Here is a 56,568-nt window from a genome sequence, read left to right as displayed (position 1 = left end):
AGGTGCCGGTACGTTCCGAAGTGGCGATGACCGGCGAGATAACGCTGCGTGGCCGTGTGCTGCCGATCGGCGGTCTCAAGGAAAAGCTGTTGGCGGCGCATCGCGGCGGTATCACCACGGTGATCATCCCGGAAGACAACAAGAAGGATCTTGCGGATATCCCGGCCAATATCACCGGTTCGCTGGATATCCATCCGGTGCGCTGGATCGATGAGGTCCTGGATATCGCACTTGAGCGCCCCCTGCAGCCCCTGCAGGTCAAGGAGGAGGCGACGAAGGCTGTCGAGGCACCGATTGAGGAAGAGTCGCCAGAGACGGCAGTGCGTCCTCACTGATGCCATTTTGAGTTGTAGAAAAAAAGAAGGTGGCATGCCTTAGGCATGCCACTTTTTTGTGTGGTGGATGTCTGTCTTGGTACATCGCGTAACGTTTCATAACATGTAATGCAAGTGCTTCCGCGTAAGCTTCAAAAAGCCTGAAAGCCTTGGTATTGCTTGTATTGCGGACCCCATAGGGCACTGGTATAAAGGGCGGCACCGCAATCCTCGCGCGACGTTGGAAGCGCAGCGATGCGGGGTCGCGGGACGGCGCCAATCGGTAGCCAACCATCTAAGTCGGCGTTGTCTCGTCCCAGACTGACCACGCGGGCCGCATAATCGTTTAAGGGAGTGACTCAATGAATAAAACCGATCTGATCAATGCCATTGCCGAGAAGGCCGAACTCACCAAGGCTGACGCCGGTCGTGCTCTCGAGGCTTTCTTCGAGACCGTGCAGAAGGCGCTGAAGAAGGGTGACGATGTGTCGGTGGTCGGCTTTGGCACCTTCACTGTGCGCAAGCGCGCTGCCCGCACCGGTCGCAATCCGCGCACCAACGAGACGATCAAGATCAAGGCTTCGAAGGTTCCGGCCTTCAAGGCTGGCAAGACTCTGAAGGATGCCCTAAACTAAGCGGCTCTTCGCTTGGTTTTGGGTGCTTAGCTCAGCGGTAGAGCGTCGCCCTTACAAGGCGAGGGTCGTAGGTTCGATCCCTACAGCACCCACCAAAAACTGCGGAGCGGTAGTTCAGTCGGTTAGAATGCTGGCCTGTCACGCCGGAGGTCGCGGGTTCGAGTCCCGTCCGCTCCGCCACAGTTCGCAAGGGCGCCCCTGTGGCGCCCTTGTCTTTTTATGGACCGCGCAATCGCGCTTCGATCAACCCTTGTTGGGAAGATTCCCATGTTGCAGGCACTACGTACCAAGCTTCACGGATGGCCGTCGATTGTCATTCTGGGCATCTGCGTCTTCGCTATCTCGTTCTTCGGCATCGAGTCGTACTTCATGTCGCAGACCGAAACCTTTGTGGCGAAGGTCGGCAAGCATGAAATCACCCAGCAAGAATTCCAGAACCGCCTGAACCTGCTGCGCCAGCAGGCTAGTGCACAGCAGGGCGATCATTTCGACGCCAGCGTGTTCGAGAAGCCCGAGACCAAGCAGCGGGTGCTGGATGCGATGATCGATCAGCAACTGCTCACGCAGGCGGCCACCGATCTGGGCATGCGTGTTTCCGATCAGGCGCTGCGCGACACCATCGCTGGCATTCCTGGCGTGCAGGTCAATGGCAAGTTCGATCCGGCGATGTATCGCGCGTGGCTGGCCGGTCAGGGCAAGACATCGACGCAGTTCGAAAGCGAAGTGCGCAATGAGCTGAGCATCACCCAGATCCCAGGTGCGATCGGCGCGAACACGATCGTCACCGACGCCGAACTGGATCGCTACCTGAACTTGAGCATGCAGCGCCGTGACCTGCGCTACTTCAGCGTGCCGCGTCCCGCATTGACCGACAGCAATGTCGACGATGCGCAGATCGATGCCTATTACAAAGCGCATCAAGCCGACTTCATGGATCCCGAGCAGGTCTCGGTGAAATATATCGAAGTGAGTGGCAGCGATCTCAAGCTGGACGCACAGCCGAGCGATGCGGACCTCAAGAAGCGCTACGAGGATGAGAAGCAGCGCTTTGTGCAGCCGGAGCAGCGCCTAGTCTCACACATTCTGATCAACGTGCCTAAGAACGCGACGCCGGAGCAGCAAAAGGCTGCGCTGGCCAAGGCCGAACAGGTGGCCTCCGAAGCGAAGCCGGACAACTTCGCCAAGCTGGCCGAGCAGTCTTCGGACGACCTTGGCTCCAAGCGCAGCGGCGGTGATCTGGGTTGGCTGGAGAAGGGTGTGGCCAACGCGGCGTTCGACGATGCCTTGTTCGCGCTGCAGAAGGGGCAGGTATCCAAGCCGGTGTTGTCGGACGAGGGTTATCACGTGCTGTGGTTGCGCGACGTCCGTAGCGGCCAGGCCAAGCCGTTTGAGGAAGTGCGCGACCAGTTGGCAAAAGAAGCGATGACTGGCGAGCGAGATCGCAAGTTCAACGAGCTTGCCGGCAAGCTGACGGACAACGCCTATCAGAACCCGTCGTCGCTCGAGCCCGCCGCGCAGGCGCTGGGCTTGCCGATCAAGACCACGGAATTGTTTTCGCGCCAAGGTGGCAGCGGTATCGCAAGCAATCCCAAGCTGGTGCAGTCTGCGTTCGCGGACGATGTATTGGCGCAGGGTAACAACTCGGGCCTGATCGAACTGGGTCCCGACCACTCCGTCGTGATCCATGTCGACAAGCACGTGTCCGCTGCCGCGAAACCGCTGGCTAATGTGCGCGACGCCGTGCGCCAGAAGGTTCTCGACGAGCGCGTTGCTGCGGCGGCCAAGGCCAAGTCGGATGCGCTGCTGGCCCGCCTGCAGAAGGGTGAGGACATGACGGCAGTGGCGGCATCGGTGGGCGCCGCAGTGAAGAGCGCCAATGAAATCACGCGCGGTCAGAGCGATATTGCCCCCGCATTGATCAGCGAAGCGTTCACCTTGCCGCACCCGGCGGCGGGTAAACCGCAGTTCGCCAGCGTGTCGGAGCAGGATGGCTCCTACGCGTTGCTCGCAGTAGATAAGGTGCAGGACGCGGACCTAGCCAAGGTGCCGGCCGAGTTGCGCACTGGGTTGCGACAGCAGATGGTGCAGGCTTATGGCGGTTCGGCGACGCAGGAGTTCATCGACGCGCTGAAGGCGAAGACCGAGATCAAGATCGCGAAGGACCGCATGTAAGCTGTCTTTGCGATGGTTCGAATAAGGGGCGGCCTCATGGGCCGCCCTTTTTGTTTCATTGAATGCAGACGCTCAAATACCCGTCATGCCCAGGATGTTGTAGCCAGCATCCACATAAGTGATCTCGCCGGTGATGCCTGATGCCAGGTCCGAACACAAAAAGGCACCGACATTGCCAACTTCATCGATAGTGACGCTGCGGCGCAATGGCGCATGCTCGTCAACGTGATCGAGCATCTTGCGGAAGTTGGAGATGCCCGCGGCAGCCAGTGTCTTGATCGGTCCGGCCGAGATGGCGTTGACGCGAGTGCCCTCCGGTCCCAGGTTGACGGCCAGATAGCGCACATTGGCTTCCAGGCTGGCCTTGGCCAGGCCCATCACGTTGTAATTCGACAGTACGCGCTCCGCGCCCAGATAGGTCAGCGTCAGAATGGCGCCGCCACGTCCAGCCATCAGTGGTCTGGCTGCTTTGGCGAGGGCGGCCAGGCTGTAGCTGGAAATATCGTGGGCGATGCCGAAGTTCTCGCGTGTGAGGTTGTCCAGAAACTCCCCTTGCAACGCCTCGCGCGGCGCGAAACCAACTGAATGCACCAGGATGTCGAAGCCATCCCAGTGGCTGCCCAGCTCCCGGAACAGGCTGTCGATCTGGGCATCTTCCGCAACGTCGCAAGGCAGCACGATGTTGGAGCCGAAAGCGTTCGCGGCTTCGTCGACACGATCTTTCAGGCGGTCGTTCTGGTAGGTAAAAGCAAGTTGCGCACCTTCGCGATGCATGGCGTTCGCGATGCCCCAGGCGATCGAGCGCTGGCTGGCGATGCCCACGATCAAGGCGCGTTTGCCGTGCAGGAATCCCATGCGTCCTCCAGGGTGGCGCCGCAACGGTGCGCTGCGACGCGAGTCTAGCAGGCGTGATGCCTGTGCCGCCGGACGCCGCTCAACCGGGTGCACTGACCTTCAAGACCTGGCCCAGGCGCAGTTTCACTCCCTGCAGATGGTTCCAGCGCTTGAGCTGATCAATATTGAGCGAATAACGCCGCGCGATGATCCACAAGGTATCGCCTGACTTGACGGTATGTGTCTTGGCACCGGACGCCAGTGCCGGATCATCGGTCATGGCCGAGGGACCATCGCCGCTTTGGGCCAGCAGAGGCAGTTGCGGCTTGTTCGTGTCGGCTGAGGCGACGGTGTCGCCATCACCGACTTGTAGCGCATTGCGGAATTGCTCGGCGTGGCTGCGCGGCATCAGCAAGTAAGACGCGGCGCGCTTGTCGATATAGCCATTGCGGAAGCCTGCGTTCAGATCCTTCAATTCATCCACCGACATGCCCGCGTGATCGGCGGCTTGCGCGATCGGCATCGACTTATCGATATCCACGGACACCAGCCGCTGCTCGGCCGGCAGCAGCGGCAGGTTAACCTTGAAGCGACCGGGCTCGCGCACGACGCAGGAGATCGCCAACAGTTTGGTGAGATGCTCGCGGGTGATGCGCTTGACCGGCATGCGCGGAATCACCGGCTCAGCCGCTGGCATGCCGTGCTGATCGATGAGTTTGCGAACAGCGAATTCGCCTGCGTTGAATGCGTAGTCCGCCATACGCCAGTCGCCGAGATCATCGTGATAGCGGCGCAGCAAGGCCATAATCGCATCGGTGGCGGCGGGAACGTCGAGGCGCCCGTCGTAGTTCTTGTCCACGCGCATGCCGAGCGCGTTGGCCGTGACCGGCATGATCTGCCACATGCCGGCGGGATTACCCTTGCTGCCCGGCACTGGGCGGTAATGACTCTCTACCCAGGGCAGAAGAGCGAACTCCCCAGCCACGCCATGCCTTGCCGCGATCTGTTGCACATAGATCAGACGCGGCATGACTTCGCGCATCTCTGCTTCGAAACGCTGCGGGCTCTGCGTATATCGGCGAGCCCAATCCAGGATGGCGGGATCGGCGTCGCAATCGGCCATGGCGAAACTGCCGCGCAGTTGCTCCCAGACGTTGGAGCTCTCCTGCGGTGTCGCCGCAGTGCCAACGGTGCGCGTCACGTCGCGGACAGCGGGTGCTGCCGGTGGCGTGATATTGCCGACCGGGTTGCGCGTCGTAACCGGAGGTGTAGTGGCGCATGCCGCAAGCAGCATGGAAAGCGCGACGGGCAGCGGGCGAAGGAGGGAGCGTTTCATCCGCGGAATACATCCTTGGCAGCACGTAGGGCCGCAAATCGCGCTACGCGCCCGGCTTCAGCGCCGTGATGGCGGCACCAGGCCCCGACTTCATCGCTATCGACACGCAGGAAGGGATTCGTAGCCAGTTCGGTTTCCAGTGTCACCGGAAGGCTGGGCTGCTGACGATCGCGCAATGCCTGCACCTGCTCCACGCGTTTGGCGAGCGCTGGATTGTGTGGCTCGACGGTCAGCGCGAAGCGACCGTTGGCTGCGGTGTATTCATGTGCGCAGCAGACCTTGGTTTCGCCTGGCAGTGCGGCGAGTTTGTCCAGCGAAGTCAGCATTTGCTCCGGTGTGCCCTCGAACAGACGGCCGCAGCCCATGCTGAAAAGCGTGTCACCGCACAGCAGCAAGCCTTCACCGGCATAGGCGATATGGGTGCGTGTGTGTCCCGGAATCTCGATCACCCGGAAATGCGCGCGCGGTGCATCGATTTCGACTTCATCGCCATCCTGCACGCGTTGTGTGACCTCGCCGATACGTTCATCGTGCGGCGCATAGACCGGCACGGGATAGCGTGCGAGCAATGCACCTACGCCACCAATATGGTCGTTGTGGTGATGGGTCAGGAGAATCGCCCGCAGTTGCAGCTGGCGTTCCTGCAGCGCGGTTTCCACCGGCGCGGCCTCGCCCGGATCGACTACGATCGCGTTACCCGCGTCGTCGTAGAGCATCCAGACGTAGTTGTCGGCAAGCGCCGATAACGGTACGACGTGCAAGGGGCACTCCTCTGCGGATTCGTATCGACTGACGCAGGCATCCGGCTTGCGCGAAGCGACCGAATATAAAGCGGGGCGGGCGGCGACTCGTTAGCGAGGCGTTAACAGTCGGGATCCCCATTCAGTCTTGTGGCCCAGTTCGGTCTGGGAGTGAGAGCCACGACCCAGTGGCAGCTATTACACTCTCGGCTTGACCGTGGGCCGTTGACGCATGCCGCAGCGCGACAAAGACATTTACGCCAGTGCGCCGCTTCGCCATCTCCTGGCCGAAGAGGCGGCGGCGCTATTGCCCGACCTGCAGCGCTGCGCCGGTACGCACGCGCTGTTGATCTCTGCGTTGTCGCATGACCGGCCGCCCATCTTGCCGTTGCTGGGCAACTGGGTGCGCTTGCGGCTGGTAGGCCACCGCTTTCACGGCGATGCCCGTGCTTGCGCAGATGAGGCGCTGCCGTTTATCGATGATGCGTTCGGACTGGTTTTATTGCGTCACGCCGTGGAGGTTGCACCCGCACCACAAGAGCTGCTGCAAGAGGCTTGTCGCGTACTTGCACCCGGTGGCGTATTGGTTCTCACCGGTCTGCATCCTTGGAGCGGCTGGCTGCCCTGGCTTTATTGGCAGGGGCGGGATGGCGTCATGCCGGCTTTGAAGTCGCCATTGACGCTCGAACGCTGGGTTCGTGCGGGTGAACTGGATGTGGAGCGGATGCAGCGCGTCGGTCATGTGTGGCCGCATAGCGGAACGGACGCGCGTGGTGTCCATGCTTTCGGCGGAGGCTATGTGCTGATTGCGCGCAAGCGTCGACGCGCGGTGACGCCCACTCGCCTGAAACCCAAGCTGGTATCAGCAACGGTGAATGTAAATCTGGCGCCCGGTGCGAGGCGAAGTGCCTCGTCCTGATGTCCTGACTATTTAGAAAATCTGCAGGTAACGATGACTGAAGTGGAAGCTTTTACCGATGGCGCATGCCTCGGCAATCCGGGGCCGGGCGGCTGGGCCGCACTGCTGCGCGCCAAGGGCACGGAACGCATACTGGCAGGCGGCGAACCCGATACCACCAATAATCGAATGGAGTTGATGGCCGCCATCGCCGCGCTCGAGGCGCTGACGCGCCCATGCAAGGTCACTCTGACCACCGATTCCAAATACGTGATGCAGGGTATCGAGCAGTGGGTGCCCAAGTGGCGCGCCAACGGCTGGAAAACCGCGGACAAGAAGCCGGTGAAGAACCAGGATCTGTGGGAACGCCTGTCCGATGCCACCGCCAAGCATCAGCTGCGTTGGCAATGGGTGCGCGGCCATAATGGTCATGCCGAGAACGAGCGTGTCGACGAAGCGGCGCGCGAACAGGCCGAGCAGTACAGGAGCAAGTGATGAGGCAGATTGTCCTCGATACCGAAACCACCGGCCTGGAAGTGCGCCAGGGACATCGTCTGATCGAAATCGCTTGCGTCGAGATGATCGAGCGCAGGCCGACTGGCAAGCATTATCAGACCTACCTCAACCCGGATCGCCTGATCGATGAGGGAGCCAAGCAAGTCACCGGCATCGAGGACGAGTTCCTGCTCGACAAGCCTCGTTTTGCCGATGTGGTCGACGAATTCCTTGCCTTTATCGACGGTGCCGAGCTGATCATCCACAACGCGACATTCGACGTGGGCTTCCTCGACGCCGAGCTGGCACGGGCAGGTGAACACTATGGTCGTATCGCCGATCGTTGCCCTGTGCTCGATACCCTGGTGATGGCGCGAGAGCGCTACCCCGGCCAGCGCAACAGCCTGGATGCGCTATGCAAACGTCTGGGCGTGGACAACTCCGCGCGCGACCTGCACGGCGGCCTGATCGACGCCCAGCTCCTGGCGGAAGTCTATCTGGCCATGACTTCGGGCCAGGTGGTACTGGACCTGGGTTTTGAAAGCGCGCCGGAGCAGGGCGTCGTCAAGGTGGTGATGCCGATCACGCTGGATCGCCGTCCGCGTGTCTTGCATGCCGACGCAGAAGAAGCCGCGGCGCACGAGCGCCGGCTGGATGCATTGGACAAAAGCGCTGGTGGCAGCAGCGTGTGGCGCAAGGAAGAAACCACGGTGCATTAAGCACCATGGGCTCGCGTCAATTAGCGCGAGCCAGGATCACCGTGATGTTGTCGCTGCCACCCGCGTCGAGCGCGGCGAGCAGCAAATGATCTACACACTCCTGGGCAGCCAGATCGCGGCGTTCCACGATGCGGGCGATGCCGGCATCGCTCACTTCCTCGGTCAGTCCATCGCTACACAGCAAAAAGCACATGCCCGGCTCCAGGGTGCCGCGTGCCATGCCGATGTGCAGTTGATCCACGGCGGTGATTCCCAGCGCCTGGGTAATCACATTGCGTTGCGGATGGCGGGCCGCCTGTGCCGGATCCAGCGTGCCAGCTGCCACCAGCTCCTGTACCAGCGAGTGATCGTGGCTGATCTGGCGTAATCCGTTCTGCCATAGATAGATACGGCTATCACCGACCCATGCGACTTCGTAGCTGTTCGCGTCCAGTCGAAGGGCGGCGATGGTCGTTCCCATGGGCAAGGCGTCCGGTGACCCTTTGGCCTGGGCCATCAGCCGTTCGTCCGCACCGCGCACCGCTTCCACCAGGCTGTGCCCGCGCGTCACCAGATCCGCTACTGCGTCGCGGACCAGGGCCGAAGCCACCTCGCCATGCTGATGCCCGCCCATGCCGTCGGCGACCAGGAACAGTCCCAGTCCCGCGTCGGCGTAATAGGTGTCTTCATTGCGCGTACGGCGCAGGCCGACGTGGGTACCGTGTCCGAATTCGATCATGGGCTGCCGGGAGAAACGTGTGCGCGCAGCATGCCCCATGTCCAGGGAGTTGTCACGACGAACCGTCGCGCGTATGATTGCCGGCTCGCGCGGACCACCGTGTGACCCTTTGGAGAGGTGGCAGAGTGGTCGAATGTACCTGACTCGAAATCAGGCGTACGTGTAAGCGTACCGTGGGTTCGAATCCCACCCTCTCCGCCAGATACGCAAAACGCCCCCCAGTGGGGCGTTTTGCGTATCTGGCGGAGAGGGTGGGGACGAAGCCACTGGGGTTCGACAAATTCGCCGGGAGCGAATTTGGACAGCCGAAGGCTGTCCCCGTAGCGCTTTAGCGCGGAGGGGTGAGGCCCATGGACGGGCCGAACAATCCCACCCTTCACGCAACACGGTCCTCTAATGAGGGTGCAGGGCTTTTACTCCAACTGCACCCCAAACCGCCCAGCCCTGGGCAAGTAGTGATCCCCCGGATCCAGCGACACCGCTACCCGTGTTGCCCGCCCAGTGATTTCACCTCGCGGAAAGAACCCGAAGTAACGCGAATCCGCACTATTGTCCCGATTGTCACCCAGCAGCAAATACTTGCCCGCCGGCACCGTAACCGGCCCAAAGTCGTGTGAGCCATCAGGGGGCAGTGCCGACATGCGGATCAGATGACGTACCCCGTCATAGCTCTCAACCGCATAACTGGCTGACTCGACCGCATCATCACGAATGCCGTTGACCATGGCTGCGGAGTAGCGGGCCGCCTGACCATTCACATAGAGCCGATTGCCGCGTAGTGCCACGAGATCGCCAGGTACGCCAATCACCCGTTTGACCAGCTTTTCGCCGGCGGCCTTCGAATCCAGCACCACAATATCGCCGCGTTTCGGGTCGGCCAGATGCATCAGCGAGAGATGCGTCAGTGGGACGCGCACGTCATAAGCGGCCTTATCCACAACGATTCGATCGCCGATACGAATGGTCGGTTGCATGGAGCCGGTCGGAACGACGTTCCAGTCGGCCACCGCGCTGCGGAAAACCAGCATGCAAAACATGAAGGCGATAAAGCCTTTATTTCGAGCCAGAAACCTTGCTATCGATCGCATAACCCCTCCATGACGTCGTCGGTCTATATGGACCGCGGTGCGACAACCGAGTTTCAGGCGCACTCATTACTGACCGTACGCCTTGGGCTGATCCAGAGCGACGAATGCTTGTCCGATACGGGCGGTCAGTCTTGCCGGCCGTGATCTAGCGAGTTCAATAACCCGCTTCCACCGGACACAAAAAAAGGGCGGTGTTTCCACCGCCCTTGGATATTGCTCACTGCGAAGTACTTAGCCCGCTTTCTTCTTGGCCAGTCGCAGCCATGTGTCGACCACGGTATCCGGGTTCAGTGATACCGACTCGATACCCTGTTCCATCAGCCACTCGGCCAGGTCGGGGTGATCCGACGGACCCTGGCCGCAGATGCCAACGTACTTGCCTTTCTCGCGGGCGGTCTGGATGGCCATGGCCAGCAGCTTCTTCACCGCGGGATCGCGCTCGTCGAACAGATTGGCGACGATGCTCGAGTCGCGATCCAGGCCGAGGGTGAGCTGGGTAAGGTCGTTGGAGCCGATGGAGAAGCCATCGAAGATTTCCAGGAACTCAGCGGCGAGCAGGGCATTGGAAGGGACCTCGCACATCATGATGACCTTGAGGTCGTGCTCACCCTGCTTGAGGCCGTTCTTGCCCAACACTTCGATGACCTTGCGGCCTTCGCCCAGGGTGCGCACAAATGGGATCATGACCCACACGTTGTCCAGGCCCATCACTTCGCGCACGCGCTTGACCGCACGGCACTCAAGCGCGAAGGCTTCAGCGAAGCCGGCATCGACATAGCGACTGGCACCGCGGTAGCCGATCATCGGGTTCTCTTCGTGCGGCTCATAGCGCGCGCCGCCGAGCAGGTTGGCGTATTCGTTCGACTTGAAGTCAGACAGGCGCACGATCACCGGCTTGGGGAACACGGAGGCGGCGATGGTGGCGATGCCTTCCGCGAGACGGTCTACGTAGAAGCTCACCGGGTCGGCATAGCCGGCGATGCGCTCGTCGATCTTGGCCTTGGTGGCGGCGTCCTGTTTGCTGTATTCGAGCAGGGCCTTGGGATGCACGCCGATATGGCTGGCGATGATCATCTCCAGGCGGGCGAGGCCGATACCTGCATTCGGCAGCATGCCGAAGTCGAAGGCACGCTCCGGGTTGGCCACGTTCATCATGATCTTCAGTGGCGCCTCGGGCATGTCGCCCAGATCGGCGGTGACACGCTCGAACTTCAGCACGCCCTGATAGATGGTGCCGGTGTCGCCTTCGGCGCAGGACACGGTGACGTCGGTGCCGTCAGGAATTTTGTCCAGCGCATTGCCGGTGCCGACGACGGCCGGCACGCCCAGTTCGCGGGCGATGATCGCAGCGTGGCAAGTGCGACCGCCACGATTGGTGACGATGGCCGAAGCGCGCTTCATCACTGGTTCCCAGTCGGGGTCGGTCATGTCGGCGATCAGCACGTCGCCGGGCTGCACTTTGTTCATGTCGGCCAGCGAGCGGATCACGCGGGCCTTGCCGGCGCCGATCTTCTGGCCAATGGCACGGCCCTCGGCCAGCACCGGGCCCTTTTCATTGAGATGGAAACGCTCGAGCTGCGTGGCGTGCGCGCGCGACTTCACCGTCTCGGGGCGGGCCTGCACGATGTAGAGCTTGCCGGTGTTGCCGTCCTTCGCCCACTCGATGTCCATCGGGCGGCCGTAATGCTGCTCGATGATCAGCGCCTGACGGGACAGTTCTTCCACATCAGCATCGTTGATGCAGAAGCGGTTACGCAGTTCGGCCGGCGTGTCCTCGGTCTTTACGCGTTCGCCAGGGGCATTGGAATAGACCATGCGCAGCTGCTTGGCGCCGAGATTGCGGCGAAGCACCGCCGGCTTGCCCTGCTTGAGCGTGGGCTTGAACACGTAGAACTCATCGGGATTCACCGCGCCCTGCACGACCATCTCACCCAGGCCGTAGGAGCCGGTGACGAAGACCACATCGCGGAAGCCCGACTCGGTGTCCAGCGTGAACAGCACGCCGGAAGCGCCCACGTCCGAACGCACCATCAACTGCACGCCAGCGGAGAGGAACACGTCCTCGTGCTTGAAGCCTTGATGCACGCGATAGGCAATGGCGCGGTCGTTGTACAGCGAGGCGAAGACTTCCTTCACCTTGTGCAGCACGTCCTCGATGCCGACGACGTTGAGGAAGGTTTCCTGCTGGCCGGCGAAAGAGGCGTCTGGCAGGTCTTCGGCCGTGGCGGAAGAGCGCACAGCGACGGCGATGTTCTCGGCGCCGGCGTCCTTGCACAGTTTGGCGTAGGCATCGCGGATGGCCTTGTCCAGCTCCGACGGCAGCGGGGTCTCGGTGACCCACTCACGGATCTCCTTGCCGGCCGTGGTGAGGGCGTCCACATCGTCCACATCGAGATCGGCCAAGCGCGCCTGGATGCGCTTGGCCACACCGCTCTTGTCCAGGTACTGCTGGAAGGCGTCGGCGGTCGTGGCGAAGCCGCCGGGCACGGAAACCCCGAGCTTGGCCAGGTTGCCGATCATCTCGCCGAGCGACGCATTCTTGCCGCCGACCTTGCCCAGGTCGGTCATGCGCAGCGAGTCGAGCCAAAGCACCAGATCGTTCAAAGGAGTCTCCTCAAGAGCTCTACAGGGTGATGCGGGGGTGGAGCCGATCTGCAAAAAGCCGGCTACAAAGAACTGGTATTGTCCGATGCCGATGGTGCGCGGCACAAGAAGACCATTGGCAGCCAATCGCGCGCCAATTGCCTACCAGTCAGGCCCGGGTCAAGCAAAGACAGGTCCTGGTGCATGCGCTAAGGTGGCGCTTGGGACTCTTCAGGGCATCTGGAACAGGTATGCGGCGAACCGTTTTTTACATCTCCGACTCCACTGGTATTACCGCGGAGACGATCGGCAACAGCATCCTGGCCCAGTTTGAGGGCGTGCAATTCGAGAAGCATCGCTTGCCCTTTATTGATGACGCCCACAAGGCGGAGGCGGCGGCGCTGCGTATCAAGACCCGTTATGCGCAGAGTGGCGAGCGGCCGATCGTGGTCAACACCATGGCCTCGCGGGATCTTTGTGAGATCGTGGCCGCCAGCGGTGCACTGATGCTGGATGTGTTCGCGCCGTTTATCGGTCCGCTGGAGGATGAGCTCGGCGCGAAGCGCTCCGGAGCGGTGAATCGCTCGCATGGCCTGGTCGATTTCGATAAGTATGAGGCGCGCATCAATGCGACCAACTACGCGTTGTCACATGACGACGGTATCGATGTGGATTACGCGCAGGCAGACCTAATTCTGGTGGGGGTGTCGCGTTCCGGCAAAACGCCCACCTGTCTGTATATGGCCTTGCATTACGGCGTCAGCGCCGCCAATTACCCGCTGACCGACGACGACCTCGACAAACTGGAACTGCCGGTACGTTTACGCCCCTACCGGGACCGCCTGTTTGGCCTCACTATCGATCCCCAGCGCCTGGCGCAGATCCGTGAACAACGGCGTGCCGGCAGCCGTTACGCTACGTTGAAGCAATGCCGTTGGGAGCTGGAGCAGGCCGATAAGCTGATGCGCCGTGAGGGCATTCCCAGCCTCAACACCACGCATGTGTCGATCGAGGAAATCGCCAGCAAGATCTTCGACCGCTTTGGTATCGAGCGGACCATGTTCTGAATCAGAGGAGTTCCCGCCACCCATGAGTGCTGTGCTGGACAGTCGCAATGCCTTGCTGCCGGGACGCTTCGGGTTCCTGATGGGTTTGTATGCGGAGAACTACCACCGGCTGGTGCGGCTGTTCGCACCGCAGCAGCTGGCGCCCGGGTTCTATGTGTCCAGCGTGGATGACGGGCTGGATGTGCGGCTGCAGGTGCAGGAGCGCCATCCTTATACGCTCGAGCTGGAGCTGACCTACGACTTCGTGGACGCTCACACGGGACAGCCTTCGCCGTCGGCGCAGTTGCGGATGTATACCGACGCTCATGTGGCGGAGGCCTTGCATTGCCATCCGGGGCGGCATTTATGGCAGGTGCTTGGGCCGTTCCCGCCAGCTCATACAGTGCTTCAGCATCGCTTGCGCATGAACGGATTCCTGTCGCGCTGGCTGGAGTATCTGGCGGAGCAGGGCCATTCCATGGGTACGCTCGAGCCGGCATCGCAGCATGCGCGGGAGTCGCTGCCGCCAGGGCATCCGCTGTAGGGGCCGGCATACGGTGCTGCGGTGCAGCTGGGCTGAGGCCGGATGACGGGCAACAAAAAACCCGCGCTAGGCGGGCTTTCCGTATAAGTGGCGGAGCGGACGGGACTCGAACCCGCGACCTCCGGCGTGACAGGCCAGCATTCTAACCGACTGAACTACCGCTCCGCATTTTGAACAACGGGTACTACAAGAGGCCCTTCAGTCCATCTCAACATCCGTTCGCATCGTCTCCGATGTATCCGGGTTAAGATGGCGTCCCCACGGGGATTCGAACCCCGGTCGCCACCGTGAAAGGGTGATGTCCTAGGCCTCTAGACGATGGGGACGTGATGTAAAACCTTGGTGGAGCCAGGCGGGATCGAACCGCCGACCTCCTGCATGCCATGCAGGCGCTCTCCCAGCTGAGCTATGGCCCCACTGCTGTGGAGCCCGAAAGAATAAATACGGTTCGACTTTTCGTCAAGTATTCGCGAAGAAAATTTTTCAAAAATGTTGCTTCCGCGCGAGGGTCGGCGTGGCATCGGGGAAGGGTGTCTCGCGAGAAATGCTTCGGAGCACTTCGCACGGCATGGCCTAGCGATTGACGGGTGCAGATGCCTGCGTGATGGCGTCACGCCTGACCATGAACTGTGGGCACGAGCTTTTCCTCGCCTTCGCCGTAGGGCAATGCGCGGACCGCTGTTAGTCTTGCGGTGATTCGCAGCGGGACCCTTCATGCACGCATTGCAGTTCATCCAGGACCTTGCCACGGTCATGCTGGTCGCCGGCCTGACTACCGTGATTTTCCAGCGGCTGCGGCAGCCAGTGGTTCTTGGCTACATCATCGCCGGCGTATTGGTGGGGCCGTATACCTTTCCGGTGGTCTTCATTCACGACGAAGGCACTATCCGCACCTTGTCCGAACTGGGCATGATTCTGCTGCTGTTTGCGCTGGGCCTGGAGTTCAGCCTTAAGAAGTTGCGTGAGGTGGGCGGAGCCGCGCTGGTGGCTGCGCTGTGCGAGATCGTGCTGATGGTGTGGATCGGCTACGAGATCGGCCGCTTCTTCGACTGGAGCACGATGGATTCGCTGTTCCTTGGCGCGATGCTGTCGATCTCTTCGACCACCATCATCCTCAAGGCGCTGGACGATCTGAATCTCAAGCGCGAGCGCTTTGCGCAGCTGATGTTCGGCATTCTGATCATCGAGGATGTGCTGGCCATCGTGCTGATGGCGCTGCTTACCGGTATTGCCAGCACAGGTGATCTGGAAGCGGGGCAGGCTATGGAAGCCATTGGACGGCTTACCTTGTTCCTGGCGGTGTCGCTCGTGGTGGGGCTGCTGCTGGTGCCGCGCGTAGTCGACTACATCGCGCGGGTCAGCCGCGATGACGTGCTGTTGGTGGCGGTGCTCGGACTCTGCTTCGGCTTTTGCCTGCTGGTGACCGAGATGGGTTACAGCATCGCGTTGGGCGCTTTCTTGATTGGTGCCATCGTGGGCGAGTCCGATAGTGTCGAGCGGGTCGAGCGCATCATTGTGCCGGTGCGCGACATGTTCAGCGCCATCTTCTTTGTCGCCATCGGCATGCTGATCGATCCGTCGCTATTGGCGCAGTACGCCGTGCCTATTCTGGTGGTAACGGTGGTGGTGGTGCTCGGCAAGGTGATCACGTGCAGTTTCGGGACCTTCGTGGCCGGCAATGACGGCCGCACGTCGCTGCGGGTAGGTATGGGGCTGTCGCAGATTGGCGAGTTCTCGTTCGTGATTGCCTCGCTGGGCCTGAGCCTGAAAGTGACGAGCGACTTCCTGTATCCGGTGGCGGTCGCGGTATCCGCGATCACCACTTTTCTGACTCCATATTTGATCCGCAGCGCGGATCCTCTGGCTGGGGTTCTGGAACGCCGCCTGCCGAGCGGCCTCACCGGTATGTTCACCGCGTATACCGACTGGATGGGCAGCCTCAGCCTGAGCGGGCAGGGGGCGATGGTGATGAAGATGATCCGCCGGCTGGTCTGGCACGTGATCATCAACATGATGCTGGTGGTGGCCGTCTTCCTGATCATGGCCTACTTGTATCGCCGCGGCTTCTTCCATTGGCAGTTGTTCGCGGACCGGCCGCAGGTATCCCGTACGCTGGCCTGGTCCGTGGCAGCGCTGCTGTCGTTGCCGATGATCGTGGCGACGTATCGCAAAGCTGCGGCACTGGGCATGTTGCTGGCTGAGCTGAGCATCCCTGAGCGGGTGGGGGGCAGTCACAACGTGCGTATCCGTGCCGTACTGGCGCGCATCATTCCCTTGGCCGCGATGTGGGTGCTGGGCCTGCTGGTGGCGGCCCTGGCGTCCACGATCCTGCCGCCGCGTGAAGTGGCACTGGTCTTGCTGCTGGTGGGTTTGATCCTGACATGGCTGCTATGGCGGGTATTGGTGCAGGTTCATGCTCGGCTGCAGGCCGCGCTGCGCGACACGCTGGAACGGGATGGGCGCCCTGGCGGCGGCCATTTCTAGGCATTTCGCAAAATGCCACGATGAAATTTATGACGTGAACCTTTATCTGGAATGCGTGTCACAGCCGCTGCTCGTTGCTAAGACCGGGAAGCCGCCGCACAATGCGGGGACTGCCTCCATCGGGGAGGCCCGTCCGGTGAGCACCGGGACATCCAACACGAGGGAGTTTCAAATGAAGCAATTTTCGCGTCCCACGCTGACGGCTGCCGCTTTGGCGGTTGCGCTGGGCCTCACTGCCGGCGTGCACGCCCAGGCTGCCAAGTCTGCCGCCCCGGCTGGTGCCGTCGACAAGACCAAGGCCAGCTACGTGGTGGGTTGGGACCTGGCCAGCCAGTTGCCCCCGCTCGTGCGCGAGGAAGTGGATCCGGCCACGGTAGGCCGTGCTGTCCAGTCCGCCCTGTCGGGCCAGAAGCCCACCATGAGCGAAGCCGAAGCCAAGCAGGTGCGTGACGCCTTCGTCGCCAACCTGCAGACCAAGGCCAAGGCCGAGTACGAGAAGGTCGCCGCCAAGAACAAGACCGACGGTGACGCTTTCATCGCCAAGAACAAGACCGCTGCGGGCGTGAAGAGCACCGCGTCGGGCCTGCAGTACCAGGTGATCAGCCAGGGCACCGGCGCCCGTCCGGGTCCGAACGACACCGTGCAGGTGAACTATGTCGGCTCCTTCGTCAACGGCGAAGTGTTTGACGACTCGTCCAAGCACGAGGGCAACCCGGGTCCGGCCTCGATCCCGCTCTCCGGCGTGATCCCGGGCTTCCGCGAAGGCCTGCAGCTGATGCAGGTGGGTGGCCACTACAAGCTGTTCATCCCGTCGAACATCGCCTATGGCGCACAGCCGCAGAACGGCTTCCCGCCGAATTCGACGATCATCTTCGACGTGACCCTGGTGAAGACTGGCCCGACTCCGGCCGGTGGTGATCAGGGCGGCGCGAAGTAAGTATCGGCCGTTTGCTGGAAACAACGACGGGGCGCGAAGCGATTCGCGCCCCGTTGCTTTTTGGCGGTCCTGCCTCGCAGGCGTCATGAATGGGCCTGCTAGAATTACGGGACTCTGTTCCCCGGAATTTCCGCGACAATGAAAGTCACCATATTTGGCACCGGCTATGTAGGTCTGGTCACCGGTGCCTGTCTGGCCGAGATGGGCAATCACGTGGTCTGCGTCGATATCGATGCGGCCAAGGTGGAGCGCCTGAAGCGTGGCGAGATGCCGATCTACGAGCCGGGTCTGGAGCCGATCGTCAAGCGCAATTACGCCAGTGGCCAGCTGGATTTCACCACTGAGGCCGCACCCGCCATCGCGCACGGCCAGGCCATCTTCATTGCCGTGGGTACACCGCCGGACGAAGATGGCAGCGCCGATCTGAAATACGTGCTGGGCGTGGCCCGCACCATCGGCCAACATCTGGACCGGTATGCCGTAGTGGTGAACAAATCGACGGTGCCGGTGGGCACTGCCGATCGCGTGCGGGAAGCGATCGCTGCCGAGCTGGCCGCGCGCGGCGCGAATGTTGAATTCGACGTGGTGTCGAACCCAGAGTTCCTGAAAGAAGGCGACGCCGTAGAGGATTGCCTGCGTCCCGATCGCATCGTGATCGGCAGTTCCAGCGAGCGCGCCGTGAATGCGTTGCGCAAGCTCTATGCCCCCTTCAATCGCAATCACGACCGTACCGTCGTGATGGATGAACGTTCCGCCGAACTGACCAAGTACGCCGCCAACGCGATGCTGGCGACCAAGATCAGCTTCATGAACGAAATCGCCAATATTGCCGAGCGCGTAGGTGCCGATGTGGAGCTGGTGCGCCAGGGTATCGGCTCGGATCCACGCATCGGCTATCACTTCATCTATCCGGGTGCTGGTTATGGCGGTTCGTGTTTTCCCAAGGACGTGCAGGCGCTTGAGCGCACCGCGCGCGGCGTGGGATACGAGGCACGCCTGCTTAGCGCGGTCGAGGCGGTCAATCACGACCAGAAGACCAAGTTGTTCGAGTTGATCTCGCGCCACTTCGACGGACAGCTCAAGGGCAAAACGATCGCGCTGTGGGGCCTGGCCTTCAAGCCGAATACCGACGATATGCGCGAGGCTTCCAGCCGACGTTTGATGGAGGCTCTGTGGGAGGCTGGCGCGTCGGTACGTGCTTATGACCCCGAGGCGAGAGAAGAAACGCACCGCATCTACGGCGACCGTGCCGACCTCACGCTTTGCGATGGCGCTTATCAAGCGCTGGACGGCGCGGACGTGCTGGCGATCGTCACTGAATGGAAGGCGTTCCGCAGTCCGGACTTCGCGCGCATTCGCAGTGCGCTGTCTAGTCCAGCGATTTTCGACGGGCGCAATCTTTACGATCCTGCGGCGGTCGAAGAGGCCGGGCTGGCGTACTACGGCGTAGGCCGTGGCCGCAGCCTGAGGCAGTGACGTGTCGACGCTATCGCTCGAGCAGCGTCTCACCGAGCTGGAAGTACGGCTCACCTTCATCGACGATACGGTGAACGGGCTGGCTTCCGTCGAGACGGAACAGGCCCTGCGTATCCTGGCGCTGGAGCAGATGATCCGCGATCTGCGTCAGGAGCTGGCATCGGTGCGCGGCGGGCAGTCGCACGACCCGCATAGCGAACCGCCGCCGCCACACTACTGATCCACACTACGTATTACAGGTTTTCGAATATGGCCGATTCCCTGCGCGATCAGCTGCTCAAGAGCGGCATTGTCAAACAGGTCCGCGAAGAAAAGCGCCAGGCAGCGCCACAGGGTGGCAAGCCGGCGAACAAAAGCGGTGGAGTTCCACGTCACGGCGGCAACAAGCCACAGGGGCAGCGCCATCCGCAGCAGGACAAGCGTTCCGCCGAGATCGATCTGGCCAAGGCGTATGCGATCCGCAAGCAGACCGAGGCCACCGAGCGCAAGCAGGCGGAGCAAGCTGCGGCCGAACAGGCGCGGATCAAGCGTGAGCAGAAGCAGAAGATCCAGCAACTTCTGCAAGGTCAGTCCTTGAACAAGGCTGACGGCGAGCAAGTACGTCACTTCGAATACGGCGGCAAGATTCGTCGCGTGCATGTCGATGACGCCCAACTGGTGGCGCTCAATGTCGGCGAGCTAGGTGTGGTGCAGCAGGCCGGACGCTATTTCATCGTCACTCGTGCCATTGCCGAGCAGGTTCGGGAGATCGATCCCCAACAGCTGGCGCTGCTCGTCGATCCGAATGACGCTGGCGTGGGTGAGGACGGCGTGCCCGACGACCTCATGTGGTGAGCGGCCCTGAGCCGACACCACAGTAAAAAAGCCCATGCTGTTGCACGGGCTTTTTGGGTTCAGGCCTCCGGTGGCTGACTGAGTACCGGTAAATCCCAGCCATTCTTCGGCGCGAAACGCTCGCCGTAGCGCTGGGCCAGACGCTCCAGCTTGCCCTTGATCACGCCAGCGCCTTCGCTGCGCAGATACTGGATCGGGCCGCCGCGGAACGGGGCGAAGCCGGTACCAAAGATCACTCCGGCATCGAGCAGATCGGCGTCATCCACCACGCCATCAGCGAGGCAGGCCACGGCCTCGTTGACCATCGGCAACAGCATGCGGTCCTGCAAGTCTGCGGGTACCACGTAGTCCGGGTCCACTTCGGGCTTCTGCGGCTTGCCGTCCTGCCAGACATAAAGACCCTGGCCATCCTTCTTGCCACGCTTGCCGGCGGCGAGCTTGTCGTCCAGTCCCGGCGGCAGCTCAAGGCCCAGGAAAGGGGCCAGTTCCTTGCCGACCGAAGCGCAGACGTCGAGGCCAACCGTATCGGCCAGTTCGATCGGCCCCATCGGCATGCCGAATTTCTTGGCTTCCTTGTCCAGCACCGGACCCGGCACGCCTTCGCTGTACAGGCGCATGGCCTCGAGCAGGTAGGGCATCAGGATGCGATTGACCAGAAAGCCCGGCGTGCCCTTCACTGCCACGGGCAATTTGCCGATGGCCTTGCAGAAGGCGAGTGCGCGTTTTTCTACGGAGGGATCCAGTCCGTCGTGGCGCACCACCTCCACCAGCGGCATCTGTGCCACCGGGTTGAAGAAGTGCAGGCCGAGGAAACGCTGCGGTGCCTTCAAACCCTGGCGCAACTCGTCCAACGGAATGCTTGACGTATTGGTGGCCAGCAATTCATCGGCCTGGAACTGCGGCTCGATGCTGGCGTATAGCGCCTTTTTCGCTTCGGCGTTTTCGAAGATGGCTTCGATCGCCAGATCGGCTGAGGCCACGCCCTTGCCTTCGACATCGGCGCGCAGGCGACGCATGACGGGCTCGATCTTCTCCGGCGTCTTGAGCTTCTTTTCGTAGAGCTGGCGCGCACGATCCAGTGCAGGCTGGATGAACTTCATCTCGCGATCCTGCAACGTGACCTGGAAGCCCTTGAAGGCGGCCCAGGCGGCGATATCGCCGCCCATGACGCCGGCGCCGACCACGTGTACGTGCTCAATGCCGTGCTCGACCCCGCTGCCTTGTCCCTTGAGGCGCTCCTGCAGCAGGAAGATGCGGATCAGATTACGTGCTGTGCTCGTCTCCGCCAGTTTGGCGACCGAGCGGGCCTCCAGTTTCAGGCGCTGCTGGATGCTGGAGCCGCCGCGTTGCCACACGCTGATCAAGGCGAACGGGGCAGGGTAATGCTCCTTGCGTACTTTGGCGGCGGTCTGCTTGATCACCATCGGGGCGATGATCTGGCGCGCCAGCCAGGTATTAGTGGCCCATGCCCGGGCGCGCTGCGCCAGCGGGCGCGTATGTGGGCGGCGCAGCAATGCGCGCGCCTCGGCCAACAACTCGTCCGGTGGTGCTAGTCGGTCGACTACGCCCAGTACCAGCGCACGTTTGGCCGAGAGTGCCCTGCCGGTGAGCATCACGGGCAAGGCCTCGGGTGCGCCGATCAGGCGCGGCAGCCGTGCGGTGCCACCCCAGCCGGGGTGGATGCCAAGCATGACTTCGGGTAGGCCGATCTTGGTCTTGTCATCGTCGGCGGCAATGCGCTGGCGGCAAGCAAGGATCAGTTCGGTGCCACCGCCCATGCAGGCGCCATGTATGGCAGCCACGGTCGGGCAGGGCAGGCGGGCCAGGGATTCGAATACGCGCTGGCCGTTCTCGATGTTTTCCAGCACTGTGCCTTGCTTGGCGTACTCCACGAATTCCCTGATGTCAGCGCCTACCGCAAAGCCGCCCGGCTTGGCCGAATGGATCAGCACGCCGGCCGCTTTCTCGATCGACAGCCGTTCCACGATCTGGCCCAGCTCGTCCAGCACCTCCCGGGACAGCGCGTTGACGCTGCTGTTGGCCCGGTCGAGAGTCAGGGTAACGATGCCCTTGTCATCCAGGTTCGTCTTCCAGTGGTTGAAGCGCAATCCTTCGAACATGGTGGTCTGGTCCAGCTTGGAAAGCTTCGCACCATACCCTCCCGTAGCGTCGATTGCGAGATGGGTGGAGAGCGTCCGCTGGACCTATGAAATTCCCGTAAAACGGCGCCTTGTGCGCTGACGCAAGAAACCCGGAAGGGATTTTGGACAGCCTGTGTCCGGCGTCTAGGCGAATGTCTCGCGACCGCGTAATTTAGGTTGAAATGAACACTTCGATTGCAGCTCCCTCTATCCAGCCCGGCGCCGATGTCCTCGAGCGCATCCTGGGTGCGCGCAGTTGCCTGATCGCGCTGGAGGATGCTGACAGCGAGGCGTTGATCGGCCAGTTCCGCACCTTGGTCAGGCGTACCGGTCAGACGGTGTATCTATGGAGCTCCGATCAGGGGCTGAGCAACCTGCGCGACGAGCATGCGGAGAACCCGGGGAGTCAGCGGCTTGGGCACGTGCTGCGCTATATCCAGCAGAGCAACCACTTCGGCGTTTATCTGCTGCGGCAGTTGCCTTTGCCGATCGCTGCGCCGGAGGTTGCTCTGTTGCGCCAGATGGCGCGTACGCCGACGGGTCACGTGCGCCGGATCGTCCTGCTTGATGCACCCAAGAGTCTGGTCGATGGTCTTAGTGACGTCATCGTGCGTTTGAGTTGTCTGGTCAAGCCCGCGCAGCGCCCCCGTCTGCGTGATGGCCGTTGGCTGCTCTGAAGGCCCATGCCGATGCATGCTGGAATCATGGTGGTGGCGGCGCAGCGAGAGATACGTCGCGCTGTTTTCGATGCACTCGATCACGAGGGTCATCTCGCTGTGCATTCCGCGCGGGATACCACCCACGCGGGCATTTTGCTGGAGGGGCGGTCGCCGCTTGCGCTGGTGGTCATGGTGCTGGATGGCGACGCCCGCGATGCCTTGGCATCGGTGGAGCAGCTACGGCGGCTTCCCGCCTGCGTCAATGCACCCTTGATCGCCGTGTTGTCGGCGGATGCGTCGTTGAAGCCAGTGCAACTGCCGGCGGGCGTATCCGACTGGCTGTATGCCTCGCAGATCCAGAGTGAGCTGATTGCCCGCTGGCATCGCCTGCAGCGCATGAGTCCGCCAGTGGGAGATGCTTCGGTTGGGACCGTGGCGACGGAGGCCGGGGATTACCGCTTTGCTTTCGATGAGATGGAAAGCGAGTGGCTGATCGTCGATGCGGCGCGAGGGCGCATTCTTGAATGGAGTCCCGCCCTGGTCAGGCGTAGTGGCTTGCCGGGTGACCGCTTGCTCGGACAGCCAGTGACCGAGCTGCTTTCTTTTCCGCAAACGCCGATCGAGCAGGTGATGGCTGACGGCTCGCGTCACTGGCATGCCTGCCGACGCCGCTCCCTGCAGGGTTTCGATAGCGGCGAGGCGAGTGTGCGCCAGGTGCGGCACGGGGGACGCGACGCCGTTGCTCTGGTGTTCCGTAGCGACCGCGCCGAAGCGCGCGCGGAAGTGGCGCTTTCTCTGCTGGCTCGTCTGTTCGGTACCGGCAGTGGCGATGACAGTCTGTCCGCGGCGGCCACGCTGTTGTACGAAGAAATGGGGCTGGATTATCTAGCCGTCTGGTCGGCGCGACCGGAAGACGGTGGTGCTCCGCTACAGCTCGCCCAATGTTGGAGCGGCGACGAGCAGCTTTGGCCCGGCCCCCAGTTGCAGAGTTCATTGCGTCTGGTGCTGGCCGGTCAGACCATGCTCCACCCCGGCGATGCGCGACGTCTGGCGGCAGTGGACCCCTTGTTGGAGCAGCTCGGGTTAAGCGGTTTTGCCGGCTTGCCTCTGCTGGACGAGCGCAACAGTGTGCTGGGCGCCTTGCTTGTCGGTACGCGTCAGCCGTTCGGCGAGCTGGCGATCATTGAGCCGGTGCTGCGCTGTGCTGCTGTGCGTTTCGCGCATGCGCTGGAGCTGCGCCGCACCCGGGAACAGGGGCGCGCCGAGGGGCTGCTCGATGCGTTGACCGGCCTGCCGAATCGCCTGCTGTTCAATGATCGTCTGGACACGATCATCCGCGAAGCCAACCGCACCGGCGAATGTTTCGCCATGCTGTTCGTCGATCTGGACCGCTTCAAGACCATCAACGACACGCTCGGCCACGCCGTGGGCGACCAGGTCCTGGTCACCACCACGCAGCGACTGCGTACCAGCGTGCGCGCTTCCGATACGGTGGCGCGCTATGCCGGTGACGAGTTTGTGGTGATTCTGCGCCATATCGTGAAGAGCGAGGATGTGCTGCGCGTCGCCGAGAAGATCGTGCAGGTGATGGAAGCGCCCCTGCGTATCGACGATGGCACCGAGTTGCAGGTCACCGCCTCGATTGGCGTTAGCTTCTTTCCGGACGACGCGCCGGACGCGGAAACTCTGCTCAAGCACGCTGACGAGGCGATGTACGCGGCCAAGAGTCTGGGCCGCAACAACTATCAGATCTACGAAGTCAGTGCCGAACAGGCCCAGCAGCAGAATATGGCGCTCAAATCGGGTCTGCGCCATGCCGAGCACAACGGCGAGCTGCGCGTGTTCTATCAGCCGCAGGTGGATGCGGTGACCGAAGACATCGTGGGCATGGAGGCGCTGGTGCGCTGGGAGCATCCGGAGCTTGGCTTCATCGGTCCGGGTTTCTTTATCCCGCTGGCCGAGGAAACCGGGCTGATCGTCTCCATTGGCGAATGGGTGCTGCGCACCGCTTGTCGCCAGGCGCAGGAATGGGAGCGCAAGTTCGGCCTGCGTCTGCGCCTGGGGGTAAATCTGTCCGCGGTGCAGTTGATGCAGCCGAACCTGCTGGAGATTGTGTCGTCGGCACTCGACGAGAGCGGGCTGGATGCCAACCTGCTGGAAATGGAAGTTACCGAAAGCATCAGTATCAAGGCGGCGCCCAATCTGGTGGAGAACCTGCATGGGCTGCACCGCCTGGGTTGCCGCATTGCCATCGACGATTTCGGTACGGGCGCCGCCTCGCTTGACTACCTGCGCAAATTGCCGGCCGATCGCATCAAGATCGACCAGAGCTTTGTGCGCAACATCGGTGTCGATCCTGATGATGAGGCTATCGTGCGCGCCACCATCGAGATGGCTCACCGCCTCAAGCGCGGGGTGGTGGCTGAGGGCGTGGAGATAGAGCAGCACCTGCAATTTCTGCGCGCCAACCGCTGTGATGAGTTGCAGGGGTATCTGTTCTGCCGTCCGCTGCCCACGCCCACATTCGAGAAGCTGCTGCTCGAGCGCCAGCGCTTGCTGACGGCAGAGGCAAGCTCCTGACGTTGCCCGGCGAGCGCTTGCGGGAGGTTGGCATGCCCCCATATCTCCGGAGGGGTAGGCCAATCATTCGCTGACGCGTTGGATAGGACATCCAAATCCCCCGGCGGATGCCGTTTAGCACTGGGCTGCCATTGGATGGGCCAGCATGCTGAACTTGGCGGTACGATCCTTGTCATAGCGGATCGACCTAAGCCGGCGGCATCCTGAAACGAGTGGCAGCAGTGACGAAGGAGACGGCCCGGATGGGCGAAAACGAACTGGACAGCGCACTGGTCGAGCGGGTCCAAAAAGGGGACAAGCGGGCATTCGACCTGCTGGTACGCAAATACCAGCACAAGGTCATCGGCTTGATTTCCCGCTATGTGAACAGCTATGCCGAGTGTGAGGACATCGCGCAGGAGGCCTTTGTGCGCGCGTGGCGTGCCATCGGCTCCTTCCGCGGCGAAAGCGCTTTCTACACCTGGATGTACAAAATTGCCGTCAATACCGCCAAGAACCATCTGGTGGCGATGGGGCGGCGTCCGCCAGCCGACGACATCGCGGTGGAAGATGCCGTTTTCGTGCCCGGTGCCGACCGCATGTATGAAAGCGCAACCCCTGAGCGCGAACTGATGCGACAGGAGATTGAACAAACGGTATTTTCCACTGTCCAAGCGCTGCCCGAGGAGCTGCGGACGGCCATTACACTGCGTGAAGTGGACGGCCTCAGCTACGAAGAAATCGCCGAGGCGATGGGCTGTCCGATCGGTACGGTGCGTTCGCGTATCTTCCGGGCACGAGAGGCAATCGACGAGAAATTGCGGCCGCTGCTATCGGACCGCGAGGACCTGACTCCATGACTGATACCCATCGCGAAAATCTCTCCGCTGGCATGGATGGCGAGCTGACCCAGGAGGAACTCCGGTTCCTTCTGCGTCGCCTCGATCATGACTCCGCCCTGCAACAGGCCTGGTCGCGCTATCACCTGGCGCGCGACGGTCTGCGCCGGCAGTTGCCACCACCGGCTTCCAGCGGATTTTCTGCACGAGTGATGCTGGCGATCGAGCAGGAGTCGGTTGTGGCCGAAGGCGGACGGCGCCGGCACTGGCTGCGCTGGTCGGCCGGTGGCGCCATTGCCGCCAGCGTGGCGGTCGCTGCGCTGATGGTGGCGCAGCCGGTGGGGCCGGGTAGCGACGGTAGTGCTGCGGCGCCACAGGTAGCTTCTGTCAATCAGGCACATAGTGCCGTGCGTGTTGAAGCTCCCGCGGCTCGTAGCGCGACGACGCCTGCCGCCGCCCCTGCCTGGCTCAATCAGTATGCCGGCCTGCCTTCCGAGCTGACCCAGCAGGCTTCGGCCACGCTCGATAGCGGAGACAGTACCTTCCTGTATTCGCGCAATCGCCTGAATCCCTATCAGGTCGAACGGTATCGTGCGATCAACAACGGCGATGGCAGCTACCTGCTGTTGTTGCATCCCGAACAGAAGCCGCAGCAGCAACCCGCGGCGCAATGACCGAACGACGTGTTTCTGCGTCGTCGCGTCCCCGTTTCATCCCCATCGGCCACGGCCAGCCCGCTTAGCGGGCTGGTTCGTTCGTGCCCGTGATGTCCAGAGAAATCAGTAAAACCCAGGAGAACGTCAATGAATCGACCGACTTTGCGTCGCGCGGTGTACGGCGCGCTGGTTAGCCTTGCCGTAGCCGGCGCAGCCCACGCTCAAACAACCCAGGCTCAAGCCGGCACGCCAGTTGCGTCAGCAACGCCCGTGGCGAGCCTGCCCGACTTCACCGGTATCGTGCAGAAGAATGCGCCGGCCGTAGTGCACGTCGAGGCCAAGTACTCCGGCAAAAGCGCCCGGAAGAGCCGTTCGGCGCAAGCACAGGGGCCCGGTGGCATGCCGGACGACCCGCAGATGGAAATGTTCCGCCGTTTCTTCGGTATGCCGATGATGCCTTCGCCGGAAGAACAGAAGCGCACCTCGCTCGGCTCGGGCTTCATCATTTCCAGTGACGGCTACATCCTGACTAATACGCATGTGGTGGACGATGCCGACACCGTCACCGTGCGCCTGCAGGATCGCCGCACGCTTACCGCCAAGGTGATCGGCAGCGATCCGCAGTACGACATCGCATTGCTCAAGGTGGACGCGGGCGGCAGCCTGCCTATGGTGAGCATCGGCGATTCGCGCAACTTGAAGCCGGGCCAGTGGGTGCTGGCGATCGGCTCGCCGTTTGGCTTCGATTACACCGTGACCCAGGGCATCGTGAGCGCAGTGGGACGCAATCTGGGCAGCCAGGACCAGCCTTATACCTCCTTCATCCAGACCGACGTGCCGATCAACCGCGGTAACTCCGGTGGTCCGCTGTTCGATCTGCAAGGGCGCGTCGTGGGCGTCAACTCGCAGATTTATTCCAACACCGGCGGCTATCTGGGCGTGGCTTTTTCCATTCCGATCGACGTGGCCATGAACGTGGTCAAGCAAATCAAGGAAAAGGGCTATGTCACGCGTGGCCAACTGGGCGTAGGGATGCAGCCAATCACCGACGAGATGGCGAAGGCTTTCAAGCTGGGCAATGCCTCGGGCGCAGCCGTTACTCAAGTTACGCCGGGAAGTGGTGCCGAGAAAGCTGGCTTGCGTCCGGGCGATGTCATTCTTGCCTATAACGGACAGGCCATCGGTCAGGTCGCCGATTTGCCGCCGCTGGTCGGCATGACGCCGCCGGGCAGCAAGGCAACCTTGCAGATCCTGCGTGATGGCAAGAAGCAGGACGTCTCGGTCACCATCGGTGAGATGAAGCGCGACGGTAAGGCGGCGCTGGCTTCCGGTGGTGGCAATAGTGATGCTCCCGCGGCGCGGGGCGGCTCCACTGCGTTGGGTCTGGCCGTGGAAGATGTCGACAGCGACACCCGTCAGCAGCTGGGACTGAAATCCGGTGAAGGCGTGCTGATCAGCAATATCACCGGCCCGGTCGCGGCGCGTGTGGGTCTGCAGCCGGGCGACGTGATCCTGATGGTCAACCAGCAGCGCGTGAGCAATGCCGCGGGTTTCCGTGAGGCCACCAAGAGTGTGAAGCCGGGCGATACGGTGCTGCTGCTGGTGCGCCATGGCGACCAAAGTGGTTTCGTCAGCCTGACCATACCTTCGGGCAAGGACGACGAGGGTTGATGGAGCGGGGCGGGGTGGCCGCCTGGGCCGCTCCGCCGCCGCAGTCCGAGAGACCTGCCCGGGAGCCATTTTGACCGGGCATCCGGTGCCTTCACATTCCATGCGATAATGCCGGGTTCGTATCCCCATCCCGGAGATACGCTGCCTGCGCACCGCGCAGGCGGTGAACGCAACCAGCGTGTTCCATGGACCTGATCCGCAACTTCTCCATCATTGCCCATATCGATCACGGCAAATCGACTCTCGCCGACCGCATCATCCAGATCTGCGGCGGTCTGAGCGAGCGTGAGATGGAGGCGCAGGTGCTCGACAGCAATCCGATCGAGCGCGAGCGCGGTATCACCATCAAGGCCCAGTCCGTATCGCTGCCGTATACGGCGCGCGACGGCAAGACCTATCAGCTCAATTTCATCGACACTCCCGGTCACGTCGACTTTTCATACGAAGTCAGCCGCTCGCTGGCCGCTTGCGAAGGTGCATTGCTGGTGGTGGACGCCGCGCAAGGCGTGGAGGCGCAATCCGTCGCCAACTGCTACACCGCGGTGGAGATGGGCCTGGAAGTGGTGCCGGTGCTCAATAAGATCGACCTGCCCACCGCCGATCCGGAAAAGGTGAAAGGCGAGATCGAGGCGGTGATCGGCATCCATGCCGAGGACGCCGTGTCGGTGAGCGCCAAGACCGGTCAGAACGTGACCGAGGTGCTGGAAGCCATCGTCGCGCGCATCCCGCCACCGAAGCCGCGCGATACCGATCGCCTGCAGGCGCTGATTATCGATTCCTGGTTCGATAACTATCTCGGCGTGGTGTCGCTGGTGCGCGTCATGCAGGGCGAAATCAAGCCGGGCGACAAGCTGCTGGTGATGTCCACCGGCCGTGCCCACGAGGTGAGCGAAGTCGGCGTATTCACGCCCAAGCGCAAGAAGCTCGACAAGCTTTCGGCGGGCGAGGTGGGCTGGATCAATGCTTCGATCAAGGACGTGCACGGCGCGCCGGTCGGCGACACGCTGACCCATGCCGGCAAGCCTGCCGACAAGCCGTTGCCCGGCTTCCAGACCATGCAGCCGCGCGTGTTCGCCGGCCTGTTTCCGGTCTCGGCGGATGACTATCCCGCGTTGCGCGAAGCGCTGGACAAGCTGCGCCTCAACGACGCCGCGCTGTTCTTCGAGCCGGAGAGCTCAGAGGCGATGGGCTTCGGTTTCCGCTGCGGCTTCCTCGGCATGCTGCACATGGAAATCGTGCAGGAGCGTCTGGAACGCGAGTACGACCTCGACCTGATCACCACCGCGCCCACCGTGGTCTATGAAGTGGTCAAGACCGACGGTTCGGTGATGCAGCTGGATAACCCGGCCAAACTGCCGCCTCTGCCGCAGGTTGTGGAAATTCGCGAACCGATCATTGTCGCGAACATCCTTACCCCGCCGGACTACATCGGCAACATCATCACGCTCTGCGAAGAGAAGCGCGGTATCCAGCGCTCCATCCAGTATCTCGCTACCCAAGTGCAGATCAGCTACGAGCTGCCGCTGGCCGAAGTGGTGCTGGACTTCTTCGACCGTCTCAAGTCGGTATCGCGCGGCTATGCCTCGATGGACTACCACTTCGAGCGCTTCGAAGCGGGTCCGTTTGCGCGCGTGGACATTCTGATCAATGGCGACCGCGTGGATGCGCTGTCGCTGATCATCCACCGCAGCCACGCCGACCGCCGCGGCCGCGATCTGGTGGAGCGCATGAAGGACCTGATTCCGCGCCAGCAGTTCGACGTGGCGATCCAGGCCGCCGTCGGCGCGCAGGTTATCGCGCGCTCGACCGTGAAAGCTCTGCGCAAGAACGTTCTGGCCAAGTGTTACGGCGGCGACGTGAGTCGCAAGAAAAAGCTGCTCGAGAAACAGAAAGAAGGCAAGAAGCGCATGAAGCAGGTCGGCCGCGTGGAAATCCCACAAGAGGCCTTCCTTGCCGTGTTGAAGGTGGATAAGTAGATATAAATGTAGATGGGGAACAGGGGGCAGGGAACGGGAAACGGGTAAGCAGGGCCTTACGGCTCAGCTTGATCCGCGCCCCATTTCCTGTTCCCCCGTTCCCCGTACTCATAGGAGCAAGGCATGGATTTCGATTTTTCGGCGATTCTGCTTGGCCTCACCGTGCTGTTCGGCGTGGTGTGGGGCCTCGATCGCCTGCTGTTCTACAAGAAGCGCAAGGCCAAGGCCGACGCGGCGGGACAGGATGTGCAGGACCCGGTGCCGGTCGATTGGGCTCGCTCGCTGTTTCCGGTAGTGCTGGTGGTGCTGTTGCTGCGCTCGTTCGTGGCCGAGCCGTTTCGCATTCCGTCCGGCTCGATGATGCCGACGCTCGACGTGGGCGACTTCATCCTGGTCAACAAGTTTGCCTATGGCCTGCGCATGCCGGCCTTCAACAATAAATTCGTGAGCCTGGGTGAGCCCAAGCGCGGCGATGTGGTCGTGTTCCGCTTCCCGGGTTATCTGTGCGAAGTGGACGGCAAGACGGTGCGCAGCGGCGACCAGAGCTGTGCCGATCCGCAGGCGCCGGTGCAGGGGCAAAACTGGATCAAGCGCGTGATCGGCCTGCCTGGCGATCACATCGAGATGCACGGCGATCAGTTGCTGATCAACGGTCAGCCGATAGCCGCCGACGAAGTGGGTCCCTATGTGGGCAATCCCAAGCGCGATGAGTCCCGCCTGATGCTGGAAATGGGCGCTACTGTGTGGAACGAGCACCTGCCGCGTGAAGACGGCAGCGTGATCAACCACCTCACGGCGCGCATGCCGGCCTACAACCGTCCGCCGCCGATTCCCAACGAGCGCGTACCTTCGGTGGTGCCGCAGGGGTGCTATCTGGTGATGGGCGACAACCGCTACAACAGCACGGATAGCCGTTGGTGGGGCTGCATGCCGGAGCAGAATCTGGCTGGCAAGGCGTTCCTGATCTGGCTGAGCTGGAAGGGTACGGACGCGGGCTGGGTGGACTTCTCGCGCATCGGTCGCCTGATCCATTGAGTAAAGCGTGACGGCGGTCGGCTACGGCGGGCGTGACGGCAGGCCCGCCATAGCGCGAAAATCCCGTTGGGCGCGACGCCGGATTCCCGGCGCCGTGGCACCATCCACATAAGCGGCGGGAACGCCTCCGGGCGGCATAGCGAGGGGACTATGAAATCGAAGCAATCGGGTATCACCCTGATCGGGTTTTTGCTGGTGCTGATCGTGGCCGCGTTCTTTGGCTACATGGCCATGAAGCTGGTGCCGGCCTACGCCGAGTTCATGGGCGTCAACAAGGCCATGAACCAGGTGGCCAGCGGCGGAGTGGAAGGCAAGACGCTGGATGACATCCGCCGCGACCTGCTGTTCAAAATGGGCTTTCAGTACGTGGATGACGCCACCATCAAGCCCAAAGACATCACCATCGACCGCAAGAACAATGCGGCTGCGCTGCATATCTCGTACGACAAGCGCATACCGTTCATGTACAACATCGACTTCCTGCTGCACTTCGAAAAGAGCGTCGCATTGCAGGGCAACGTAGGTTATTGAGGTTTGACCAAACTGACATACCGCTTCCGCGATCCGGCACTGGCGCAACTGGCACTGACCCATCGCAGCGCCGGCAAGCCGAACAACGAGCGGCTGGAATTCCTCGGCGACGCACTGCTAGGCGTAGTGGTCGCCGAGTTGCTTTACGAAGCCCATCCCCATGCCAGCGAAGGCGAGCTGTCGCGTTTGCGCGCACAGCTGGTGAATGGCCAGACCCTGGCGGTGATCGCCCGCGAACTGGAACTGGGCGACGAACTGAAGCTTGGCTCCGGCGAACTGAAAAGCGGCGGTTTCCGGCGCGACTCCATCCTCGCCGATGCCTTTGAGGCATTGTTGGCGGCGATCTACCTGGACAGCGATTTCGCTACCTGCCGCGAGGCTGTGCGGGAACTGTTCGCCGAGCGGGTCGCGGCGATTCCTCGCTCATCGAAGGATGCCAAGACCCGCCTGCAGGAATGGTTGCAGGCGCGCGGCTGGCCGTTGCCGAACTATGAATTGAAAGATAGCTACGGCGAGGATCATGCCAAGACCTTCGACGTCTCTTGCGCGATCATCGAACCGCAGCCGATCAGCGCCGAGGGCCGTGGCAGCAGCCGCCGCGCCGCCGAGCAGGACGCGGCCGAAGCCGTGCTGCGCCAATTGCAGGATTCCAAACCATGAATGACAACGACGACATCGAAGCTGGCGCACCTGCCGAACTGCCGCACGAAGATTTCCGCTGTGGCGCGGTGGCTTTGCTGGGACGTCCCAACGTCGGCAAATCCACTCTGCTCAATGCGCTGATCGGCTTCCGCCTTTCCATCGTCAGCCCGCGTCCGCAGACCACGCGCCACCGCATCCTGGGTATTGCCACCAACGAGGCCGGCCAGATCCTGTATGTGGATACGCCGGGCCTGCACCGCGGTGCCAAGCGGGCCATGAACCGCAGCCTCAACCGCGCCGCGCGTTCGGCCATCAGCGAGGTCGACCTCGCTGTGCAGGTCATCGAGGCAGGCCGCTGGACCGACGAAGATCAGGCGCTGTACGAAGCCCTGGTGGAACAGAAGGTGCCGCGCCTGCTGGCGATCAACAAGGTCGACTTGAGCAAGGACAAGTCGGTCATGCTGCCGTTTGTCGCCAGCCTGATGGAGCAGCACAGTTTCGACGAGGTCTACTACGTCAGCGCCCTCAAGCAGCAGGGCCTGAAGGAACTGGAGCAGGGCATTCTCAAGCGCCTGCCGGTGCAGCCGCCGGTATATGGCGAAGACGAAATCACCGATCGCAGTGAGCGCTTCCTGGCCGCCGAAATGGTGCGCGAGCAATTGATGCTGCGCCTGGATCAGGAGCTGCCCTACGCGACTACGGTCGAAATCGAGCAATTCAAGGATCGCGAGGATGGCATGGCCGAAATCCATGCCGTGATCTGGGTCGAGCGCGACGGCCAGAAGGCCATCGTGATCGGCAACGGCGGCGCCCAGCTCAAGGCCATCGGCACCGCCGCGCGCCGAAAGATGGAAGCTTTGTTCGAACGCAAGGTGTTCCTGCGCCTGTGGGTGAAGGTGCGCGAAGGCTGGGTGGACGACGAGACCATGCTGAAGAAATTCGGCTACACCGACTAAAGCGACCAGGAACGCGGGCCATTCCCGTTCCTGGTTTCCATAGGCCATGCAACTCCTTCAGCAGCCCGCCTACGTGCTCCATGCGCGGCCCTACCGGGAAACCTCGCTGCTGCTCGAATGCCTGACGCGCGATCATGGCCGCCTCGGCGTTGTGGCCCGTGGCGTACGACGTGAACGGGCACGTGTGCAGCGAGCGCAGCTCGAACCGTTTCAGTCACTGGCGCTCGACCTTCTGCTGCGCGGCGAACTTGCCACGCTTCAAGCAGCCGAAGGCGTTGGAGCACCGCAGCGCCTGATTGGCGACGCCGGCCTGGCCGGCCTCTATCTCAATGAGCTCGTAGTGCGCCTCACCGGGCGGCAGGATCCCCAGTCGGAACTGTTCGATGCCTATGCGCAAACGTTGGCCCGACTTGCGGCCGGGGAGCCGTTGGCGTGGACGCTGCGCCGTTTCGAACGCGACCTGCTCGACGCGATCGGCTACGCCCTGCAATTGGAATTCGACGGGGATTCGGGCGAACACGTCATCCCCGAGCAGCATTATCGCTACCAGATGGAATTGGGCCCGGTTGCGTGCCGGTCCGATCTGCCGCATGCCTTGCGCGGCAGCGATCTACTGGCGCTGACGCAGGACACCATGCCCGATGCCGCCGGGCTGTCGGCGTTGCGCGCGCTGATGCGCGAAGTGATCCGCTTCCATCTTGGCGGCACCGAACTGCGGGCCTGGCGCGTGCTGGCCGCGGCGATGTCGCGGCGCTGAATTTGCTCTTTCAGACTGCCGCAGGGCCGAGCGCTTCGATGGTTTCCAGCAAGGTACCGCGGAGGCGCTCGCGTAAGGCCGGTGTCATCGCGTGGCCGAGTTTGATGTGATCCTGCACCTGCGCCACGCGTGCCGTAAGCGCGGTGGCGCCGCAGAAGCCGCAAGAGGCGCGCAGGCGATGCAGTCGATCGGTCAGGTCGATCTCCGTGGCGGAGGTATCCAGGTCCTGATACAGGCCGACCAGCTCGTCGCGCAGCAGGTTGCGCATGGCCTGCATGATCTGCGGGCTGCCCGTGCTGGCCATGCCCTGGGCGTCATCGAGCAGCGGCAGCGTGGATGCATCGGGCTGCACCAGCGCCACGATGCGTCGCAGGTCGGCAAGGTCGCAGGGCTTTTGCAGCACGTCGCTGAAGCCGCCGGAAAGCAGCCGTTGGCGTTCGCCGGCATCCATCTCGGCACTGGTGGCCACGGCCGTACTGTCGGCCGAGGGGGCGGCGGGATCGTGGCGCAGCTCGCTCAACACCTGCTGGGCGCCGGCGCCGGGCATGCGGCAGTCAAGCAGCAGCAAGTCGAAGGCCTGTTCGCGGCCGCGGGCGATGGCGGCCTTGCCGTCGTTGCAGGCCTCGGCGTCGAGCCCCAGTGTACGCATGGCTTCGACCAGGAACAGGCGGCTGGCGGGATCGTCGTCGGCGACTAGAACTCGCAGCATAGAGCTGTCGGGAGAGGCAACGGGAGTGCCGGTCGGGAGGGTGTTGAACATGACGAGTCCATGTCGTTCAGCAGGTTTTGGCAGAATGGCGCGACATGCGTCCGACATCAAGCCACCTTTTGTTATATCTGTGCGTCCTGTTCGGTTTCGTGCCGGCCTTGCCTGCACGGGCCGATATCGTGCTGGGCGCCAAACTGGTGAGCGCCCCCGGGGTAAAGCTGCAGGACCTGCAGCTGCGCATCGGCGAGGACGGGCAGGGCGGTTTGCGCCTCGACCTGCAGGCTGCCAAGGCTGAAGTGCCGGCGCTTGGCTGGCGGCGTATCGGCGTGAACCTGCAAGGTACCCTGCAACGCGATCCGCACCTGCGCTGGCTGTTCGATGGCGGCGTACAGCTGGCGGGCGCACCGGGCAGTGCCTTCACGGATGCCAAGCTCGCCATGGTGCTGGACGATGCCGCCAACACCTTGCAGATCGACCTAAACCAGGGAAAGGCGCAAGCCAGCACCGCGTTGCCGTTGGACCAGCCCTCCCATGCCCAGATCAGCCTGAAGGGCCTGCCTGTTGGTTGGCTGCAGGGCCTGCTCGGCACCATGTGGTCGGGGCGCGCTACCGCCGGGCGGGTCGATGCCGATCTGGCGCTCGACGTGCAGAAGAACGGCATCCAGACCTCGGGCCAGTTTGGTCTGAGCGATGTCGGTTTCGATACGCCGTCCGGCACGCTCGCCGGGCAGCGCGTCAACGGCACTGGCCGACTCAACGTGGATACCACCACCGGGCCGGCGCGCATTGGTCTGGACGCCAGCCTGCGTGGCGGCGAACTGCTGCTGGGGCCGATCTACGCCAAGCTGCCCGATCACTCGGTGCAACTGGGCCTGGATGCCAGCGCGCACAACGGCGCACTGGAATTCGGGCGGCTGCGCGTAGGCGACGCCGATGCCATGCAGCTCGAAGGCTCGCTCGCCTTCGACGCCAAGGGCGAGCTGCAAAAGCTCAAGCTCGACAAATTCCAGGCCAGTTTCCCGGCGGCCTACCAGCGCTACGGCCAGTCCTGGCTGGCGACGCTGGGTATGCGCAACATGCGTATGTCGGGCCAATTGGGCGCCACACTCGATCTGGGCAGCGACGGCTTGCACAGCTTCTCGTTCGATACCGATGGCCTCGACTTCGCCGATGCCGACGGACGCCTGGCTGTCAGCGGCCTGCGCGGCGGCATGGACTGGGCGCTGCGCGGCACCCGCCCGGCCACCAGCCTGAGCTGGCGCGGCGTGCAGATCTACCGCCTTGCCAACGGCGCGGCCCAGACGAGCTGGCAAAGCCGCGACGGCAGCCTCGGTCTGCAGAAACCGGTTGACGTGCCGCTGTTGAACGGCCGCCTGCATATCGGCGATCTGGACTGGAAGCCCGCCGCAGCGAAAGGCCGACGCCTGACGACATCGCTGGCGCTGACCGGCGTGGATATGGCGGCCTTCAGCCGCGCCATGGGCTGGCCGGAATTCCCCGGCACGCTCGGCGGCGCCATTCCCGCCCTGCGCTGGGTGGACGATCGCTTCGAGCTGGAAGGCGGTCTCTCGGTCAACGTGTTCGATGGCTTCGTCGACGTCACGCGCCTGTCGGTGCAGGAGCCATTCGGCACCAGCCCGGTACTGGCTGGCGACATTACCCTGCGCCAACTCGATCTGGGCGCCATGACCAGTGTGTTCGATATCGGCAGCATCACCGGCCGGATGGACGGTTCGGTGGAAAATTTGCGCCTGGTGAACTGGAGTCCGGTGGCGTTCAAGGCACAGCTGCTGGCGGGCAGTGGTGGACGGATTAGCCAGCGCGCAGTGAACAGCATCGTGTCGGTGGGCGGCGGCGGTATCGCGGCCGGACTCCAGGGTGCGGTGCTGCGCCTGTTCAAGACCTTCGGCTACAAGCGCATCGGTTTGAATTGCAGCCTGCAGGGCACGGTGTGCCGCATGAGCGGACTGGATAGCGATGCGGACGGCTACACTATTGTCGAAGGCAGCGGTCTTCCCCGTCTTCAGGTCGTTGGTCACCAGACTCAGGTCGATTGGCCCACGCTTGTACGCCGTCTGAAAGCCGCCAGCGAAGGCGGCGGTCCCGAAGTTCACTGAGTGTCGTTGCCATTAGGGAGTTGATCATGCGCAAGCTCGTTTATCTGTTGCTGACTTCGCTGTTCGTCGCCCTGGTGGGCTGCGTCACGATCAATGTCTACTTTCCCGAAGCGGCGGCGCAAAAGGCTGCCGACCAGTTCATCGGCACCGTGCTGGACAACAGCAAGCCGGCGGTCAAGCCGGACGATAAAGACAGCAAGCTCGAACCGGCGAAACCCGGCAAGCAGCCGTCGGCGATGCTGCTGGATCTGCTGATTCCGGCCGCTTACGCCGCCGACACGCCGGACATCCGCATCCAGACCAGCACCACGGAAGCGATCCGCGCGCGCATGCAGAGCCGCTTCCAGGGGGGCTTGGGCGCGCTGTTCGACAGCGGCGCCGTGGGCTTCACCAAGGATGGCCTGGTCGCCGTGCGTGATGCCTCCAAGGTGCCGCTGAACCAGCGAGCCGAAGTCAGTGCCACCGTGGCCGACGAAAACCGTGACCGCAGCGCGCTGTATCGTGAAGTGGCCAATGCCAACAGCCATCCCGAATGGGAGTCGCAGATCCGCGCTACCTTTGCCAAGGGCTGGATCGAGAAGGCCCGGTCCGGCTGGTATTATCAGGACGCCTCGGGCGCGTGGAAGCAGAAGTAAACCGCTGTCGCGCCTCTCTCTCACTTTCCGCGCGCCTGGATCCCAGCATCCGGGCGCGCGTCTTTTGTCAGTCGCAATGAAAGAATTCGAAGCCAGCATTACCGACCTTAGCCACGATGGCCGTGGCGTGACCCACATCGACGGCAAGGCCGTGTTCGTTTCAGGGGCTTTGCCGGGCGAGGAGGTGCTGTTGCGCATCCGCAAGCGCCATCGTCATTTCGACGAAGCCGAAGTGGTCGAGTTGCGCACGCGGTCATCGCATCGTGTCGAGCCGAAGTGCCGCCACTACGGCCAATGCAGCGGCTGCTCGCTGCAGCACCTGGATGCCGAGTCGCAGATCGAGGCCAAGCAGCGGGTGCTGGCCGAGAATTTCGAGCGCATCGGCAAGGTCAGTCCCGCATCGTGGCTGCCGCCGCTGACCGACCAGCCCTGGGGCTATCGCCGCAAAGGCCGGCTGTCGGTGCGCAATGTGGTCAAGAAGGGGCGGGTGCTGGTCGGCTTTCGCGAAGAAGACAATCCGCGTTTTGTCGCCGATATCGAGCAGTGCGAAGTGGCGCATCCGGCGCTAGGCCCCAAGATCGGCCTGCTCGCCGCGCTGCTCAGCACGATGGACGCGGCGGCCGATATCGCGCAGATCGAATTCGCCGCCGGTGACGACACCGTCGCCCTGGTATTCCGTCACCTCAAGCCGCTGAGCGAACGCGATCTTGCCGCGCTCACCGCTTTCGGTCAGGAACACGGTTTCGCCATCTATCTGCAGCCCGGCGGCATCAGCAGTGTGCATCCGCTGTGGCCGGAACATCCGCGTCTGGCTTTCCGCATTGCTAGCGGTCGTGATGATGTGCAGGACGTAGAGCTGGAATTCCGTCCGCTTGACTTCGTGCAGGTCAATGCCGGCATGAACCAGCGCATGATGGCGCGCGCGATGGAGCTGCTCGATCCGCAGCCCACCGACCGCGTGCTCGATCTGTTCTGCGGCCTGGGCAACTTCACCCTGCCGATCGCGCGCCGCGTGGCCGAAGTGGTCGGTGTGGAGGGCGAGCACGGACTGGTCGAGCGTGCGGCGGAGAACGCCATGCGCAACGGCATCGGCAACGCACGCTTCGAAGTCGCCAACCTGTTCGAGGATCAGCGCAACGCCACATGGGCCAAGCAGTCCTGGGACAAGCTGTTGCTCGATCCGCCGCGTGCCGGTGCCGACAAGGTGTTGGAGTATTTGCCGCATCGCGAGACGCGCCGCATTGTCTACGTTTCCTGCCATCCGGGTTCGCTGGCGCGCGATGCGGGCATCCTGGTGCAGAAGCACGGTTTCCGCCTCAGCTCGGCGGGTGTGATGGACATGTTCCCGCATACCGCGCACGTCGAATCCATCGCCCTGTTCGAGCGCGATTGAGAGCCTGCTCCATGTCTTTTCGTAGCCCGCGTTGCTTGTCCGTAGGCGCCAGGTGGTGGGGCGTGGCGCCGGGCCTGGCTGGCTGCAAGGCCAAGCCGCGCACCGCCGCATGGCGCCTACGGACAAGCAACCCTTCGGGCCGGGTCTGTTTGCGCGCAGGTCGGCGTCATCACTCGGTTGTGTACGGACGTACACGCCCTCGTTCTTCCTTGTCCTGCGCGCAAACAGCTCCCGGCGCGGGCTATGAAAAGACATGGAGCAGGCTCTAATGGGCGTCGAGATCGAACGTAAGTTTCTCCTGCACAGCGAGGCGTGGCGTCCGGCCGTGGAACGGAGCGAGCGCATCGCGCAGGGCTACCTGGTGGGTGCCGAAGCCTTGCGCGCCGGCCATACGCGCGCCTCCGTACGCGTACGCCGCGCGGGTGAGCGCGCCTGGCTCAATATCAAATCCGCGCAGCTGGGCATCGAGCGGGCCGAGTTCGAGTACCCAGTGCCGCTGGCCGACGCCGAAGCCCTGCTGGCCAGCCTGTGTGACGGCGTGCTGGAAAAGTTTCGCCACATCGTCACCGTTGACGGGGTAGTGTTCGAGATCGACGAGTTTCTCGGCGACAACGCCGGGCTCGTGGTAGCCGAAGTGGAACTGGACGCGCCGGACGCCGCTTTCCCTCGCCCCGCCTGGCTGGGGCGTGAGGTCAGCGCGCTGGCGCGCTATTACAACGTCAATCTGATCGAGCACCCGTATGCGTGCTGGACATCGGCCGAGCGGAATGCCGACGACGCGGGACAGCATCCCCTAGGAGAGCAGACTTCATGTTGATGATTGGTCTGGCCGGGCTGGAACTATCTGCTGCCGAGCGGACATGGCTGACCTCGCCGGGTGTTTCCGGTGTGCTGCTGTTCGCCCGCAACTTCGCTTCGCGTGAACAGGTGTCCGCGTTGATCGAGTCGATCCGCGAGGTGGCCGGCGAGGACTTCCTGGTCGCCGTCGATCAGGAGGGCGGCCCGGTGCAGCGCTTCCGCGATGGCTTCACGCGATTGCCAGCCTTGGCCAGTGTCGGCGAGGTTTACGATCGTCGTCCGAAGGAGGCCATTCGCCTGGCCGAGGAGCACGCCTGGGTGATGGCGAGCGAGATGCGTGCCATCGGTGTCGACTTCAGCTTTGCGCCCGTGGTCGATCTGGCTCGCGGTAACGCAGCCATTGGCCTGCGCGCTTTCCATGCCGATCCCACCGCCGCCGCCGAACTGGGCCAGGCCTATGTCCGCGGCATGCATCTGGGCGGCATGGCGGCGGTGCTCAAGCATTTTCCCGGTCACGGTTCGGTGGAAGTCGACACGCACAAGGCGGAGGCGATCGATCCGCGCAGCCTGGATGTCATCCGTCGCAACGATCTGTATCCCTTCGCCGAATGCATCGAGGCGCGGGTCGAGGCAGTGATGATGGCGCACGTGATCTATCCCGCCGTGGACCCGCAGCCGGCCGGTTTCTCCAAGGTGTGGATCCAGCAGATCCTGCGTCAGGAGCTCGGCTTCAAGGGGGCGGTGATCAGCGACGACATCAGCATGGCCGCGGCAGGTGCCGCAGGCGGTGTCGCCGCACGCGTACATGCGCATCTGGATGCAGGCTGCGACCTGGTGCTGGCCTGCTTCCCCGACGTGGTGGATGAAGCCATCGCCGCGGTGCAGGGCCGCGCTGCCGCCGCACCGGAACGCCTGGCCGCACTGCGCGGCGCGCTGGGCGCTACCTGGGAAGGGCTTACCGATAACCCGCAGCGCGACCGTTTCATCGCGCGCATAACGGCGCTGGACGCCGAGGAAGGCAACGCATGACGACACCCGTGGCTCCGACTCCCATGCCCCCGCTCAGCGCCGCGCTGGCCTCAGCCGATCTGCTGTTCGATCGCGCCACACTGGAAGGCGTGATCGCCGACCTGGGGCGCCGCATCGACGCCGCACTCGATGGCGAGCGCGCAGTCTTCCTCACGGTGATGAATGGTGCGCTGATCTTCGCGGGCCATCTGGCGCTGGCGATCCGCACCGATCTGGAATTCGACTACGTGCATGCGACTCGCTACCGCGGCGCCACCTCCGGCAGCGAGCTGCACTGGCTGCGTGAGCCGCTGGTGCCGCTGGAAGGACGCACCGTGCTGCTGGTCGACGACATCCTCGATGAAGGCCACACGCTGAAAGCTGTGCGCGACGACTGCGTGCGCCGCGGTGCAAAGCGCGTACTGATAGTGAGCCTGTGCACCAAGCAGCATGACCGCCTGGTCGATGGCATCGGCGCCGACTTCAATGGCGTGGAGCTGCCTGACCGCTATGTGTTCGGTTTCGGTATGGACTACCACGAGCAGGGTCGTAACTTGCCAGGCATCTACGCGCTCAAGTGAGTCTTGCCAGTGGGGACTGCATGAACATTCTGGGTATCTCGGGCAGCCTGCGGGCTGCCTCGTTCAATACGGCGCTGCTGCACGCGGCGCAGGAACTGGCACCCGACGGCATGGCCATCGGGATCCATCGCCTGCATGATCTGCCGCTGTTCGATCAGGACGTGGAAGAGCAGGGCGATCCGGCGCCGGTGGTGGCGCTGAAGCAGGCCATCGATGCCGCCGACGGTTTGCTGCTCGCTTGTCCGGAATACAACGGCGGCATCACCGGCGTGCTCAAGAACGCCATCGACTGGGCCTCGCGCGCAGGCCGCGACCGCAAGACATCGGCGCTGGCCGGCAAGGTTGTCTGCATCATGGGCGCCAGTCCGGGGATCACCGGCACCGTACGTGCGCAGGATGCCTTGCGCCTCGTATTGCGCCGCGCCGGCGCCCAGACCGAGCCATTGGGCGAAGTGCTGGTGTTCCAGGCGCATACCAAGCTGGTCGATGGCAAGCTGGTCGATGAGCGTACCCGCGACGCACTGGCACGCCATCTGCAAAGTTATGCAACCCGGCTCGCCTTGCTGCGCGGCTGAAATCGTTTTCTTTTTGAATCCAGGACTGACCCGTGAATATTGACTTGGCCGTCATCGGCGGCAGCGGCTTGTACAGCTTCCCCGGCCTCGAGAACGCCACGCGGCATAGCGTGGACACCCCGTTCGGGCCGGCCTCGGGGGATGTGGTGATCGGCGACTTCGCCGGTAAGCGTGTCGCCTTCATGGCGCGCCATGGCGAAAGCCATACGGTGCCGCCGCACCGGGTGAACTATCGCGCCAATCTGTGGGCCTTGCATTCGCTGGGCGCGCGCACGGTGATCGGTGTCAACGCCGTCGGCGGGATCCGCGCCGATATGGGGCCGCGCGTGATCGTGGTGCCCGATCAGGTCATCGACTACACCCACGGACGCTACACGAGCTTCTGCGATATCGAAGGCGCGGAGGTAAAGCACATCGACTTCAGCGAGCCGTACACCGAGGCGTTGCGCCGCCGCCTGATCGTGGCGGCCGGGCGTGCCGGCGTGCCCGTGCTCGATGGTGGCTGCTATGGCGCCACCCAGGGACCGCGGCTGGAGACCCGCGCCGAAATCGCCCGCATGCGGCGCGATGGTTGCGATCTGGTCGGGATGACCGGCATGCCGGAGGCGGTGCTGGCGCGCGAGCTGGACATCGCTTACGCCTGCCTTGCGCTGGTCGCCAATTTCGCTGCCGGTTGCGGCGACGAAGCGGAAATCAGCATCGAGGAAATCTTCGCTCACCTGGCTGCGGCCACCGCCGAAGTGCCGCGCATTCTTGCGGAGCTGCTCAAAAGCTAAGCAACACTGCCTACCAGGTCATGGCAATACGCGCCCGGATATTGCGCTTTACCATGAAACATGTTGATACTTCCCATGTGCCAGGGGCGGCGGACCAAGGGGTTGTGGTGGTTCTATGCGAAACCATGGCGCATCCAACTCCATGATTCAGAGGTTCACGCAATGCGTTTCGGTACGGTCAAGTGGTTCAACGACGCCAAGGGTTTCGGCTTCATCGCGCCTGAGGACGGTGGGGAGGACGTGTTCGTCCACTTTTCGGCGATCAACTCCAAGGGCTTTCGCAGCCTGCAGGAAGGCCAGCGCGTGAAGTTCGAAGTGACCACGGGCCCGAAGGGTGCCCAGGCTTCGGGCGTTGAAATCGCGTAAGTGATTCGTCGAGCCGGCGTTGCGTCGGCCATCAAATCAAAAAAATCTCGCACCGCAAGGTGCGAGATTTTTTTATGCCCGCAATGTGCGTGGATGACGCTCATCGCTTCGCCGTGCGCGGCGGGGCGGTGGAGCCGCGGATGACCAGTTCCGGCACAAAGCGCTCGCTGCCCGCTGCAACGCCTTTCTGCAACTGATCCAGTAGGCGCGAGGCCGCATGCTTGCCGATCTCGCTGGTCGACTGGCTGGCCGTCGTGAGCGCCGGCCATGCCTGGCGCGAAAACGGGTTGTCCTCGAAGCCGGCGATGGAAAGGTCCCACGGCACGTCCAGCCCCGCCGAGCGTGCCGCCGCGAGCGCGCCCGCGGCGATCTCGTCGTTGCTGCCGAAGATAGCGGTCGGCGTCTCCTTGCCGGCCAGCAGTTTGCGCGCGCGACGGAAGCCGTCCTCGTACACGTAGGTGCCTTCCAGCACGTATTTCTTTTTGATCGGTATGCCGTGCTCCTTCATCGCGTCGGCATAGCCCTGGTAGCGCTCCGCGCTGGAGCGGTATTGCGGGTCGCCCCACAGAAAGGCGATCTCGGTATGCCCGAGCTGGACCAGGTAGGCCGTGATGGCATACGCCGCCTTGTGATCGTCGACATACACGCACGGTGCGCCGTCGCGGGGATCGTTGCGCGCGGCGATGATGCGCGCGTAGTCCACCTTGTTGGCTTTGAGCTTGGCCAGCAGCCGCGGGTTCTCCGACATCGGCGGCGTGAGCACCAGGCCGGCGAGCCGCGCGTTCTTGGCCAGCAGGCACAACTCGTCCACCAGCTTCGGCGACGCCGCGTCGCACGGATAGATCAGTAGCTCGTAGCCGCGTTCCCGGCATGCAGCCAGCACACCGTTCTGCAGGCTGAGGATGTAGTTGGCGTTGGGGTTGTCGTCGTAGACCAGGGCGATGGTGAACGAGCGGGTGCCGCGCAGGCTGCGTGCGGTGGCGTCTGGTTGGTACTGCAGCGTGTCGATTGCGCGCCGCACTTTCTGGATGGTGTCGGCATGCACTGTGGGTTCGCGGTTGATCACCCGCGATACCGTCATCGGCGAAACGCCGGCAAGACTGGCGACATCTTTGATGGTGGGCTTGCGCAACGCAACGCGCTCCATGTCGGTGATAACGCATCCTAGCCCAAGCGGCCGCCGGCGGATGCAGGTGATGACTCGTCGTGGCGCGATATCCAGGTATCGTTACCATCAATGATGGATGCGGCGACTTCATTCGGTCGACACGCGCAGGCTGGCGTCCAGCCAGATCGCGCCATCCATCGACTCGCGATAGCGCATATACACCTTATATATAAGCATCATGGCGACAGATATCCCGCCCGGAGCTCTCCCTCCGTGCGCGTTAGATGGACTCATTTGCAACCATTGATAACGTTACCATTCGTGATTTAGCATCAGTCCAAGTGACAAGGGCGCGGCATCTTCGTGTCCATCGCGTGACTGGGGGACGGCAATGCGGGATCGTGGGTGGGAGGCATCGACACAGGCGCCGCGGGTCGTACTGGCAGCCGACGTGGGCGGTACGCATGCGCGTGTCGGTCTGGTCAATGCCTCACCGCAAGGCCAGGCGCCGGTACTGGCGCACGAGCGCTACGCCTGTTCGGCCTGGCCGGGACTCGCGGACATCCTGGACGATTTCCTTGCGCGGCACGGGGCAGGCCATGCGGTTGAGCAAGGTGCGCTTGCCGTCGCCGGTTATGTGCGCGACGACGAACTGGTCGCGGAGAATCTGCGCTGGCCAGTGAAGCTTTCCGGGCTGCGCCAGCGGCTCGCCTTGCGCCAGCTCGATGTCGTCAACGATTTCGAAGCGCTGGCCTATGCCACGCAATACCTCGACGAGCGCGACAGCATCGCGGTGATTGATGCCCCGGCGGCACAAGGGCCGACGGTGGTGGTCGGCCCCGGCACCGGCCTGGGCTGCGCCTTGCTGCTGCCGGACAAGGCAGGGGCCACCGTTTTGCCCAGTGAAGGCGGCCACGTCGCACTGGCGCCAGGCAATGAGCGCGAGGTCGAGCTGCTGCAACTGCTCGCACGCGGCCGCGACTATGTGCATACCGGACACGTGCTGTCAGGTCCTGGTCTGGTCAATCTTTACCGCGCGCTCGCCGAGCTCGAACAGCAGGCGGCGATCCATACGCAGCCCGAGCAGATCAGCGCCGCGGCCATGTCGTCGCGTGATCCGCTGGCGCACGAGGCGCTGCAGATCTTCTGCGCCATGTTGGGCAGTTTCGCGGGCGATCTGGCCATTCTGTTCAAGGCTTCCGGCGGTGTGCTGCTCGCCGGCGGCATCCTGCCGCACATCTGCTCCTTCCTTCCGCACAGCGAGTTCCGCCAGCGCTTCTTCAACAAGGGCGTGATGCGCGAATTCCTTGGCGGCGTACCTGTGCGCCTGATCGAGCACGGTCAGCTCGGCATGGTGGGCGCCGCGGGTTTGCTGGTGCGCGGCGAGACGTGAATGACATCGGCCGGGCGCCGTCGGCCCGGCCACGCACGACGGCCGCACAGGTCCAGTCATGCGGAGACCGGGGAATCCTCGGCGGCAATACAACATCAACAGTCATGGGTGAGGTGAGGGCATGAAGGTAATGAATCTTCGCGGACAGGGTTTGTCCCGCAATGCGCTGGCGTGGGTCGTGGGGCTTGCCTTGAGCGGCACGGTCTTCGCGCAGTCGACCACCGGCACGATCTTCGGCACGATCGGCGGCGACGCCAAGAACGCCTCGGTGCTGGTGCAAGGCGACAATGGTGTATCGCGCCGCATTCCGGTCGGCGCGGATGGCCGTTACCAGGCTGGCGCCTTGCCGTTGGGTGTGTACACCGTGAGCCTGGAACGCCAGGGGGCGGTGGTCGCCAGCCGCGAGCAGGTCGCGCTGCGCGTCAGCAGCGGTACCCAGGTGGATTTCGCCGGCACGGGTGCCAGCGCCTCCACCACTAATCTGCAGGGTGTGCAGGTCACCGCGAATGGGTTGCCGCCGATCGACGTCAGCAGTGTCGACTCGCGCACCGTGATCACCTCGGCCCAGCTCGACACACTGCCGCTCGCGCGCACCGCCGAAGACATTGCCTTGCTGGCACCGGGCACGGTGAGTTCCGGCTCCAACTTCGGCAGCCGTATTGGCGGCGGTGGCGACCTCGTGTCGTTCGGTGGCTCTTCGGGTGCGGAGAACGCGTATTACATCAACGGCTTCAACACCACCGATCCGTACAAGGGCGAGGGTGCGCTGCAGTTGCCCTACGGTTCCATCGATCAGCAGGAAGTGCTCACCGGCGGCTACAGCGCGATGTATGGCCGCTCCGACGGCGGCGTGATCAGCCAGGTCGGCAAGAGCGGTACCAACGAGTGGCATTTCGGTGCGCAGGTGCAGTGGAGCCCGCGCTCGCTGATGTCTTCGCCGGACGACATTCTCTACGCGCGCAACCGCTATGCCGGCAAGCTGTACGACTACCGCCAGGACGACAAGAGCTGGACAACCACCTATAGCGCGTATGTGGGCGGCCCGCTGATCAAGGATCGCCTGTACTTCTTCGTGGCCGCGGAAGCCGACAAGCAGCAGGGCACGCAGACCACCACCAGCGACGCAAGCAGTCCCTCGCAACAGCGCTACTCCAACACCACGCCGAAGTGGTACGCCAAGCTCAACTGGAACATCACCGACAACCACCTGCTCGAACTCACCGGCATCTCCAGCAAACAGAGTACCTCGGGCACCAATTACGCGTTCGATTACGCCACCCATCGCGCCGGTGCGGTGCAGTCGTATGCCGACCACGCCAAGACCGGCGGCGACGGCTACATTGCCAAGTACACTGGCTATCTCACCGACAACATCACGTTGACCGCGATGTACGGCAAGATGCGCCTGCATGACTACCAGAGTCCGGTGAACTACGACCCGAGCCTGCCGTTCCTGCAGAACATCCAGGACCAGAACCTGGCCCTGACCGGCGGTCGGCCGATCGGCAACAGCCAGGCCACCTTTTCGGTGCCGTCGCCGAACCAGGGTTCGCAGAACACCAACCTGCGCATCGACCTCGAATGGCGCCTGGGCGATCACAAGATCAACCTGGGCATTGACGACCAGACGCCGCGCACCATCGATCAGGGCAGCAACAGCGTCAGCTGGACCTACGCGCACAACAACGACGCCACCGCGCCGGTCGATCCGGGCAACGGTATCGGCGCGCCCGGCGGCAACGGTTATTACGTGGTCAAGGAAGTGGTCTCCGGCGCGGCCAGCGTGAGGACCGTGGAGCACGCGCAGTACATCGAGGACACCTGGCAGATCAACGACCGCTTTCTGCTCAACGTGGGCCTGCGTAACGACGCCTTCGCCAACTACAACAACAGCGGCCAGAAATTCACCTCGCAGAACCACAACTGGTCGCCGCGTGTCGGCTTCAGCTGGGATGTGTACGGTGACGCCAGCCTCAAGGTGTACGGCAATGCCGGCCGCTACTACCTGGCGATCAACAACAACACGGCCTATGACGGCGCCACCGGTTACGCCTGGAACCGCAGCTATTTCACCTACACTGGCATCGACGCCAATGGCATGCCGACTGGCCTGAAGCCGTTCGGCTATTTCGACGTCAACGGCCACACCGGCCAGGCGCCCGATCCGCGCACGGTGGCTTCCACCAATCTTGGTGCGGAGTACCAGGATGAATTCATCCTCGGCGCTACCAAGCTGCTGAGTCCGGAGTGGGTGGCTGGCGTCAAGGGCACCTATCGCGTGCTGCGCCAGATCTCCGACGACGTCTGCGACAGCGACAATCTGCTGATCGCCAAGACCAAGGCCATGTATGGCCTGACCGACGACCAGATCACCGCCAACCGTGGCGCTTGCTACATCTTCAATCCCGGCAAGACCAACGACTTCCAGGTGCTGACCAACCAGGGTTACGTCAAGGTGCCGATGACCAACGGGGACTGGGGCTTCACCCAGGGTCCGAAGCGCAAGTACTACGCGCTGGAGACGTTCCTGGAGCATCCGCTGGGGCAGGGCAATTGGGGCGGCCGCGTCAGCTACGTGTTCTCGCGCAGCTACGGCAACTCCGAAGGTCTGCTGCAGGTGTCGCGCGGCACCGATTCGGTCGGTGTGACGCAGGACTGGGACAACGCTTATGTGATGGATCGCGCCAACGGCGTGCTCGGCAACAATCGCACGCACCAGATCAAGGCGTATGGCGTGTATCGCATCTCGCCGGAATGGATGGTGTCGGGCGTGGTCAACCTCGCTTCGGGCGGTCCGCACAACTGCCTGGGCTTCTTCGGTCCCAACCAAACCCAGCCCGACGGTTACGGCTCGTACTATCACTGGTGCAACGGCAAGCCGTCGGTGCCCGGTTCGATGGGCGATCTGCCGTGGACCCATCGCGTGGACTTGAACCTGACCTATCGCCCTGCCTTCGCCGACCACAAGCTGGCCTTCAACCTGAGCGTGTTCAATGCGCTGAACCAGCAGCGTCCGCTGGTGCTGTACACGCGCTACAACAGCAACAACACACCGGACAAGCTCAACGATCTGTACGACACGGTGAAGGTGATGGAGTCGCCGCGCTACGTGCGCTTCGGCATCAGCTACGACTATTGACCCGCGCGCCCGTGACCGGCGGCTCCCATAAGGGGGCGCCGGTCACGGGCGGCAGCCTGTACCCTGTGCCGGTTGCCGCATGATGGTTTTATCCGAACCCGCTTTATCCGAACCTAACCTTATTCAAACCTGCCCAGGAGACACCTGATGGCCGATCGCCGTCGCTTTCTCAAGACCGCCGCGCTGGGTATGTCCGCGGCGGCCCTGTCCGCCAAGATGCTGCCCGCCCACGCCGGCAGCAAAACTGCAGCCGGCACGGCCGGTGTCGCGCGCGTCATCTCCACCTGGGATTTCGGTATCCCCGCGAACCAGGCCGCATGGACCGTACTCAGCAAAGGTGGCAGCGCGCTCGACGCGGTGGAAACCGGCGTACAGGTGCCTGAGGCCGATCTCAAGAACCACAGCGTGGGCCGCGCGGGCTATCCCGATCGCGACGGCAAAGTCACGCTCGATGCCAGCATCATGGACGCCGACGGCAACTGCGGCGCGGTCGCCGCGCTGGAACATATCGCGCATCCGATCCAGGTGGCCCGCCGGGTAATGGAGCGCACGCCGCATGTGCTGCTGGTCGGTGATGGCGCCTTGCAATTCGCGCTGGAACAGGGCTTCAAGAAAGAAGAATTGCTCACGCCGGAATCCCGCCAGGCCTGGCAGGAGTGGCTGAAGACCGCGCATTACCAACCCAGCGCCAACAGCGAAGTACGCGACTACGGCAAGGGCGGTCTGCCCGGTGGCAAGGACAATCACGACACCATCGGCATGCTCGCCATCGATACCCATGGCCGCCTGGCCGGTGCCTGCACCACCAGCGGCATGGCGTGGAAACTCCACGGCCGCGTCGGCGACAGCCCGATCATCGGTGCGGGTCTCTACGTGGATGGCGACGTGGGCGCAGCTACTTCTACCGGCGTCGGCGAAGAAGTCATCCGCAACGCCGGCAGTTTCCTGGTCGTGGAATTGATGCGTCAGGGACGCTCGCCGCAGGAGGCCTGCCACGAGGCCGTGATGCGCATCGTCAAGCGCCGCCCGAATGCGTCCAAGGATCTGCAGGTCGGCTTTCTCGCCATGAACCGTCACGGCGAAGTCGGCGCGTTCGCGATCCAGCCCGGCTTCTCCTACGCCGTCTGCGATGCCGCGAAGCAGGATGGCCTGATCCCGGCCAAGAGCGTCTACTGATGAGCCAGGGTTTCCTGCTCGAGGTGGCGGCCAATTCGGTGGCGTCGGCCGTGGCCGCGCAGGAAGGTGGCGCGGGGCGCGTCGAGCTATGCACCGCGCTCGAGCTGGGCGGCCTCACGCCATCCATGGCGCTGATCGCGATGGTGCGCGAGCGTCTGCACATTCCACTGTATGTGCTGATCCGCGCGCGTGCCGGCGATTTTCTCTACAACGACCTCGAATGCGAGCTGATGCGGCGCGATATCGAAACCTGCGCTGCGCTCGCCTGTGATGGCGTGGTGCTTGGTGTGCTGGATGCCGAGGGTGCTATCGACAAGGCACGTTGCAGGATGTTGATCGAAGCGGCCGGCGAGATGGGCGTGACCTTCCATCGCGCCTTCGATATGACGCGCGACCCGGAGCAGGCGCTGGAAGACATCATCGAACTCGGATGCGAGCGCGTACTCACCTCTGGCGCACAGGCCAGCGCGCCGGAAGGCGCGCCGTTGATCCGGAAGCTGGTTACGCAAAGCACCGGACGCATCACCGTGATGCCAGGCGCCGGAGTAAGCGCACAGAACATCGCCGCGCTCGCCAAAGCCACCGGCGCCCACGAATTCCACGCCTCAGCGAAGCAATTGCTGCCCTCCGGCATGCGTCACCAGCGGCCGGCATTACACGACATGGAAGGCGGCGAGTGGCGCAGTGATGTGCGCCAGGTGCGCGAACTGACGGACCAACTTCACCGCCTGTAGGAGCGCACCCTGTGCGCGAAAGCCCTGCGCAGCAGGGCTGTTTTTGCCACATAGAAAAGAGCAAGGCCCTGCTGCGCAGGGCTTTCGCGCACAGGGTGCGCTCCTACCAACACATCACGCCACGAACTGCAGCCTTGCCAGCTCCGCGTACAAGCCACCTTCGGCGAGCAGGCTCTCGTGCGTGCCTTGCGCCACGATGCGGCCGCCATCCATCACCACGATGCGATCGGCGCGCTGCACCGTCGCGAGGCGATGTGCGATCACCAGGGTCGTGCGCCCCTTCTCGAGGCGCTCCAGCGCCTGCTGGATCGCCGCCTCGGATTGCGCATCCAGTGCCGACGTCGCTTCGTCGAGCAACAACAGGGGCGCATCGCGCAGGATCGCTCGAGCGATCGCAATGCGCTGCCGCTGACCACCGGAGAGACGCACGCCGCGCTCGCCCAGTTCCGAGGCGTAACCCTCGGTCAATGCGTTGATGAATTCGTGCGCTTCCGCCGCGCGTGCTGCGTCGCGCACTTCGTCGTCGCTGGCATCCTGACGACCGAAGCGGATGTTGTCGGCAGCCGAGCCGCTGAAGATCACCGTCTCCTGCGGCACCAGCGCAATCGCGCCGCGCAGGTCGGACAGGGTGAGCGCACGCAGGTCGACACCGTCGACACTGATGCGGCCGCTTTGCGGATCGTAGAAGCGCAACAGCAGTGCGAGCACCGTGCTCTTGCCCGCGCCGGAAGGGCCGACCAGGGCCACCGTTTCGCCGGGGTGGATCTGCAGGTTGAAGTCATGCAGCGCCGGCGCATCCGGACGCGTGGGGTAATGGAAACTCACCTGCTCGAAACGCAGCGCGCCGCTCATGGGCTTCGGCAGCGGTGTCGGCGTGACCGGGTTGGTGATCTCCGCGCGCTCATGGAACAGCTCGCCGATACGCTCCATGGCGCCGGCCGCGCGCAGCACATCGCCCCATACCTCGGAAAGGCTCGCCACCGAGCCGGCCGCGAAGATCGCATACAGCACGAACTGGCTCAGCAAGCCGGCCGTGAGGTTACCGGCGAGCACATCGCGTGCGCCGATCCACAGCACCAGGGTGATCGCGCCGAACATCAGCACGATCACCGTCGCCGTCAGCAGTGAGCGCGTGCCGATGCGCTTGCGCGCCGTGGCGAGTGCGCGGGCGATGGCGCCGCCGTAGCGCGTGCTCTCAATGTCTTCACGCGCATAAGCCTTCACCGCCGGTGCGGCATTGAGGGTTTCGTTGGCAATGGCCGCGGCATCCGCCAGGCGATCCTGGCTGGCCCGCGACAACTTGCGCACGCGGCGGCCGAACAGCAGGATCGGCAGCATCATCGCGGGGATCACCAGCGCGGTGAAGCCGGCCAGTCGCGGAATGGTCCACACCATCGCCACTACCGCGCCGATCAGCGTCACCGTGCTGCGCAGCGCCACCGAGATGCCGGAGCCGATCAGCGCCTGCACCACTTCAGTGTCCGTGCCCAGGCGCGAAATCAGTTCGCCCACGCGGCTGCGTTCGAAGAAGCCCACATCCAGCCGGATCACATGCGCGTACAGCTTGGAACGCATCGAGGCCAGGGCGCGTTCGCCCAGCAGGGTGATGCAGAAATAGCGCGCGGCCGTGGACGCGGCGAGTACCAGCGCCACGCCGAACAGGCCAAGGAAGGTCGTGTTGATGGTGGCGGCGCTCTCCGCGCCGAACCCCTGGTCGATCATGTGACGCACCGCCATCGGCAGCACCAGCGTGGCTGCCGAGGAAATCCCCAGGAACGCCAGCCAGCCGATCGCCAGTGCGCGATGCGGCTTGAGGAAAGGCCAGAGCTGGCGCAGGGCGCCGAGGCGGCGCTTGGGTGAGGTATCGGTCGCCGGAGGTACGCTCATGAAATTCGCCGCATGCTGGACCCGTTCCACATGGGGGTCTCGAAGGGCGATTCAATCACAGAGGTGCGGATGGGTGCTGAGATGGCGCCCCACATTTCAATCCTTCCCCTTCGGGAGATGGTGCTGGTCCCACGGGGACTACCTACGGGGTGCCGAAGGGAGAGGGGCTTAAAAGCATCAAGCCCCGGCCGATTTCGGCGCAAACACGGTCGGTGCTACCTCGTGCGGCCGCTTCTGCATCCGGTCACGCATCCGCAGGAACGGCCTTTCCACGGTGTAGTAGAGCAACGCACCCCCGGCCAGCGTTACCACGGCATAAACCGTAAACGCCGCCAGGCCCTGAATCTGCGGATGCTCCGCCAGCGCCGCCTGTACCAGATGAAACACGATCTTGTGGCTCAGATAGAGGCTGTACGAAACCAGCGCGACCCAGCCGGCGCCCGGCACACGCCAGCGACCCAGCCAGCACGACGGGCTCGTTCCCGCCACTACCACCAACGCCAGCCCCCAGGACAGCAGCGGGTAACCCAGCACCGTAGCCAGCAGACCGGCGCGATCCTGAAAAATCACGAGAGAGAAACCGACCGCGGCAAGCCCTCCAAGCAACAGCAGTCCGGCCTTGTCCTGCAGGCGCTGCCACCACGCCGGGCGATAGGCCTGGATACTTGCCAGCACCACGCCAGCCAGCAGGCCATCGATACGGTTGTAGGTGGGGTAATAGATCACTTCGACAAAGCGCCCATCCATGTGATGCCACAGATAACCGCGCAGCCACATGCCGCCGATGGTCAGTGCGACGCACAGGCCGACGAACTTGCCGACGGAAGGGTGCCGCACCAGCCACCAGGCCAGGAACGGAAACAGCAGATAGAAGTGTTCTTCCACGCACAACGACCAGACATGCGAGAACGCCTGGTTGTGCCGATAGTCGATCAGGAAATTGACGGTGTAGGTAAGGAACTGCCACAGCGGCTGGATACCTTCGGCTTCCCGCGCCCAGGGCAGGGTGAAGTACACCGCCAGCACGACCAGATAGGCCGGCAGCACGCGGAAGCTGCGTCGCATATAGAAGCGCCCGAACGCCAGCGGCCGACCCTGGCTCAGCGGCTTGAGCAACTGCGAGCCGATCAGGTAGCCGCTCAGCACAAAGAACAGATCCACCCCCATCCAGCCGTTCCTTTCCAGGAAGCTGAAGCTGTCGCCGAGTCCGCCGACGATGTAGGAATGGAACAGCATCACCCACACGATGGCGATGGCGCGCAACAGGTCGAGGCCGGGCAGGCGCTGCATGGTTTTCCTTTTCCCCTAGAGTCCATGGACGGCGCGCGGTGCCGCGCCAGCGCGCGATTATGCGGACGCCCGCGGCAGTGCGCGAGGCGGCCTGCTGGCTTTTTGATGGCAGCGTTGAACGCGCGCTGTAGGAGCGCACCCTGTGCGCGAAAGCCCTGCGCAGCAGGGCCATGCTCTTTCTCATGTAGCAAAAGCGGCCCTGCTATGCAGGGCTTTCGCGCACAGGGTGCGCTCCTACGACAGCACTCGCGCCTCGGTGCGGCCGCGTGTGATATCGGTAATGCGTGCCTGCGCGTTGGTTACCTGGCTTTCCGGCAAACGCAACTGCAAGGTCACGCCATCGGCACCAAAGTCTTCCTGTTCGATCTGCGCGCCAAGTTCTCTCAGGCGCGCCTTCAACAGCGCCAGCTCGGCGAACTCGCAATGCAGTCCAAGCCGGGCCATCGCGATGATCGGCAAACGCTCGGCCACTCGAAGGCATTCGGCCGCGGTGCCGCCATAAGCGCGAACGAGCCCGCCCGCACCCAGCTTCACACCACCGAACCAGCGTGTGACCACCACGACCGCGCGATCGATGCCCTGGCCTTCGATCGCCTGCAGGATCGGACGGCCTGCGGTGCCGCCGGGTTCGCCATCGTCATTGAATCGATAATCCTGGCCGATGCGATACGCCCAGCAGTTGTGCGTCGCCGCCGGGTCGCTGACCTGGCGCACAAAGGCCAGCGCCTGTTCCGGCGAATCCACCGGAGCGGCCTGGGCCAGGAAGCGGCTCTTCTTGATGTCCTCGGCGTGCTGGCAGGGTCCGGCAAGCGTATGCGTCGCTGCGCTCATGGCGTCAGCAATTGCTCGCGCAGATCGTCGGGCAGCGGGTAGTCCGGATGATCGCGATGCAGATCCGCCAGCCGCTGCCGTGCTTCGTTGCGCTGGCCGGCGGTGAGCAGGTGGCGGATCTTGTCGAGTTCCTGCGCGGGCGTGTCGTGCGCATCGCGCGTCGTGTCCGCCGGTGGCGCCATCGCCGGTGCGGGAGCGGGTGCCGCCGCGGCCATCGGTGCGGGTGCCGCCATCATGCGCGTCGCCGGTGCCGCTTTCGCGCGTGCGGCTTCGCCGGATACCAGCGCGGCAGGGTGGTCGTAAGCGATCGCCTGATCCGCCGCCTGTGCCTGTGCGGGCGCCTGTACCGGTGCCGTTTCGGCACGAGACATCGCCAGCGATGGTTCGGCCGGCGCATAGCTGGGCGCGTTCTTCATCGCTGTTGCGTTGATGTGCGCACTACGTCGGGTTTGCACGGGCGCAGGCGCCGGCTGCGCAGCGACGACCGTCGCCTGCAACTCAGACTTCCCGGGTGCGGCTTGCTTGGTGGCCAGTTGCTCCTCGACGGCGGGCGCTGCGCCTGCATTGGCTGCGACCGTTGGCGCAGGCGGCGCTTCCAGCGTCGTGGCACCCGGTGCGGACGGAACCGTCGCCACCGGCATGTCACGCATGCGCCAACCCAAGCCGGCCGCCAGCACCAGCACGGCCGCGCTACTTAGCGCCACCGGCCAGCGCGCACGACGGCGACGTGCCGGCTGCACCGCCTGCGCGGCGGCGCGCAGCACGGCGGCATCGAGTGCCGGGCCGGGCTCTTTGTGCGGCAGCTTGCGATACAGCGCCGCCAGCTCGTCCTCGCCGGGCAAACGTTCGTCGTCGGGATGATGCGTATTCATTCGGCCAGCTGCTCGCGCAGTTTGTTCATGGCATAGCGCAGTCGCGACTTCACGGTTTCGCGGCCGGCCCCGGTGACTTCGGCAATCTCCTCCAGGCTCAAGTCCTGTTCCAGGCGCAATAGCACCGCTGTGCGCTGCTCGTCCGGCAATTGTTCGATGGCGCGCTGCAGGCGCCGGCGCTGCTCAAAATCGGACAGTGCATGCTCCGGCTGCTCCTGCGGCGGTATCTCCACCTGGGCCAGCACCAGCTCGGCCGCTTCGCCCTCCAGCATCGGCCGCTTGCGGCGATGGCTGTCGATCAGCAGGTTATGCGCGATCTGCAGTAACCACGTAGTGAACTTCGCCTGCGGCTGATAGCGTTCGCGTGCCGCGATCACCCGGCTCCAGGTGTCCTGGAACAACTCCTCCGCCACCGCCTGGTCACGGCAAGTCCGCAGCAAAAAGCGGTACAGCGTGCCGCGATGACGCGCGTACAGTGCCTCGAATGCGCTCAGGTCACCCTGCGCATAGGCCAGCATCAGCGTTGCGTCCTCGTCCACCGTGGCATCCATGGGCGGCGAGGGTAAGCGAAATCGCCGGCGGGGGTAAGCCAGTGGAAGGGAAAGGGGTGGAGCGAGTGCGTTCATCTCTATGGGTGGAACGCGGTGGGGGGCTGTGTGGGGTCAACGTGGCGAGGGGCTTTGGTTCGCGCGCTCCAGGTTGGGTTGTCTCGACCTGGCCGCTTACGCAGCGGGCGTTCCGTCTCGCTGCCGCGAGTCGGGTCACTTTCTCTTTGCTGGCCTGTATGGACCGGACACATGGGTAACAAACGTGCCAGGACATAGGTAACAGTTTAGTCGGCCTCGCGCAGGTCGATACTGGCAAGGCAGTGGTGGGCGAAGAAGAGGTCGTAGATGCCGTCTTGG

The 56,568-nt window shown here is 63.3% G+C and carries 51 protein-coding genes and 6 tRNA genes (1 of these 57 only partly in view); 40 read left to right on the top strand and 17 right to left on the bottom strand.

Translation table 11 applies throughout. From position 1 onward, the window contains the following. The 5 genes from lon to ISS97_RS09990 form a co-directional block, all read left to right on the top strand. Window positions 1-335 carry the 3' end of an endopeptidase La gene (gene lon, locus ISS97_RS10010; protein ID WP_379986834.1) on the top strand. The gene continues 2,170 nt to the left of window position 1, outside the view, so 335 of the gene's 2,505 nt are visible here — the last part of the coding sequence; its start codon lies beyond the left edge, outside the window; its stop codon occupies window positions 333-335. Between the two features lie 341 nt (window positions 336-676). After that, a complete protein-coding gene (locus ISS97_RS10005; protein ID WP_019465590.1) occupies window positions 677-949 on the top strand; it encodes an HU family DNA-binding protein in 273 nt (90 codons plus the stop codon). Between the two features lie 20 nt (window positions 950-969). Beyond that, window positions 970-1,044 (top strand) — tRNA-Val (locus ISS97_RS10000). Between the two features lie 8 nt (window positions 1,045-1,052). Continuing rightward, a tRNA-Asp gene (locus tag ISS97_RS09995) sits at window positions 1,053-1,129 on the top strand. 87 nt (window positions 1,130-1,216) lie between these two features. Continuing rightward, entirely contained in the window at window positions 1,217-3,121 is a 1,905-nt protein-coding gene (locus ISS97_RS09990) for a SurA N-terminal domain-containing protein (RefSeq protein ID WP_379986835.1), read from the top strand. A gap of 72 nt (window positions 3,122-3,193) precedes the next feature. Here ISS97_RS09990 and ISS97_RS09985 read toward each other — a convergent pair whose 3' ends face one another. The 3 genes from ISS97_RS09985 to gloB all read right to left on the bottom strand — a co-directional run bounded on the left by ISS97_RS09985 (window position 3,194) and on the right by gloB (window position 6,052). After that, entirely contained in the window at window positions 3,194-3,976 is a 783-nt protein-coding gene (locus ISS97_RS09985) for an enoyl-ACP reductase FabI (RefSeq protein ID WP_379986836.1), read from the bottom strand. Between the two features lie 79 nt (window positions 3,977-4,055). After that, window positions 4,056-5,291 carry a LysM peptidoglycan-binding domain-containing protein gene (locus ISS97_RS09980; protein ID WP_379986837.1) on the bottom strand — a complete coding sequence of 412 codons (1,236 nt, stop codon included), beginning with the start codon at window positions 5,289-5,291 and terminating at the stop codon, window positions 4,056-4,058. Beyond that, on the bottom strand, window positions 5,288-6,052 hold the full coding sequence (gloB, locus tag ISS97_RS09975; RefSeq protein WP_379986838.1) for a hydroxyacylglutathione hydrolase: 765 nt from the start codon (window positions 6,050-6,052) through the stop codon (window positions 5,288-5,290). The genes ISS97_RS09980 and gloB overlap by 4 nt, the downstream gene beginning before the upstream one ends. A gap of 211 nt (window positions 6,053-6,263) precedes the next feature. On the opposite strand from gloB, the gene ISS97_RS09970 reads away from it, so the two are divergent. The 3 genes from ISS97_RS09970 to dnaQ are packed head-to-tail and all read left to right on the top strand — an operon-like array spanning window position 6,264 to window position 8,143. Continuing rightward, a complete protein-coding gene (locus ISS97_RS09970; RefSeq protein WP_379986839.1) occupies window positions 6,264-6,950 on the top strand; it encodes a class I SAM-dependent methyltransferase in 687 nt (228 codons plus the stop codon). 33 nt (window positions 6,951-6,983) lie between these two features. After that, a complete protein-coding gene (gene rnhA / locus ISS97_RS09965) occupies window positions 6,984-7,424 on the top strand; it encodes a ribonuclease HI (RefSeq protein WP_379986840.1) in 441 nt (146 codons plus the stop codon). Beyond that, on the top strand, window positions 7,424-8,143 hold the full coding sequence (dnaQ, locus tag ISS97_RS09960; RefSeq protein ID WP_379986841.1) for a DNA polymerase III subunit epsilon: 720 nt from the start codon (window positions 7,424-7,426) through the stop codon (window positions 8,141-8,143). The genes rnhA and dnaQ overlap by 1 nt, the downstream gene beginning before the upstream one ends. A gap of 16 nt (window positions 8,144-8,159) precedes the next feature. Here dnaQ and ISS97_RS09955 read toward each other — a convergent pair whose 3' ends face one another. Then, window positions 8,160-8,861 carry a PP2C family protein-serine/threonine phosphatase gene (locus tag ISS97_RS09955; RefSeq protein ID WP_379986842.1) on the bottom strand — a complete coding sequence of 234 codons (702 nt, stop codon included), beginning with the start codon at window positions 8,859-8,861 and terminating at the stop codon, window positions 8,160-8,162. 111 nt (window positions 8,862-8,972) lie between these two features. Here ISS97_RS09955 and ISS97_RS09950 point away from each other — a divergent pair. Further along, window positions 8,973-9,062, top strand: a tRNA-Ser gene (locus ISS97_RS09950). Window positions 9,063-9,274: 212 nt separating this feature from the next. On the opposite strand, the gene lepB (ISS97_RS09945) is transcribed toward ISS97_RS09950, so the two are convergent. After that, a complete protein-coding gene (gene lepB / locus ISS97_RS09945; protein ID WP_379986843.1) occupies window positions 9,275-9,949 on the bottom strand; it encodes a signal peptidase I in 675 nt (224 codons plus the stop codon). 231 nt (window positions 9,950-10,180) lie between these two features. Continuing rightward, window positions 10,181-12,553 carry a phosphoenolpyruvate synthase gene (ppsA, locus tag ISS97_RS09940; protein WP_379986844.1) on the bottom strand — a complete coding sequence of 791 codons (2,373 nt, stop codon included), beginning with the start codon at window positions 12,551-12,553 and terminating at the stop codon, window positions 10,181-10,183. Between the two features lie 230 nt (window positions 12,554-12,783). Here ppsA and ppsR point away from each other — a divergent pair, with 230 nt between their 5' ends. Continuing rightward, the gene (gene ppsR, locus ISS97_RS09935; RefSeq protein WP_379986845.1) at window positions 12,784-13,599 is read left to right on the top strand and encodes a posphoenolpyruvate synthetase regulatory kinase/phosphorylase PpsR; all 816 of its coding nucleotides are present in this window, start codon (window positions 12,784-12,786) and stop codon (window positions 13,597-13,599) included. Window positions 13,600-13,621: 22 nt separating this feature from the next. Continuing rightward, window positions 13,622-14,122, top strand: coding sequence for a DUF1249 domain-containing protein (locus ISS97_RS09930; RefSeq protein WP_379986846.1), 501 nt, complete (start codon window positions 13,622-13,624; stop codon window positions 14,120-14,122). Between the two features lie 88 nt (window positions 14,123-14,210). On the opposite strand, the gene ISS97_RS09925 is transcribed toward ISS97_RS09930, so the two are convergent. The 3 genes from ISS97_RS09925 to ISS97_RS09915 all read right to left on the bottom strand — a co-directional run bounded on the left by ISS97_RS09925 (window position 14,211) and on the right by ISS97_RS09915 (window position 14,538). Then, a tRNA-Asp gene (locus ISS97_RS09925) sits at window positions 14,211-14,287 on the bottom strand. Between the two features lie 85 nt (window positions 14,288-14,372). After that, a tRNA-Glu gene (locus ISS97_RS09920) sits at window positions 14,373-14,448 on the bottom strand. Window positions 14,449-14,462: 14 nt separating this feature from the next. Then, window positions 14,463-14,538: transfer RNA gene (locus ISS97_RS09915), tRNA-Ala, on the bottom strand. A gap of 298 nt (window positions 14,539-14,836) precedes the next feature. Here ISS97_RS09915 and ISS97_RS09910 point away from each other — a divergent pair. The 5 genes from ISS97_RS09910 to ISS97_RS09890 all read left to right on the top strand — a co-directional run bounded on the left by ISS97_RS09910 (window position 14,837) and on the right by ISS97_RS09890 (window position 19,853). Further along, complete coding sequence (locus ISS97_RS09910) at window positions 14,837-16,606, top strand: cation:proton antiporter (protein ID WP_379986847.1); 1,770 nt, start codon at window positions 14,837-14,839, stop codon at window positions 16,604-16,606. Between the two features lie 172 nt (window positions 16,607-16,778). Then, window positions 16,779-17,543: an FKBP-type peptidyl-prolyl cis-trans isomerase N-terminal domain-containing protein gene (locus ISS97_RS09905; protein WP_379986848.1), complete on the top strand. Its 765-nt coding sequence runs from the start codon at window positions 16,779-16,781 to the stop codon at window positions 17,541-17,543. Between the two features lie 138 nt (window positions 17,544-17,681). After that, window positions 17,682-19,019: a UDP-glucose dehydrogenase family protein gene (locus ISS97_RS09900; RefSeq protein ID WP_379986849.1), complete on the top strand. Its 1,338-nt coding sequence runs from the start codon at window positions 17,682-17,684 to the stop codon at window positions 19,017-19,019. 1 nt (window position 19,020) lies between these two features. Then, a complete protein-coding gene (locus ISS97_RS09895) occupies window positions 19,021-19,239 on the top strand; it encodes a SlyX family protein (protein ID WP_379986850.1) in 219 nt (72 codons plus the stop codon). Between the two features lie 29 nt (window positions 19,240-19,268). Next, window positions 19,269-19,853, top strand: coding sequence for a DUF2058 family protein (locus ISS97_RS09890; RefSeq protein ID WP_379986851.1), 585 nt, complete (start codon window positions 19,269-19,271; stop codon window positions 19,851-19,853). A 59-nt stretch (window positions 19,854-19,912) separates the two neighbouring features. Here the strand turns inward: ISS97_RS09890 and ISS97_RS09885 are convergent, their stop codons facing one another. Continuing rightward, window positions 19,913-21,973 carry a 3-hydroxyacyl-CoA dehydrogenase NAD-binding domain-containing protein gene (locus ISS97_RS09885; protein ID WP_379986852.1) on the bottom strand — a complete coding sequence of 687 codons (2,061 nt, stop codon included), beginning with the start codon at window positions 21,971-21,973 and terminating at the stop codon, window positions 19,913-19,915. Between the two features lie 203 nt (window positions 21,974-22,176). On the opposite strand from ISS97_RS09885, the gene ISS97_RS09880 reads away from it, so the two are divergent. From ISS97_RS09880 to recO, 11 genes are all read left to right on the top strand, one after another. Further along, a complete protein-coding gene (locus ISS97_RS09880; protein ID WP_379986853.1) occupies window positions 22,177-22,671 on the top strand; it encodes a hypothetical protein in 495 nt (164 codons plus the stop codon). 12 nt (window positions 22,672-22,683) lie between these two features. Next, window positions 22,684-25,233 (top strand): putative bifunctional diguanylate cyclase/phosphodiesterase, encoded by a 2,550-nt coding sequence (locus ISS97_RS09875; protein WP_379986854.1) that lies wholly within the window; start codon window positions 22,684-22,686, stop codon window positions 25,231-25,233. Between the two features lie 242 nt (window positions 25,234-25,475). Next, window positions 25,476-26,072 (top strand): RNA polymerase sigma factor RpoE, encoded by a 597-nt coding sequence (gene rpoE, locus ISS97_RS09870; protein ID WP_379986855.1) that lies wholly within the window; start codon window positions 25,476-25,478, stop codon window positions 26,070-26,072. Further along, window positions 26,069-26,725, top strand: a complete 657-nt coding sequence (locus ISS97_RS09865; protein ID WP_379986856.1) for a sigma-E factor negative regulatory protein — start codon at window positions 26,069-26,071, stop codon at window positions 26,723-26,725. Before rpoE ends, ISS97_RS09865 begins: the two co-directional genes overlap by 4 nt. A gap of 129 nt (window positions 26,726-26,854) precedes the next feature. Beyond that, window positions 26,855-28,378, top strand: a complete 1,524-nt coding sequence (locus ISS97_RS09860) for a DegQ family serine endoprotease (protein ID WP_379986857.1) — start codon at window positions 26,855-26,857, stop codon at window positions 28,376-28,378. A gap of 185 nt (window positions 28,379-28,563) precedes the next feature. Next, window positions 28,564-30,354 carry a translation elongation factor 4 gene (gene lepA / locus ISS97_RS09855; protein WP_379986858.1) on the top strand — a complete coding sequence of 597 codons (1,791 nt, stop codon included), beginning with the start codon at window positions 28,564-28,566 and terminating at the stop codon, window positions 30,352-30,354. 123 nt (window positions 30,355-30,477) lie between these two features. Beyond that, on the top strand, window positions 30,478-31,389 hold the full coding sequence (lepB, locus tag ISS97_RS09850) for a signal peptidase I (RefSeq protein ID WP_379986859.1): 912 nt from the start codon (window positions 30,478-30,480) through the stop codon (window positions 31,387-31,389). Between the two features lie 150 nt (window positions 31,390-31,539). Then, entirely contained in the window at window positions 31,540-31,920 is a 381-nt protein-coding gene (locus ISS97_RS09845; RefSeq protein ID WP_379986860.1) for a DUF4845 domain-containing protein, read from the top strand. Window positions 31,921-31,923: 3 nt separating this feature from the next. Then, complete coding sequence (gene rnc, locus ISS97_RS09840; RefSeq protein ID WP_379986861.1) at window positions 31,924-32,580, top strand: ribonuclease III; 657 nt, start codon at window positions 31,924-31,926, stop codon at window positions 32,578-32,580. Next, window positions 32,577-33,518 carry a GTPase Era gene (gene era, locus ISS97_RS09835; protein ID WP_379986862.1) on the top strand — a complete coding sequence of 314 codons (942 nt, stop codon included), beginning with the start codon at window positions 32,577-32,579 and terminating at the stop codon, window positions 33,516-33,518. The genes rnc and era overlap by 4 nt, the downstream gene beginning before the upstream one ends. A gap of 46 nt (window positions 33,519-33,564) precedes the next feature. Beyond that, on the top strand, window positions 33,565-34,275 hold the full coding sequence (gene recO, locus ISS97_RS09830) for a DNA repair protein RecO (protein WP_379986863.1): 711 nt from the start codon (window positions 33,565-33,567) through the stop codon (window positions 34,273-34,275). A gap of 10 nt (window positions 34,276-34,285) precedes the next feature. Here recO and ISS97_RS09825 read toward each other — a convergent pair whose 3' ends face one another. Continuing rightward, window positions 34,286-34,984 (bottom strand): response regulator, encoded by a 699-nt coding sequence (locus tag ISS97_RS09825; protein ID WP_379986864.1) that lies wholly within the window; start codon window positions 34,982-34,984, stop codon window positions 34,286-34,288. Window positions 34,985-35,079: 95 nt separating this feature from the next. Between ISS97_RS09825 and ISS97_RS09820 the strand changes: the two genes are divergently transcribed. From ISS97_RS09820 to ISS97_RS09780, 9 genes are all read left to right on the top strand, one after another. Further along, entirely contained in the window at window positions 35,080-37,101 is a 2,022-nt protein-coding gene (locus ISS97_RS09820; RefSeq protein WP_379986865.1) for an AsmA family protein, read from the top strand. Between the two features lie 26 nt (window positions 37,102-37,127). Further along, window positions 37,128-37,736, top strand: a complete 609-nt coding sequence (locus ISS97_RS09815) for a YdbL family protein (RefSeq protein WP_379986866.1) — start codon at window positions 37,128-37,130, stop codon at window positions 37,734-37,736. A gap of 76 nt (window positions 37,737-37,812) precedes the next feature. Further along, on the top strand, window positions 37,813-39,129 hold the full coding sequence (rlmD, locus tag ISS97_RS09810; protein WP_379986867.1) for a 23S rRNA (uracil(1939)-C(5))-methyltransferase RlmD: 1,317 nt from the start codon (window positions 37,813-37,815) through the stop codon (window positions 39,127-39,129). 268 nt (window positions 39,130-39,397) lie between these two features. Further along, window positions 39,398-39,946: a CYTH domain-containing protein gene (locus tag ISS97_RS09805; RefSeq protein WP_379986868.1), complete on the top strand. Its 549-nt coding sequence runs from the start codon at window positions 39,398-39,400 to the stop codon at window positions 39,944-39,946. Continuing rightward, window positions 39,940-40,956, top strand: a complete 1,017-nt coding sequence (gene nagZ, locus ISS97_RS09800) for a beta-N-acetylhexosaminidase (protein WP_379986869.1) — start codon at window positions 39,940-39,942, stop codon at window positions 40,954-40,956. The genes ISS97_RS09805 and nagZ overlap by 7 nt, the downstream gene beginning before the upstream one ends. After that, on the top strand, window positions 40,953-41,516 hold the full coding sequence (locus tag ISS97_RS09795; RefSeq protein WP_379986870.1) for a hypoxanthine-guanine phosphoribosyltransferase: 564 nt from the start codon (window positions 40,953-40,955) through the stop codon (window positions 41,514-41,516). Before nagZ ends, ISS97_RS09795 begins: the two co-directional genes overlap by 4 nt. A gap of 20 nt (window positions 41,517-41,536) precedes the next feature. Further along, window positions 41,537-42,091 (top strand): NADPH-dependent FMN reductase, encoded by a 555-nt coding sequence (locus ISS97_RS09790; RefSeq protein WP_379986871.1) that lies wholly within the window; start codon window positions 41,537-41,539, stop codon window positions 42,089-42,091. A gap of 32 nt (window positions 42,092-42,123) precedes the next feature. Continuing rightward, window positions 42,124-42,867, top strand: coding sequence for an S-methyl-5'-thioinosine phosphorylase (locus tag ISS97_RS09785; RefSeq protein WP_379986872.1), 744 nt, complete (start codon window positions 42,124-42,126; stop codon window positions 42,865-42,867). Between the two features lie 162 nt (window positions 42,868-43,029). Further along, complete coding sequence (locus ISS97_RS09780) at window positions 43,030-43,233, top strand: cold-shock protein (RefSeq protein WP_324150468.1); 204 nt, start codon at window positions 43,030-43,032, stop codon at window positions 43,231-43,233. Window positions 43,234-43,333: 100 nt separating this feature from the next. Here the strand turns inward: ISS97_RS09780 and ISS97_RS09775 are convergent, their stop codons facing one another. Continuing rightward, window positions 43,334-44,365 (bottom strand): LacI family DNA-binding transcriptional regulator, encoded by a 1,032-nt coding sequence (locus ISS97_RS09775; RefSeq protein WP_379986873.1) that lies wholly within the window; start codon window positions 44,363-44,365, stop codon window positions 43,334-43,336. A gap of 367 nt (window positions 44,366-44,732) precedes the next feature. Here ISS97_RS09775 and glk point away from each other — a divergent pair, with 367 nt between their 5' ends. The 4 genes from glk to ISS97_RS09755 all read left to right on the top strand — a co-directional run bounded on the left by glk (window position 44,733) and on the right by ISS97_RS09755 (window position 50,783). Then, a complete protein-coding gene (gene glk / locus ISS97_RS09770; RefSeq protein ID WP_379986874.1) occupies window positions 44,733-45,734 on the top strand; it encodes a glucokinase in 1,002 nt (333 codons plus the stop codon). A 121-nt stretch (window positions 45,735-45,855) separates the two neighbouring features. Further along, complete coding sequence (locus ISS97_RS09765) at window positions 45,856-48,873, top strand: TonB-dependent receptor domain-containing protein (protein ID WP_379986875.1); 3,018 nt, start codon at window positions 45,856-45,858, stop codon at window positions 48,871-48,873. Window positions 48,874-49,020: 147 nt separating this feature from the next. Beyond that, entirely contained in the window at window positions 49,021-50,049 is a 1,029-nt protein-coding gene (locus tag ISS97_RS09760; RefSeq protein WP_379986876.1) for a N(4)-(beta-N-acetylglucosaminyl)-L-asparaginase, read from the top strand. Further along, window positions 50,049-50,783 (top strand): copper homeostasis protein CutC, encoded by a 735-nt coding sequence (locus ISS97_RS09755; RefSeq protein WP_379986877.1) that lies wholly within the window; start codon window positions 50,049-50,051, stop codon window positions 50,781-50,783. The genes ISS97_RS09760 and ISS97_RS09755 overlap by 1 nt, the downstream gene beginning before the upstream one ends. A 114-nt stretch (window positions 50,784-50,897) precedes the next feature. Here ISS97_RS09755 and ISS97_RS09750 read toward each other — a convergent pair whose 3' ends face one another. The 5 genes from ISS97_RS09750 to ISS97_RS09730 all read right to left on the bottom strand — a co-directional run bounded on the left by ISS97_RS09750 (window position 50,898) and on the right by ISS97_RS09730 (window position 56,214). After that, entirely contained in the window at window positions 50,898-52,670 is a 1,773-nt protein-coding gene (locus ISS97_RS09750) for an ABC transporter transmembrane domain-containing protein (protein ID WP_379986878.1), read from the bottom strand. 177 nt (window positions 52,671-52,847) lie between these two features. Next, the gene (locus ISS97_RS09745; protein ID WP_379986879.1) at window positions 52,848-53,960 is read right to left on the bottom strand and encodes an acyltransferase family protein; all 1,113 of its coding nucleotides are present in this window, start codon (window positions 53,958-53,960) and stop codon (window positions 52,848-52,850) included. Between the two features lie 234 nt (window positions 53,961-54,194). After that, window positions 54,195-54,791, bottom strand: coding sequence for an IMPACT family protein (locus ISS97_RS09740; RefSeq protein WP_379986880.1), 597 nt, complete (start codon window positions 54,789-54,791; stop codon window positions 54,195-54,197). Then, window positions 54,788-55,663 (bottom strand): hypothetical protein, encoded by an 876-nt coding sequence (locus tag ISS97_RS09735; protein ID WP_379986881.1) that lies wholly within the window; start codon window positions 55,661-55,663, stop codon window positions 54,788-54,790. Before ISS97_RS09735 ends, ISS97_RS09740 begins: the two co-directional genes overlap by 4 nt. Further along, a complete protein-coding gene (locus ISS97_RS09730; protein ID WP_379986882.1) occupies window positions 55,660-56,214 on the bottom strand; it encodes an RNA polymerase sigma factor in 555 nt (184 codons plus the stop codon). Before ISS97_RS09730 ends, ISS97_RS09735 begins: the two co-directional genes overlap by 4 nt. Between the last annotated feature and the right edge of the window lie 354 nt (window positions 56,215-56,568).

The sequence above is a fragment of the Dyella koreensis genome, from assembly GCF_044904565.1.
Taxonomy (GTDB): domain Bacteria; phylum Pseudomonadota; class Gammaproteobacteria; order Xanthomonadales; family Rhodanobacteraceae; genus Dyella_D; species Dyella_D koreensis.
This window is presented reverse-complemented; position numbering and strand designations above follow the sequence as displayed.

Excerpts from the sequence above, each read along its gene's own strand:
- ISS97_RS10005 (WP_019465590.1), top strand. The coding sequence starts at position 677 with ATGAATAAAACCGATCTGATCAATGCCATTGCCGAGAAGGCCGAACTC.
- ISS97_RS09990 (WP_379986835.1), top strand. The coding sequence starts at position 1,217 with ATGTTGCAGGCACTACGTACCAAGCTTCACGGATGGCCGTCGATTGTC.
- ISS97_RS09985 (WP_379986836.1), bottom strand. The coding sequence starts at position 3,976 with ATGGGATTCCTGCACGGCAAACGCGCCTTGATCGTGGGCATCGCCAGC.
- ISS97_RS09980 (WP_379986837.1), bottom strand. The coding sequence starts at position 5,291 with ATGAAACGCTCCCTCCTTCGCCCGCTGCCCGTCGCGCTTTCCATGCTG.
- ISS97_RS09970 (WP_379986839.1), top strand. The coding sequence starts at position 6,264 with ATGCCGCAGCGCGACAAAGACATTTACGCCAGTGCGCCGCTTCGCCAT.
- rnhA (WP_379986840.1), top strand. The coding sequence starts at position 6,984 with ATGACTGAAGTGGAAGCTTTTACCGATGGCGCATGCCTCGGCAATCCG.
- dnaQ (WP_379986841.1), top strand. The coding sequence starts at position 7,424 with ATGAGGCAGATTGTCCTCGATACCGAAACCACCGGCCTGGAAGTGCGC.
- ISS97_RS09955 (WP_379986842.1), bottom strand. The coding sequence starts at position 8,861 with ATGATCGAATTCGGACACGGTACCCACGTCGGCCTGCGCCGTACGCGC.
- lepB (WP_379986843.1), bottom strand. The coding sequence starts at position 9,949 with ATGCGATCGATAGCAAGGTTTCTGGCTCGAAATAAAGGCTTTATCGCC.
- ppsR (WP_379986845.1), top strand. The coding sequence starts at position 12,784 with ATGCGGCGAACCGTTTTTTACATCTCCGACTCCACTGGTATTACCGCG.
- ISS97_RS09930 (WP_379986846.1), top strand. The coding sequence starts at position 13,622 with ATGAGTGCTGTGCTGGACAGTCGCAATGCCTTGCTGCCGGGACGCTTC.
- ISS97_RS09910 (WP_379986847.1), top strand. The coding sequence starts at position 14,837 with ATGCACGCATTGCAGTTCATCCAGGACCTTGCCACGGTCATGCTGGTC.
- ISS97_RS09905 (WP_379986848.1), top strand. The coding sequence starts at position 16,779 with ATGAAGCAATTTTCGCGTCCCACGCTGACGGCTGCCGCTTTGGCGGTT.
- ISS97_RS09900 (WP_379986849.1), top strand. The coding sequence starts at position 17,682 with ATGAAAGTCACCATATTTGGCACCGGCTATGTAGGTCTGGTCACCGGT.
- ISS97_RS09890 (WP_379986851.1), top strand. The coding sequence starts at position 19,269 with ATGGCCGATTCCCTGCGCGATCAGCTGCTCAAGAGCGGCATTGTCAAA.
- ISS97_RS09885 (WP_379986852.1), bottom strand. The coding sequence starts at position 21,973 with ATGTTCGAAGGATTGCGCTTCAACCACTGGAAGACGAACCTGGATGAC.
- ISS97_RS09880 (WP_379986853.1), top strand. The coding sequence starts at position 22,177 with ATGAACACTTCGATTGCAGCTCCCTCTATCCAGCCCGGCGCCGATGTC.
- ISS97_RS09875 (WP_379986854.1), top strand. The coding sequence starts at position 22,684 with ATGCATGCTGGAATCATGGTGGTGGCGGCGCAGCGAGAGATACGTCGC.
- rpoE (WP_379986855.1), top strand. The coding sequence starts at position 25,476 with ATGGGCGAAAACGAACTGGACAGCGCACTGGTCGAGCGGGTCCAAAAA.
- ISS97_RS09865 (WP_379986856.1), top strand. The coding sequence starts at position 26,069 with ATGACTGATACCCATCGCGAAAATCTCTCCGCTGGCATGGATGGCGAG.
- ISS97_RS09860 (WP_379986857.1), top strand. The coding sequence starts at position 26,855 with ATGAATCGACCGACTTTGCGTCGCGCGGTGTACGGCGCGCTGGTTAGC.
- lepA (WP_379986858.1), top strand. The coding sequence starts at position 28,564 with ATGGACCTGATCCGCAACTTCTCCATCATTGCCCATATCGATCACGGC.
- lepB (WP_379986859.1), top strand. The coding sequence starts at position 30,478 with ATGGATTTCGATTTTTCGGCGATTCTGCTTGGCCTCACCGTGCTGTTC.
- ISS97_RS09845 (WP_379986860.1), top strand. The coding sequence starts at position 31,540 with ATGAAATCGAAGCAATCGGGTATCACCCTGATCGGGTTTTTGCTGGTG.
- era (WP_379986862.1), top strand. The coding sequence starts at position 32,577 with ATGAATGACAACGACGACATCGAAGCTGGCGCACCTGCCGAACTGCCG.
- recO (WP_379986863.1), top strand. The coding sequence starts at position 33,565 with ATGCAACTCCTTCAGCAGCCCGCCTACGTGCTCCATGCGCGGCCCTAC.
- ISS97_RS09825 (WP_379986864.1), bottom strand. The coding sequence starts at position 34,984 with ATGCTGCGAGTTCTAGTCGCCGACGACGATCCCGCCAGCCGCCTGTTC.
- ISS97_RS09820 (WP_379986865.1), top strand. The coding sequence starts at position 35,080 with ATGCGTCCGACATCAAGCCACCTTTTGTTATATCTGTGCGTCCTGTTC.
- ISS97_RS09815 (WP_379986866.1), top strand. The coding sequence starts at position 37,128 with ATGCGCAAGCTCGTTTATCTGTTGCTGACTTCGCTGTTCGTCGCCCTG.
- rlmD (WP_379986867.1), top strand. The coding sequence starts at position 37,813 with ATGAAAGAATTCGAAGCCAGCATTACCGACCTTAGCCACGATGGCCGT.
- ISS97_RS09805 (WP_379986868.1), top strand. The coding sequence starts at position 39,398 with ATGGGCGTCGAGATCGAACGTAAGTTTCTCCTGCACAGCGAGGCGTGG.
- nagZ (WP_379986869.1), top strand. The coding sequence starts at position 39,940 with ATGTTGATGATTGGTCTGGCCGGGCTGGAACTATCTGCTGCCGAGCGG.
- ISS97_RS09795 (WP_379986870.1), top strand. The coding sequence starts at position 40,953 with ATGACGACACCCGTGGCTCCGACTCCCATGCCCCCGCTCAGCGCCGCG.
- ISS97_RS09790 (WP_379986871.1), top strand. The coding sequence starts at position 41,537 with ATGAACATTCTGGGTATCTCGGGCAGCCTGCGGGCTGCCTCGTTCAAT.
- ISS97_RS09780 (WP_324150468.1), top strand. The coding sequence starts at position 43,030 with ATGCGTTTCGGTACGGTCAAGTGGTTCAACGACGCCAAGGGTTTCGGC.
- glk (WP_379986874.1), top strand. The coding sequence starts at position 44,733 with ATGCGGGATCGTGGGTGGGAGGCATCGACACAGGCGCCGCGGGTCGTA.
- ISS97_RS09765 (WP_379986875.1), top strand. The coding sequence starts at position 45,856 with ATGAAGGTAATGAATCTTCGCGGACAGGGTTTGTCCCGCAATGCGCTG.
- ISS97_RS09760 (WP_379986876.1), top strand. The coding sequence starts at position 49,021 with ATGGCCGATCGCCGTCGCTTTCTCAAGACCGCCGCGCTGGGTATGTCC.
- ISS97_RS09755 (WP_379986877.1), top strand. The coding sequence starts at position 50,049 with ATGAGCCAGGGTTTCCTGCTCGAGGTGGCGGCCAATTCGGTGGCGTCG.
- ISS97_RS09750 (WP_379986878.1), bottom strand. The coding sequence starts at position 52,670 with ATGAGCGTACCTCCGGCGACCGATACCTCACCCAAGCGCCGCCTCGGC.
- ISS97_RS09745 (WP_379986879.1), bottom strand. The coding sequence starts at position 53,960 with ATGCAGCGCCTGCCCGGCCTCGACCTGTTGCGCGCCATCGCCATCGTG.
- ISS97_RS09740 (WP_379986880.1), bottom strand. The coding sequence starts at position 54,791 with ATGAGCGCAGCGACGCATACGCTTGCCGGACCCTGCCAGCACGCCGAG.
- ISS97_RS09735 (WP_379986881.1), bottom strand. The coding sequence starts at position 55,663 with ATGAATACGCATCATCCCGACGACGAACGTTTGCCCGGCGAGGACGAG.
- ISS97_RS09730 (WP_379986882.1), bottom strand. The coding sequence starts at position 56,214 with ATGGATGCCACGGTGGACGAGGACGCAACGCTGATGCTGGCCTATGCG.